Below are 55,056 nucleotides of genomic sequence, written 5' to 3'. Positions count from 1 at the left end.
GAAGTCGCCCAGGCCACCATGACCTCGGCTGCCGCGCGCACCGAATGCCGCGGCGCCCACACCGTGTACGACTACGAGCACCCTGCCGACCACGCCGAGTTCCCGCTCGGCCGCAACGACAAGGAATGGCTCAAGCACACCCTGTGGCACAGCGAAGGCAACAAGCTCAGCTACAAGCCCGTGAATCTCAAGCCCCTGACGGTGGACAGCGTGCCTCCCAAGGTCCGCACGTTCTGATCGCCCCGCAGCCCGACGAGAAAATACCCATGAAGCGCACATTCCAAATTTACCGCTACGATCCGGACAAGGACGCCAAGCCCTACATGCAGACCGTGGAGGTCGAGCTCGACGGCCACGAGCGCATGCTGCTCGACGCCCTGGTCAAGCTCAAGGAACAGGATCCCTCGATCTCGTTCCGCCGCTCGTGCCGCGAAGGCGTCTGCGGCTCGGATGCGATGAACATCAACGGCAAGAACGGTCTGGCCTGCCTGACCAACATGAACACCTTGCCCGGCACCATCGTGCTCAAGCCCCTGCCCGGCCTGCCGGTCATCCGCGACCTGATCGTGGACATGACGCAGTTCTTCAAGCAGTACCACTCGATCAAGCCGTACCTGATCACCGAGACCATCACGCCCGAGAAGGAGCGCCTGCAGTCGCCCGAAGAGCGTGAAGAGCTCAATGGCCTGTACGAGTGCATCCTGTGCGCGAGCTGCTCGACCAGCTGCCCCTCGTTCTGGTGGAACCCCGACAAGTTCGTCGGCCCGGCCGGTCTGCTGCAAGCCTACCGCTTCATCGCCGACAGCCGCGACGAAGCCACGGGCGCGCGCCTCGACAACCTCGAGGACCCGTACCGCCTGTTCCGTTGCCACACCATCATGAACTGCGTGGACGTGTGCCCCAAGCACCTGAACCCCACCAAGGCGATTGGCAAGATCAAGGAACTGATGGTGCGCCGCGCCATCTGATGCACATGACGAACACCCTGCTCGACGAACGTGAACGCAACCTGCTCCAGTGGCGCAGCCGCCGGGGCCTGGTCGAGAACGACATCTTCATCGGGCAGTTCTTCGCCACCTACGGAGACCAGCTGACGCGGAGACACGCGGCTGGCCTGTCTGCCCTGATGGACTTGGCAGACAACGACCTTCTGGACCTGTTTCTTGCGCGCAAGGAACCCGAAGGCGCACTCGACACAGAAGAAATCAAAGAAGTGCTGGAACTGGTGCGCAAGCGCCAGCCCGGATCACTTTCACATGTAGGCTAGGCAAACTAGAGAAGGAAGTTGGAAATGAAACTCGCCGATAACAAAGCAACGCTGTCGTTCACCAATGGCAGCCCCAGCGTTGAACTGCCCGTGTACCAGGGCAGTATTGGCCCTGACGTGATTGATATTCGCAAGTTGTACGGTCAGACGGGCATGTTCACGTATGACCCCGGCTTCCTCTCGACGGCGGCCTGCCAGTCGGCAATCACCTATATCGACGGCGACAAGGGCCAGCTGCTGTACCGCGGCTACCCCATCGAGCAGCTCGCCAAGAACTGCGACTACCTCGAGACCTGCTACCTGCTGCTGTACGGAGAGCTGCCCAACGAAAGCGAAAAGGCCGACTTCGTCGAGCGCGTGACCAAGCACACCATGGTCAACGAGCAGATGCAGTTCTTCCTGCGTGGCTTCCGCCGCGATGCCCACCCCATGGCCGTCCTGACGGGCCTGGTCGGCGGCATGTCGGCCTTCTACCATGACAGCACGGACATCAACAATCCCGAGCACCGCGAGATTGCCGCCATCCGCCTGATCGCCAAGATGCCGACCCTGGTGTCGATGGCATACAAGTACGGTGTGGGCCAGCCCTACATGTACCCGAAGAACGACCTGTCGTACGCCGGCAACTTCCTGCGCATGATGTTCGGCAACCCCTGCGAGGAATACCAGGTCAACCCCGTGCTCGAACGCGCTCTGGACCGCATCTTCATCCTGCACGCAGACCACGAGCAGAACGCTTCGACCTCGACCGTGCGCCTGTGCGGCTCGTCGGGCACGAACCCGTTTGCCGCGATCTCGGCCGGCGTGGCCTGCCTCTGGGGCCCTGCCCACGGCGGCGCCAACGAAGCCTGCCTGAACATGCTGGAACAGATCCAGGCCAACGGCGGCATCGCCAAGGTCGGTCAGTTCATGGAACAGGTCAAGGACAAGTCGTCCGGCGTCAAGCTGATGGGCTTCGGCCACCGCGTGTACAAGAACTACGACCCGCGTGCCACGCTGATGCAGGAAACCTGCAATGAAGTGCTGGCCGAACTGGGCCTGGAAAACGACCCGCTGTTCGCGCTGGCCAAGGCCGTCGAGAAGATCGCCCTGGAAGACGACTACTTCGTGCAGCGCAAGCTCTACCCGAACGTCGACTTCTACTCCGGCATCGTGCAGCGCGCCATGGGCATTCCCGTCAACATCTTCACGGGCATTTTCGCCCTGGCCCGCACCGTCGGCTGGATCGCCCAGCTCAACGAGCAGATGGGTGACCCCGAGTACAAGATCGGCCGTCCCCGCCAGCTGTTCACCGGTTCGACCGAGCGCAGCGTCAAGCCTATCGCCCAGCGTTAATCCTCGCGGCCCCGGCCGCTGGAACACAAGCCCGCAGATGCCTTGGCCCTGCGGGCTTTTTTGCCTCTGGCGTTCGGGTCGGGTGGATCAGGTGCGACAACGGTCGCCTTCCCCTGGGAAGAATGAACGCCGAAGCCCTCATGCTGTAGCAGGGGTTTTGTGCGGCCCGCCCTGAAAATGCCCTTCGACAGGCTCAGGACGAACGGCATCTGCGTGCCTGAAGCCATGGCCACGCTTGCTACCCGTGTCACACTGCACGTGCCGTATTTTTCTGGAGAAACTCCCCGCATGTCCGACACCCTCGAATTGCTCAGCGCCCATGCCGCCTTTGGTGGCGCCCAGCGCTTTTACCGCCACGCCTCGAACGAGATCGGCCTGCCGATGAAGTTCTCGGTCTATCTGCCGCCGCGGGCCGTGGCCGGCGAAAAGGTGCCGGCGCTGGTCTATCTGGCCGGCCTGACCTGTACCGAGGAAACCTTCATGACCAAGGCCGGCGCCCAGCGCCTGGCTGCCGAACTGGGCGTGGCGCTGATCGCACCCGACACCAGCCCGCGCGGCGCCAACCTGCCCGGCGAAGCGGACAGCTGGGACTTCGGCGTGGGCGCAGGCTTCTACCTCGACGCCACGACCCGGCCCTGGGGCCTGCACTGGCGCATGGAAAGCTATCTGATCGAGGAGCTGCTGCCGCTGGTCGGCCGCAAGCTGCCCATCGACCTCGAACGGGTGGGCATCTTCGGCCACTCGATGGGCGGCCATGGCGCGCTGACGCTGGCCCTGCGCCATCCGGGAACGTTCAAGAGTGTTTCGGCCTTTGCGCCAATTGCCAATCCCAGCGAGTGCGCCTGGGGCCGCAAGGCCTTCAGCGGCTACCTGGGCGAGGACCGGTCCGCCTGGGCAGCGCACGATGCGACGGAACTGATGAAGGCACAGAAGGCCGCGCCCTACCCCGCGGGCATCCTCATCGACCAGGGCCTGGCCGACAAGTTCCTGATGGAAAAGCAACTGCTGCCCGAAGCCTTCGAAGCCGCCTGCGCCGGCGCGGGCCAGCCGCTGACGCTGCGCCGCCAGCCCGGCTATGACCATGGCTACTACTTCATCCAGACCTTCATCGACGACCATCTGCGCCACCATGCGAGCCAGCTGAACGGCTGACGCAACAGCGGGTATCGCACCAAAACAGTGCGATACCCGCGCTCGCCTAAAGTGGAGCGTTCGACTTCAGAAAGATAACCATGTCGCGCAAGCCGCAGATCACCCTCTCGTCCCTCGACCTTGATCGCATCGAAGCCCTGCTGGCGGTGGTGCCGGCGTCGGCATTCCCGGGCAAGGCCGATCTCCAGGCCGAACTCGATCGCGCCGATGTGGTCGAGCCGGCGCAGATGCCGGCCAATGTCGTGACCATGAATTCCACCGTGCAGTTCGAGATCCTTGAGTCGCACCAGCAATGCCAGCTGACCCTGGTCTACCCGCGCGACATCGACGGCAGCGCCGACCGCGTGTCGATCTTCGCGCCCGTGGGCAGCGCGCTGCTGGGCCTGTCCGTGGGCGATGAGCTGGCCTGGCCCGGCCCGGGCGGCAAGACCATGACGGTGCGCGTCACCGGAATCATCTACCAGCCGGAAAGCGCGGGCGATCTGCACCGCTAAACGCGCACCAAGGCAAGAGGCATCTGGGGGGCTACGCCCCCCAGCGCGAGCCACACGCAGTGGGCGAACGTGGGGGACTGGTTTTGCCGCCGGGCCGCCCCAAGGCAAAACGCGCCCCCTTGGGGGCCAGAGAGCCACACGCAGTGGGCGAACGGGGGGGCCTGATTTACATCCAGGCCGTGACCCAGGTCATGAGCATGCCGGTGCCCACCAGGCTCGCCTGCCAGCGCAGCACGTCCTGCCAACTGGGCATGTGGCGCTCCACGCGCTGATACAGCAGCCGGCCGGCGGCCAGCGACAGCGCGAAGGCCGCCCACAGGCCGACCAGATTGATGGCCAGCGAATCGGGCCAGAACCAGGTCACGACGGCATTGACCAGCAGGCACACCGGAAAGTGCACCAGGAACACCGAATACGACATCTGACCCAGTTGCTGCAGTCGCTTCGGGCCTTGCCAGGAAAGAAGTTTCGGGCTGCTCATCACGAGCACCAATGCCAGCGCCGTCGCGCCAGCCAGCGCAATGCGGTCGCGCCATTCCAGCCACAGCGCCACGCCGACCAGCAGCGCCATCAGCGTGCTCCAGGCCCAGGGCCGTGGCGAGCGAACGGCCCAGAAGGCCATCATGCCAAGCCCGTAGGCGCCAAAGAAATAGACCGCCCAGTTGTCGAAATCGGCATCGCGGTTGAAGCCCCACAGCGACGCCGCGGCCAGCAGCACGACCACGGCCTGGCCGGCCGTGGGCCGGGTGCCGGGTGCGTGTTCGCGGGGCGCGCCAAACCAGCGGCCCGCGGCAAACAGCAGCGCCGTCAGCGCAAACAGCTGGAAGTCGATCGACACATACCAGACGCCTGCCGACAGCGACTCCTCGCCGACGATGCCCTGCAGCAGCAGCGCGTGCGCCAGCAACTGGAACAGCGTGGGCGCGCCTGACAGCGAGGAATGGTCGAACCACGGCCGCACCAGCGCCGTCACCAGCACCGCCAGCACCAGGGCCACGGCCAGCGGCACGACCAACCGCACGAAGCGGCGCGCGATCTGCGGCAGCGCGGCGCTGTGGCGCGCCAGGCCCGTGGGCGCCAGGCTGGCCGCGGCCAGATAGCCGCCCAGCACCAGGAACAGCTGCACGGCCATGCGCGCATACTGGTCCAGCCACTCCATCAGCGCCGGCAGCAGCGGCTCCACCACATCCGCCATGGGGCCGTAGAACGCCAGGTGGTGCCAGACGATGGCGGCGCAGGCCAGGCCCTTGGTGCAGTCGATGGCGGCATTGCGCGCCGCGGGAGATGAGGAAGACATGGGCAGGAAGATCGCGGAACGGAGCGTCAGGCGCGTGGCGAATGAACAAAGGCCTGGGGTCTGTCCACGCGGCATGTCGCCGGATGAACAGGCGCCAGGGCCTGAAGCTGCTATTTTGCGCCTTTCCGGCGATTGCCGCTTGTCGCGCAGGCGCGGGGCGAAAACGCCAATGACCCTACTTGGTTCTTCGGCCCTTTCAGTAGCTTCTGAAAAGCCCATCAACAAAGGGACAATGCCGGGTATGACGCAAAGCACTCCTCTTCCTGAACTCAACCGCCAATTCATTTCGCACTTTGGCGAGATGGGCAGCCGATGGGGCATCAACCGGACCGTGGGCCAGATCTATGCGCTGCTGTTCCTGTCCCCGGTGGCGCTCAATGCCGACCAGATTGCCGAGGCGCTGGCGTTTTCGCGCTCGAACGTGAGCATGGGACTCAAGGAGTTGCAGTCGTGGCGCCTGGTGCATCTGCGCCACCACCCCGGCGACCGGCGCGAGTACTTCGACGCGCCGCAGGATGTGTGGGAAATCTTCCGGCTGCTGGCCGAAGAGCGCCGGCGCCGCGAGATCGAGCCGACGCAGTCGATGCTGCGCGCCGCGCTTCTCGAGGAGGTCGACACCGAGGAGGAGCGCTATGCCCAGGAGCGCATGCGCGACATGCATGAACTCATCGACCGGCTCATGACCTGGTTCGACGAGATCCAGCGCCTGTCGCCCGACACCGCCAAGCAGCTGATGGGCATGGGCGCAGCCGTCACGCGCGTGCTGGAATTCAAGGACCGCTTGACCGGCAAGAGCCCGGCCGCTCGCGGCCTGCCGCCGGCCGCGCCCTGATCAGCCCAGCGCCAGGCGCTCGCGCGCCGCCTGGTACTCGCGGCGCAGTTGGGCCACGCGCTCAGCCACGCTGGTCACGGCATCGATGCTGCCGATGCCCTGGCCGCAGCCCCAGATGTCCTTCCAGGCCTTGGTCGCGCCGCCGCCGAAGTTCATTTTGCTCGGGTCGGACTCGGGCAGGTTTTCCGGGTCCAGGCCGGCCGCGCGGATCGAGGGCGCGAGGTAGTTGCCATGCACGCCGGTGAACAGGTTGCTGTAGACGATGTCGTCGGAGTTGCCGTCGACGATGGCCTGCTTGTAGGCATCGCTGGCGCGTGCCTCGTGCGTGGCGATGAAGGCCGAGCCGATGTAGCCGAAGTCGGCGCCCATGGCTTGCGCCGCGAGCACCGCGCCGCCGGATGCAATCGCACCGGACAGTGCCAGCGGGCCGTCGAACCACTGGCGGATTTCCTGGATCAACGCAAACGGGCTCTTGCCGCCCGCATGGCCGCCCGCGCCCGCGGCCACGGCCACCAGGCCGTCGGCGCCCTTTTCCACGGCCTTGTGCGCGAACTTGTTGTTGATGATGTCATGCAGCACCACGCCGCCCCAGGCATGCACCGCCTGGTTCACATCCTCGCGCGCGCCCAGCGAGGTGATCACGATGGGCACGCGAAAGCGCGCGCAGACTTCCATGTCGTGCTCGAGCCGGTCGTTGCTCTTGTGCACGATCTGGTTGATCGCAAACGGCGCCGCCGGGCGCTCGGGGTTGGCGCGGTTGTAGGCATCGAGCGTTTCGGTGATCTCGGCCAGCCAGTCCTCGAGCTGCGCCGCAGGCCGCGCATTGAGCGCGGGCATCGAGCCGACGATGCCGGCCTGGCACTGGGCAATCACCATCTGCGGGTTGCTGATGATGAACAGCGGCGAGGCAATGACCGGCAGGGTCAGGCCCTGGAGTGCCTGGGGAAGTCGCGACATGCTTGTCTCCTGTACTTTAGAAATCGTCGATGTTCAGTGCCATGACGCTGTCCGCGCCCTGGACGATGCCGTCGCGCAGCGCGGCGGTCCTGACCAGCACATGCTCGGCATAGAACTGTGCCGTGGCGATCTTCGCGCGCAGGAAACGCGGGTCCTGTCCCGCAGGCAGCAGCTGCTCGGCCACCCACAGCGCACGCGCCAGCTGCCAGCCCGCGAACAGATTGCCGGCAAGCATCAGATACGGCACGCTGCCCGCGTACGCGGCGTTGGGCTGCGCCTTGGCGTTGGCCAGCATGAAATCGACGACTTCGAGGAACGCCAGGCGCGCGGCGCGCAGCTGGCGTGCCACCGACTGCGCGGCGGGCGTGCCGCAGGATTGCAGCTGTGCCTCGGTTTCGGCGATCTGCGCGGCAAAGCCGCGGGCCACCTGGCCGCCGTCGCGCAGGGTCTTGCGGCCGACGAAATCGTTGGCCTGGATGGCGGTCGTGCCCTCGTAGATCGGCAGGATCTTGGCGTCGCGGTAGTGCTGGGCCGCGCCGGTCTCCTCGATGAAGCCCATGCCGCCATGCACCTGCACGCCCAGGCCCGTGACTTCCTGGGCCATCTCGGTGCTGTAGCCCTTGACCAGCGGCACCATGAATTCGTAGAGCGCGGCGTGGTGTGCGCGCTGGGCGGCATCGGGGTGGTGATGGGCCAGGTCGTACGACGCCGCGGCCGTGGTCGCCAGCGCGCGGCAGCCCTCGGTCGTGGCGCGCATCAGCATCAGCATTCGGCGCACATCGGGGTGGTGGATGATCGTCGCGCTGGCCTTCACGCTGCCATCGACCGGGCGGCTCTGCACGCGCTCCTTGGCAAACGCCGCGGCCTGCTGGTAGGCGCGGTCGGCAATCGCGATGCCCTGCACCCCCACCGCGTAGCGCGCGGCGTTCATCATGATGAACATGTATTCGAGGCCGCGGTTCTCCTCGCCCACGAGGAAACCACGCGCACCCGCGCCCGCGCCGTCGGCGACGCTGCCTGCCAGGCCGTCGCCGAACTGCAGCACGGCCGTGGGCGAGGCCTTGATGCCCAGCTTGTGCTCGATGGAGACGCACTGCACATCGTTGCGCGCGCCCAGGCCGCCGCCCTCCACCAGGAACTTGGGCACGACAAACAGGCTGATGCCCTTGACGCCCTCGGGCGCGCCCTGCACGCGCGCCAGCACCAGGTGCACGATGTTCTCGGCCATGTCGTGCTCACCGTAGGTGATGAAGATCTTGGTGCCGAACACCTTGTAGCTGCCGTCGCCCAGGGGTTCGGCACGCGTGCGCACCAGCGCCAGGTCGGAACCGGCCTGGGGCTCGGTCAGGTTCATGGTGCCGGTCCACTGGCCGGTCACGAGCTTTTCGAGGTAAGCGGCCTTGAGTTCCTCGCTGCCCGCGGTGAGCAGGGCCTCGATCGCGCCATCGGTCAGCAACGGGCACAGCGCAAAGCTCAGGTTGGCCGCATTGAGCATTTCCACGCAGGCCGCGCCAATGGTCTTGGGCAAGCCCTGGCCGCCGAAATCGGCGGGATGCTGCAGGCCCTGCCAGCCGCCTTCGGCGTACTGGCGGAATGCCTGCTTGAAGCCGTCGCTGGTGGTGACGACACCGTCTTTCCAGCTTGATGGCGCAATGTCGGCGGGGCGGTTCAGTGGCGCCACCACGCCCTGCGTGAAGCGCGCGCATTCCTCGAGCACGGCCTGCGCAGTGTCGAGTCCGGCCTCCTCGAAACCCGGCAATTGCGCGACCTGGTCAAGCCCGGCCAGGTGCTCCATGTTGAACAACATGTCTTGGAGAGGTGCTACATAGCTCATGGAATTTCCTTTGAATGGCGCGGCGCCTAATAGCTGATGCGCCCCGAGGCGCTGACGATGGACAGGTCGACGAAACGCGAGCCGAACTGCGACCCGGGCTTGAACGTGACCCAGTAGCCGCCCAGGTCCTGGGCATTGAAATTGCGCAGGCTGGCGGCGATCTTCTCGCGGTTCACGGGCTGGGCCCGGCGCAGCGCCTCGGCCACCACCTTGGCATTGACGTAGCCTTCCATCATCGCGTAGCTGGCAGTCATCTCCGCGGATTTGGGCTGGGCCGCGAGCGCGTCGCGAAATTCCTTGTTCAGGCGCATCGATACGCGGTAGGGGCTGGGCACCACCTGCGCGATCGACAGGCCGCTCATCAGCTCGGTCGGCAGGCGCGTGGCCAGCTGCTCGATGTCGGAATCGGACGTGGCATAGATCTGCGCCGTGCCCGATTCCATGCGGTAGGCTTCGACAAAGGCCGCGGTGGCGGGGCTCGAAGCCACCAGCAGGATGGCCTGGGGCGCGGGGTCGGTCTTGCGCAGTTGCTCGACCACTTCGAGCACCTGGCTGCGCCCGTTCCTGAGCGTGAGTTGCGCCACCAGCTTGGCCCCCGCCGGCGTCGCCGTGGTCTGGGCCAGCTGCAGCACGGCATCGCTGTCCGCACGCTGCTCGATCACCAGCGCCAGGCGCGTGATGCCGACCATGGCCAGATGGCTTGCGATCTTGGCCATCTCGTCTTGCAGGCCCGCGCGGGTGCTGAAGACCTGCGGCGCGCGCGCGACCTCGGTGTCATTGCCCTGGTAGCCCACCAGGCTGATGCGCTCCTGCTCCAGCAGGCCGCTGCCCAGCAGCGCGGCGAGATTGCCGTTGCCCATGAAACCGGCAAGCACCACCGGCTTGGACTTGGCCAGCAGTTCACGCGTGCGCGCGACGGTGTTCTCGGGATGCCCGCCATCGTCCACGACCACCAGCTGCACCGGCTGGCCCTGGATACCGCCGGCCTTGTTGACCTGATCGAAATGCAGGCGCATGCCTTGCGCATAGGCGCGGCCCTGGGTGCCGCCCTTGCCGGTCAACGGCGCGACTTGCCCAACCACCCATTGGGCTTGCACACCCATGCAGGCCAGGGTACACGCCAGCGCAACAGCGGCCCGGCGGCCGGCGGCCATCATTGAATCCATGCGGTTGTCTCCCTCTGTCACGCGCGCTGGGCGCTGCATATTCTTATAGGGAGGGCCTGCCGCGGCGCGGCCCGACGGGGCGGACCGCGCAGGGCAGGCCCGGAGGGGCTGGCCCCTCGGCTTGCCAATGTGGCGCTCAGAGCGCGTTGACCAGCTCCGGCACGGCCGTGAACAGGTCGGCTTCGAGGCCGTAGTCGGCGACGCTGAAGATCGGCGCTTCGGCGTCCTTGTTGATCGCCACGATCACCTTGGAGTCCTTCATGCCGGCCAGATGCTGGATCGCGCCCGAGATGCCCACGGCAACGTACAGCTGCGGCGCGACGATCTTGCCGGTCTGGCCGACCTGCAGGTCGTTGGCGGCGTAGCCCGCGTCCACGGCGGCGCGCGAGGCGCCGATCGCGGCGCCGAGCTTGTCGGCCAGCGGCGTGATCACTTCGTTGAACTTCTCGGCCGAGCCCAGCGCACGGCCGCCCGACACGATGATCTTCGCGGCGGTGAGTTCGGGGCGGTCGCTGGCGGCGATCTCGCTGCCGACGAAGCGGCTCTTGCCGGCATCGGCGGCAGCCGTCACGTTTTCCACGCCGGCGCTGCCGCCCGTGGCCGCAGCCGCGTCGAAGCCCGTGGTGCGCACGGTGATCACCTTGGTCGCATCGCTGCTCTGCACGGTGGCAATCGCGTTGCCGGCGTAGATCGGGCGCTCGAAGGTGTCGGGGCTCACGACCTTGGTGATGTCGCTGATCTGCGCGACGTCGAGCGTGGCGGCCACGCGCGGCGCGACGTTCTTGCCCGAGGCGGTGGCGGGAAACAGGATATGGCTGTAGTTGCCAGCGAGCGCCAGCACCTGGGCGGCGATATTCTCGGCCAGGCTGTTCTTCAGCGCGGCGCCATCGGCGAGGATCACCTTGGAGACGCCGGCAATCTGGGACGCGGCTTGCGCGGCAGCGGCAGCGCCCTCACCGGCCACCAGCACATGCACCTCGCCACCGCAGGCGGCGGCAGCCGTGACGGTGTTCAGGGTCGCGGGCTTGATCGAGGCGTTGTCGTGTTCTGCAATTACAAGGGAAGTCATGGAATTTCTTTCGATTAGGACACACTTCGATAGGCTCAGGGGGCCCGCCGAGGGGTGAGCGGGAAAACCGTTCGTCCTGAGCTTGTCGAAGGATGAAGGGCCTGTCCTCAGGGAAGTCCCCGCAAAGGGTTTAAATCACCTTCGCTTCGTTCTTCAATTTGTCCACCAGCGCCGCCACATCGGCCACCTTCACACCCGCGCCGCGCTTGGCGGGCTCGGACACCTTGAGGGTCTTGAGGCGCGGCGCCACGTCGACACCCAGGTCCTCGGGCGTCACGGTGTCGAGCTGCTTTTTCTTGGCCTTCATGATGTTGGGCAGCGTCACATAGCGCGGCTCGTTGAGGCGCAGGTCGGTGGTGATCACGGCCGGCGTGTTCAGCGACAGGGTCTCGAGGCCGCCGTCGACTTCGCGTGTGACCTGAACCACATCGCCCGACACTTCCACCTTCGAGGCAAACGTCGCCTGCGGCAGATCGGCCAAGGCCGCGAGCATCTGGCCGGTCTGGTTGGCGTCGTCATCGATGGCCTGCTTGCCCAGGATGATCAGGCCGGGCTGCTCCTTGTCGACCAGGGCCTTGAGCAGCTTGGCCACGGCCAGCGGCTGCAGTTCCGCATCGGTCTGCACCAGGATCGCGCGGTCGGCGCCGATCGCCATCGCGGTGCGCAGGGTTTCCTGGCACTGGGCCACGCCGCAGGACACGGCGATGACCTCGGTGGCCGCGCCCTTTTCCTTCAGGCGCACGGCTTCCTCGACGGCAATCTCGTCAAACGGGTTCATGCTCATCTTGACATTGGCGATATCGACGCCGCTGCCATCGGATTTGACGCGCACCTTGACGTTGTAGTCCACCACGCGTTTGACTGGGACCAGTACCTTCATTGCTTCGGCTCCTCGATTTATGAATGGAATTGACGTATACGTAAACTCGAAACATTCTATGCGGCAAAGCCGCGCAGCCGGCGCGGATCAATGCGGGCACCAGGGGCAGGCGCCAAAAAGAACGATCGTTCTATTCTAGGCGCGATCGGCCGGCGCCGTATCACTTTTGGAAGACGCCGCCGCAGAGGGCGCGCGCGCATCGCCGCGCGACATGTCCTGGGCTTCCGGGTCGATGGGCCAGGCCACCAGGCGCTGCTGCGGCACGGCCAGCGCCACTTCGGCGGAGCGCAACCCGGCCAGCACCGCGATATTGACGGCCGAGCGCACATTGCCCTGGCCGTTGATCGGATCGTTGATGTAGTAGGTCAGCGTGAACTGCAGCCCGTGCGGCAGGATGTCGACCAGCTGCACGAAAGGTGCCGGCTTTTCCAGCACGCGCGGCTGGGCCCGCGCCGCGGCCAGCATCAGTTGCGACACCTGCTCCACGCTGCTGTCGAGTTCGACGGTGATGGTCGTGCTGAGCGAGAAACGCTGGTCGAAGTCGGTCAGGTTCTCGACGCGCTGGGTGATCAGCGACTCGTTGGGCACGATGGATTCGCGGCCATTGGAGGCGCGGATGACGGTGTAGCGGGTACGGATGTCGGTGATCTGGCCCTCGAAGCCGTCAACGCGCACGTTGTCGCCGATGCGCAGCGCGCGCTCGATCAGCACCAGAAAGCCGCTGACATAGTTCGAGGCGATCTTCTGCATGCCGAAGCCCAGGCCCACGCCCAGCGCGCCCCCCATCACCGACAGCGCCGTGAGGTCCACACCGACGATGGACAGCGAGATCAGCAGGCCGATGGTGATCAGCACCGTGCGCATCAGGTTCATCGCCACCTTGCGCATGGACAGGTCGTGCACCACCTGGTTGAGCACGCGCTGCTCGAACAGCGCCGCGGCCCAGAGCACGGCCACCATCATCAGGCCGGCCGAGATCACGCCTTCGAACAGCGTCAGCAGGCTCACCGAGGTCTTGCCCAGCGGGATGTGCACGCCGTCGAGGTCGGCCATGACGCTGGGCAGCAAGCCCAGGCTGGCCAGCACCGCCACGGCCCAGGCCAGCCACGAGAAGATGCGCTCGAACAGCCGCGCCGCGGTCGAGGCCGGGAAGGTCTTGGCCAGCACGCGCACGACAAAGCGGATCACCGCCAGCGACAGCAGGATGGAGGTGGCCACGCGCAGCCAGAACACCGGCTGGAAATTGGCCAGCAGGCCCTGTGCGCAGGCGACCAGCACCAGGCACAGCAGCGGGAACATCGCGCCGCCCAGCGTGGTCGGCCCGAGCCACACCGAGGTCGTGCTGCCGTACTGGTTGCGCAGCCCGCGCGTGATGAAGAAGGCCAGCGCCAGGCACAGCGCGATCAGCCCGAACTCGGTCCAGCTGCTCGAGCGCTGGAAGTCATCGATCAGCCGCTCGAGGGCTTCGGCTCCATTGGTATTCATGCGCCTGCCCTCCAGCCGGGCTGGCGTTTTTGCACGAAGGCGTCCACGCCCTCGCGCGCATCGGCGTCTTGCATGTTCACGGCCATGGTCTGGCCGGCCAACTGGTAGGCGGCCTCGATGCCGAGTTCGCGCTGCTGGTAGACCAGCGCCTTGCCCATGGCCACGGCCGTGCGCGGCTTGTCGAGAATGGACAGCACCAGCGCTTCGACCGCATCGGCCAGCGCCTCGGGCGCGACAACGCGGTTGACCAGGCCTTGGTCGAGCGCGGTGGCGGCATCGATGAAATCGCCGGTGAGCAGCATCTCCATCGCCTTCTTGATCGGCACGTTGCGCACCAGCGGCACGCTGGGCGTGGCGCAAAACAGGCCATAGCGGATGCCGCTCGTGGCAAAGCTAGCGGCCTCGCTGGCCACGGCCAGGTCGCACTGCGCGACCAGCTGGCAGCCCGCGGCCGTCGCCATGCCCTGCACCTGCGCGATGACCGGCACCGGCAGCTTCTGCAGGCTCAGCATCATGCGGCTGCAGCGCGCGAACAGCGCCTGGTGGCTGGCCAGGCTGCCGTCGGCCGCCATCTCCTTGAGATCATGTCCCGCGCAGAAGGCCCGGCCTTGCGCGGCCAGCACCAGCACGCGCGCCGTGGCGTCGGCAGCGACGGTGTCGATGGCCGCCTGCAGCGCCGCCAGCATGCTGCTGCCCAGCGCATTGAAGCGCGCGGGATCGTTGAGGTTCAGGGTGAAAACACCGCGCGCATCGCGCTGCAGCTGCACCAGCGCGCCGGCGTTGGACTGGTCGGCGCGGGCAGTGGAAGAAGCGTCATGCATGTACGAAAAAATCCTTGGAAAAATGGGGGCTCGCAGCGCCCCGCGCGCTCACAGATCGGCCAGCACGCGCAGATGCGCCTCGACGCTGCGCCCCAGGGCGCTCATCGCATAGCCGCCTTCGAGGCACGACACGATGCGGCCCTTGGAAAAGCGCCGCGCGACATCCTTGATGCGGCTGGTGATCCAGGCGTAGTCCTGCTCGTTCATGGCCCACTGGCCCATGTCGTCTTCGCGGTGGCCATCGAAGCCGGCGCTGATGAAGATCATCTGCGGCTTGAAGGCCTCGAGCCGCGGAATCCACATCATCTCGACGATCTCGCGGATGTCCATGCCCTTGGTATAGGCCGGCAAGGGTACGTTGACCATGTTGTCGGCCGGGTCCTGGTCGCCGGAAAAAGGAAAGAACGGGTGCTGGAACACGCTGACCATCAGCACACGGGGGTCGCCGGCCAGGATATCCTCCGTGCCGTTGCCGTGGTGTACGTCAAAGTCGACAATGGCCACGCGCTCCAGTCCATGGTGCTCGAGCGCATGCAGCGCCGCGATGGCCACGTTGTTGAAGAAGCAAAAGCCCATGGCCTGGCTGCGTGTCGCGTGGTGGCCGGGCGGGCGCACCGAACAGAACGCGTTTTCCAGCTCGCCGGCCAGCACCGCATCAGTGGCCGCGATGCCCGCGCCCGCCGCATGCAGCGCGGCGCTCCAGGTGCAGGCATTGATCGCGGTATCGGGATCGATCTGCGCATAGGGCGCGCCGCCAATCAGCCGTGCCTGCTCGAGTTGCTCGCAGCGCTCCCTGAGCCCCTGCAGATAAGCGGCATCATGGGCCAGCACGACATCGGCCAGCGGCGCCACCGGGGCCTCGCGCCGGTCAAGCGCATCGGACACCCCGCTGATCAGCAGCCGGTCCTCGATCGCATCGAGCCGCTGCGGACATTCGGGATGCCCAGGGCCCATCTCGTGCTTCCAGCACTCGCGATGGGAAAAATAACCCGTCTTGCCCACTGTCATGCCTCCGCAGTCAGTTTTTCGGATAACGTGGGGACCATGCAAGCACTGCCCCACATCCAGTCGATCCTGAACCAGCTTAACACGGTGATCGTGGGCAAGACGGCCCAGGTCCAGGACTGCGTAGCCTGCCTGCTGGCCGGCGGCCACCTGCTGATCGAGGACGTTCCCGGCGTGGGCAAGACCACGCTCGCGCATGCGCTGGCGCATACCTTCGGCCTGCAGTTCGCGCGCGTGCAGTTCACCGCCGACCTGATGCCCAGCGATCTCACCGGCGTGTCGGTCTATGACCGGGGCCAGGAAAATTTCGTCTTCCACCGGGGCCCGGTGTTCACCCAGTTGCTGCTGGCCGATGAAATCAACCGCGCCAGTCCCAAGACGCAAAGCGCGCTGCTCGAAGCCATGGAGGAAAAGCAGGTGTCGATCGAAGGCCGCAGCCACCACCTGCCGCAGCCGTTCTTCGTGATCGCCACGCAGAACCCGCTGGAGCAGCTGGGCACCTATGCGCTGCCCGAAAGCCAGCTCGACCGCTTCCTGATGCGCATCTCGCTGGGCTACCCCGACCGCGAGGCCGAGCGCGAACTGCTGCGCGGCAACGGCCGGCGCGACCGGCTTGAATCGCTGCAGCCGCTGATCGACACGGCGCAGCTCGCCGCGCTGCAGGCCCAGGTGCTGGCCGTGCATGCGTCGGATGCGCTGCTGAACTATGTGCAGGACCTGATCGAGGCCACGCGCTCGGGGCGCTGGTTCGTGCAGGGCCTGTCGCCGCGCGCCGGCATCGGACTGCTGCGCGCCGCCAAGGCCCAGGCGCTGATCAGCGGACGCGACTATGTCGCCCCGGACGACGTGCAGGCCATCCTGGCGCAGACCGTGGCCCACCGGCTGGTGCCGGCGGTTCATGCAGGGCGCGGCGCGCTCGAACAGGTGCGTGCCATGCTGGACGCCACCCCGCTCGCATGAACGGCGCGCGCCCGGCCCGTGCCGGCAGCTTCCCGCACCCGTGGCGCCCGCTGCGCCAGCATGCGCTGCGCCAGCAGCTGCAGCGGCGCTGGCTCGCGCGGCTGCCGCGCAAGGACCAGCTGGCGCTGACCCAGCGCAATGTCTACATCCTGCCCACGGGCGCCGGCTGGATGCTCGCGCTCACGCTGGCCGTGCTGCTGGTGGCCAGCATCAACTACCAGCTCAATCTGGGCTACCTGCTGACCTTCCTGCTCGCGGGCAGCGCGGCCGCGGGCATGCTGGCGGGCCACGCCAACCTGCGCGGCCTGGTGCTGCACCTGCAGCCGCCCGCGCCGGTGTTTGCAGGCCAGCGCTGCGCGCTGCGCATCGTCCTCGACAACCCGGGCCGGCGCGCGCGCCATGGCATCGGACTGGCCGTCACCGAAGCCCTCGACGGCCCGCCGCAATGGGCCTGGGCCGATGTGCCGGCGCAGGCCAGCAGCGTCATCGAACTGGCGTTCGTGCCACAGCAACGGGGCTGGCAGGCGCTGCCGCGCGTCACCGCCGAAACCCGTTTTCCGCTGGGCAGCTTTCGCGCCTGGAGCCCGTGGCGCCCGGCGGCGCAGCTGCTGGTGTATCCGCAGCCCGAGGCCGCGCCGCCGCCGCTGCCGGCCGCGCGCCCCCAGGGCACGGGCCGCGCCGGCACGCGCGCCGATGGCGCCGACGACTTCGACGGCGTGCGCGCCTACCGCCATGGCGACCCGCTCAAGCAGGTGGTCTGGAAAAAGGCCGCGCAGGCCTGGGCCACGGGCAGCGGCCTGGTCAGCCGCGACCGGCCGCAGGCCCGGCCGGGCCGGCTCTGGCTCGACCGCGCCGCCACCGGCCTGGTCGACACCGAAGCCAGCATCGCACGCCTCACGGCCTGGGTGCTGGCCGCAGACGCGCAAGGCCTGGAATGGGGACTGGAGCTGCCCGGGGGCGTGCGCCTTGCGCCCGACAGCGGCGCGGCCCACCGCCAGCGCAGCCTGGAAGCACTGGCGCTGCATGCGGCGCCCGCGGCAGCCGCGCCATGACCCTGCGCGCCCGCCTCGACGCGATGCCGCGCGACATGCGCGATACCTTGTTCGTGCTGGCGGTCGTGGCGTGGGTGATCGCGCCGCATGCCAGCCATCTGCCCTGGTGGACGCTCGGCCTGGCGCTGTGCCTGCTGGCCTGGCGCGGACTGCTGGCCTGGCGCGCGCGGCCGCTGCCCGGGCGCTGGGTCATGGGCGCGCTGCTGCTGCTGGCCGTGGGCGCGACCTGGCTCACGCACCGCAGCCTGGTGGGCCGCGATCCCGGCGTGACGCTGATCGTGCTGCTGCTGGCGCTCAAGACACTGGAGCTGCGCGCGCGCCGCGATGCGCTGGTGGTGTTCTTCCTGGCGTTCTTCACGCTGCTGAGCCACTTCTTCTATTCGCAGTCGCTGGCGATTGCAGCGGCGCAGCTGATCGCGCTGGTGGGCCTGCTCACGGCCGTGGTCAACGCCCACCTGCCCGTGGGCCGGCCGCCGCTGGCCGATTCGCTGCGCATTGCCGCCCGGCTCACGCTGTGGGGCACGCCGGTCATGCTGGTGCTGTTCCTGCTGTTTCCGCGCATGGCGCCGCTGTGGGGCATGCCCGGCGACGAGCTGGCCGGGCGCAGCGGACTGTCGCCGGAGATGACCGTGGGCGAAGTCGCGCGGCTGGCGCTCGACGACAGCGTCGCGCTGCGCGTGCGCTTCGACAGCCCGCAGGGCGAGCCGCCGCCGCGCTCCACACTGTACTTCCGCGGGCCCGTGCTGTCGGAGTTCGACGGCCGCCAGTGGCGCGAGTCGTGGGAAGGCTCGCTGCCCGCGCAACTGCAGGTGCGCGGCCCGGCCGTGCCCTATGAGATCACGCTCGAGCCGAGCCGCCGCCGCTGGCTGCTCACGCTCGATGCCGCGGCCACGGCGCCCGAGTTGTCCGGCCAGCGTGCGCGCATGACGCCGCAGCTGCAATGGCTGGCCCAGCGGCCGATCACCGATGTGCTGCGCTACCGCGCGCAAAGCCATGTCGATTTCCAGCACGGCCCGCTGCAGCGCGTGCCGCAGCTCGCGGTCTACACCGCGCTGCCCGAGGGCAGCGACCCGCGCACCCTCGCGCTGGCCACGCAGATGCGCGCGGACGTGGGCGCCAGACCGGCCGCACTGGTCGAAGCCGCGCTGGCGCGCCTGCGCACCGGCGGCTACCGCTACACGCTGGAGCCCGGCGTGGTTGCCGCCAACACCGCCGACGACTTCTGGTTCGGCAGCAAGCAGGGCTTTTGCGAGCACATTGCCTCGGCCTTCGTGGTGCTGATGCGCGCACTCGACATTCCGGCGCGCATCGTCACCGGTTTCCAGGGCGGCGAACGCAATCCCGTCGACGGATACTGGACGGTGCGCAACAGCGACGCCCACGCCTGGGCCGAAGTCTGGCTTGCAGGCCAGGGCTGGGTCCGCGTCGACCCGACCACGGCGGTCGCTCCAGGCCGCACCAGCGAACTCCAGCGCCTGGCCGCCCCGCGCGGCGCCTTCGGCCAGGCCATGGACAGCGTCATCGCCCCGGGCCTGGTGCAGCAGCTGCGTGCCGCCTGGGAAGCCGTGAACAACGGCTGGAACCAGTGGGTGCTGAACTACACGCAAAGCCGCCAGGCGGATCTGCTGCGCCAGCTCGGACTGTCGTCCCTGGGCACGCCGCAATGGCAGACGCTCGCGCAGTGGCTTGCGGGCCTGGCCGCGCTCGCGGCGCTGGCGGTCGGCGCCTGGCTCTGGCGCGAACGCCACGTGCCCGAAGGCGGCTGGCAGCGCCTGCGGCGCCAGGCCTGCACGCGGCTGCAGCAGGCGGGTTTGGAATTGCCCACGAATGCGCCCCCGCGCACGATGGCCGATCTGGCGCGCGCCCGCTGGGGCGGCGAGGCCGCCGACATTGCCGCCTGGCTGCTGCGCCTCGAACACCAGCGCTACGCCCCCGCCTCCTCCGATCACCCCGCTGCCCAGCAACTGTCCCGGCTGCGGCGCGATTTCAAGTCCCTGCGCTGGCCCCGGCCGGCGCCCACCCAAGCTCCATGAAACGACTGCTTTCCACTGCCCTCGTCTGCCTCGCCGCCGCCACCGCCACGGTCGCCCCACCCGTTCTTGCCCAGCCGAAGCAGCGCTCCGCGGTGCAGGGCACCACCGCCTATGCCGAACGCGGCGAGGCGCTGCAGATGGCGGCCGACATCGCGGCGCGCCGCGGCCTGCCGCCGGCATGGGTCGAGGCGACGCTGGGCCAGGCGCGCTTCCTGCCCCAGGTGCCGCGGCTGATGACGCCCTCGACCCAGGTCTCGGCCAGGAACTGGAACAACTACCGCGGCCGCTTCATCGACCCGGTGCGCATCCGCGCCGGCGTGCGTTTCTGGAACACCCATGAAGCGGCACTGGCGCGCGCCGAGCGCGAGTACGGCGTGCCCGCGGAAATCATCGTCGGCATCATCGGCGTGGAAACCGTCTACGGCCAGCAAATGGGCAACTTCCGCGTGATCGACGCGCTCGCCACGCTGGCCTTCGACTTCCCCGAGGCGCATCCGCGTGCCGCCGCGCGCACCGAATACTTCCGCGGCGAACTCGAGCAGTTCCTGGACTTCACCTACCGCGGCGGCATCGACCCGTTCGCGCTGCGCGGCAGCTATGCGGGCGCGATGGGCCTGGGCCAGTTCATGCCGTCGAGCTGGGCCAAATGGGCCGTGGACTTCGATGGCGACCAGCGCATCGACCTGTTCGCCAGCCCGGTCGATGCGATCGGCTCGGTGGCCAACTACTTCATCGGCCACGGCTGGAAGCCCGGCATGCCGACGCACTACCCGGTGTCGCTGAACGCCGCGCCCGAGCAGATGGCCACGCTGCTGGGCCCCGACATCCTGCCCACGTTCACGCCGGCCCGCATGCTCGAGCTGGGCGCGCGCGTGCATGGTTCAGGCGCGGCGCATGCCGGCCCGCTGGCCCTGGTGGAGTTGCGCAATGGCGCCGACGCGCCGCTGTACATCGCCGGCACCGAGAACTTCTATGCGATCACGCGTTACAACTGGTCGAGCTACTACGCGCTGTCGGTGATCGAGCTGGGCGAGGAGGTGCGCATGGCGCGCGAGGCGCGGCCGTGAGCTGCCGGCAGCGCGCGCATTGCGCCAAACGCGCATTTTTCAAGGCCCTTGCCTAGCACAAAAATCCGCGTTTTTTTCTCTTGAAATCATTCTTGCTGCCTAAATGTTCGTTCCAAGCGGCAACCATACCGAGCGCCGCGCAGCCACTCTGGAGCTCATTTGATGATTTTCACCGCCCCCGTTCTCCGCCGTTCCAGCCATGACCAGGCACTGCAGCGCTTCCTGCAGTCCACGCTGACCAGCCCCCTGAGCCGTCTTTCCGAAGCCTCTGCCTCGATGAGCGCCGCCTTCACCGCGACCCAGGATGAACAGTCCACGACGCTGCAGCTCGATGTGCCCGGCCTGGCGCGCGAGCAGCTGCAGCTGCGCCTCGAAGGCGCGCAGGTTCATCTGACCAGCGTCGAAGGCGCGCCGCGCAAGGTGCAGCGCTCCTGGGAACTGGGTCATGAGATCGACGTGGCCGCGAGCAGCGCCAAGCTCGAGAACGGCGTGCTGACGCTGCGCCTGGCCAAGCTGGCTCCCGTCGACAAGACCGTGACGCTGAACATCGAGTAAGCGCCTTGCATCGCGCCGCTCGCGCGGCAATGAAAAACCCGGCCGATCTGGCCGGGTTTTTTTGCGTCCGGCCGCCGGCCGGATTCACTCGTGGCGCAGCGCCTCGATGGGATCGAGCCGCGCCGCGCGGCGTGCCGGGAAGTAGCCGAAGACCACGCCGATGCCGGCCGAGAACACGAACGACAGCACGTTCACGCTGACATTGAACACATAGGGCACATCCATCACGCCGGCCAGGATCACCGAAGCCAGCGTGGCCAGCGCAATGCCGATCAGCCCGCCCAGCGCCGCCAGCACCACGGCCTCGATCAGGAACTGCAGCAGCACCTCGCGCTCCAGTGCGCCGATCGCCAGGCGCAGGCCGATCTCGCGCGTGCGCTCGGTCACGCTCACCAGCATGATGTTCATGATGCCGATGCCGCCGACCAGCAGGCTCACGCCCGCGACCGCGCCCAGCAGCATGGTCAGCACCTGGGTCGTGCCCGACAGCGTGTCGGCCAGCTGCTTGGTGTCGAGGATGTTGAAGTTGTCTTCGTCGCTGTCGGCCAGCTTGCGCAATTCGCGCAGCAACTGGCGCAGGCTGGCCTTGACGCGCTCGGGCTCGCTGCCCTCGGCCATCGACACCAGCAGCGTGTTGATGCGCTTGGAGCCGGTGATGCGCCGCTGCAGCGTGTTCAGCGGCACCAGCACCATGTCGTCCTGGTCGTTGCCGAACGCGCCCTGGCCCTTCGAAGCCAGCACGCCGACGATCTCGCAGGAGAACTCGCGCACGCGCATCAGCTGGCCCATGGGATCGGCGTTGCCGAACAGTTCGCGCTTCACGGTCGAGCCGATGATGCAGACCGCCGAACCCGCGCGGATTTCCTCGGCCGTGAACTCGCGGCCCGTGGCCAGCTGCCAGTTGCCGGTCTTGAGCCACTCATTGGTGCTGCCGATGACGCTGCTCGACCAGTTGCGCCCGCCCGCGACCACGGTGGCGGTGGCGCGGCCCTCGGCGGCCACCGCGTAGATGCCGCCGATCTGCTGCGCGATCGCATCGACGTAGGTGTCCTTGAAGGTCGGCGCGCCGCCGCTGCCCGGGCCCATGCGCTGGCCGGGCCGGATCTGCAGCAGGTTGGTGCCCAGGCCGGAGATCTGGTTCTGCACCGCCAGGGTCGCGCCGTTGCCCAGCGTCACCATGGTGATCACCGCGCTCACGCCGATCACGATGCCGAGGATGGTCAGGAAGGAGCGCAGCAGGTTGCGCCGGATCGAGCGCAGCGCCAGCAGGATGGAGCTCAACAGCATCAATGCACCTCCGTGGGCACGGCGATGCCCTGCTCGCGCGCCCAGACCACGGGCGCCGGATTCACCGTGTCCGTGTCGATGCGGCCGTCGACGAAGCGCACGATGCGCCGCGCGTACGCGGCCATGTCGGGCTCGTGCGTGACCATCAGCACGGTGATGCCCTGGTCGTCATTGAGGCGCCACAGCAGCTCCATGATTTCATTGCTGCGCTGGCTGTCGAGGTTGCCCGTGGGCTCGTCGGCCAGCAGCACCACGGGTTCGGTGACGATGGCGCGCGCGATCGCCACGCGCTGCTGCTGCCCGCCCGAGAGTTCGGCCGGCGTATGGTGCTCCCAGCCGGTCAGCCCCACGGCGGCCAGCGCCTTCCTGGCCGCGGCATGGCGCTTGGCCGTGGGCTCGCCGCGGTACAGCAGCGGCAGCTCGACGTTCTCCAGCGCCGTGGTGCGCGCCAGCAGGTGAAAGCCCTGGAACACGAAACCGAAGTACTGGCGCCGCAGCAGCGCGCGCTCGTCGCGCGAGAGCGACTCGACATGCGCGCCCTTGAACAGGTATTCGCCCGTGGTCGGCCGGTCGAGGCAGCCCAGCGTGTTCATGGCCGTCGACTTGCCCGAGCCGCTCGGGCCCATGATGGCGACGAAATCGCCTTGCGCGATGTCCAGGTCCACGCCCTTGAGCGCCTGGAACGCCAGCCGGCCCTCGCCATAGACCTTGGTGATGTTGCGCAGGCGGATCAGCGCCTGCTCACCGGCCGCCGTCATTTGGCGCTCCCGGAGCGCTGGTCGGTGATCACCGCCATGCCGGGCTGCAGCGTGTCGCTGCGCACCTCGGTCATGCGGCCGTCGCTGATGCCGGTCATGACCTTCACGGCCACGGCCTTGCCGTTTTCCAGCACCCAGACTTCGCGCTGCACCTCGGCGCCGTCGGCCTTGGGGCCGGCACCGCCCTGGCGGCGCTGGCCACCGCCGCCGGGCCGCGGGCCGCGCGGCATCAGCTGGCCCATGATGCCGCCGCCGCTGTCGCGCGCCGCGGGCGCGGCCGCGCCCGGCACCGTGGGCGTGAAGCGCAGCGCCGCATTCGGCACCAGCAGCACGTCCTGGCGCTCGGTCGAGGTGATGGTCGCCGCGGCCGTCATGCCGGGACGCAGGCTCAGGTCTTCGTTGGCGACTTCGAGCGTGGCGACATAGGTCACGACGTTGTCGGTCTTGGTCGAGCCATAGGCCACGCGCGTGACGCGTGCCGGATAGGTGCGCGTGGGGTAGGCGCTCACGGTGAACGTCGCCTTCTGCTCGGGCTGCACCGTGCCGACATCGGCCTCGTCGACGCTGACTTCAAGCTTGAGGCGCCTGAGGTCCTCGGCCAGCGTGAACAGCGTCACGGCCTGCAGCGAGGCCGCCACCGCATTGCCGGGATCGACCGCGCGGGTCAGCACCACGCCATCGATGGGCGACACGATCGAGGCCTTGGACACGTTGGTCTGGTCGGTCGACAGCGCCGCGCGCGCATCCTGCACCGAGGCCGCCGCGGCCTTTTCGTCGGCAATGGCGCGCTCCAGCGTCGCGCGCCCGGTGTCGAGTTCGGAGGCCGACGGCACCTTGCCGCCCGACAGCCGCGCGACTTCCTCGAGCCGGCCCAGATTGGCGCGCGCCTCCTTGGTGGTGGCCTGGGCCTGTGCCAGGCGGGCCTGCGCCGATGCCAGCGACGCGCTGGAGCGCTCGACCTGCGCGCTCAGCTTGGCGGTGTCGAGTTCGACCAGCACCTGGCCCTTGTTCACCTGGTCGTTCACGTCGACGCGCACATTGCGCACCGTGCCCGACAGTTCGCTGCCGATGTTCACCTGGCGCGTGGGCACCAGCGTGCCGTTGGCGGCCACGGTGAGGCGCAGGTTGCCGCGCTTGACTTCCTGGCTCACATACTGCGGCAGCGCGCGCGCGGCCTTGACGGACTGCCAGTAGGCAATGCCGGCGCCGGCCGCGACCAGCACGGCCACGCCGACCCACACCGAGCTGCGGCGCCACCAGGGGCGCGAGACGGTGGTGCCGAGCAGCGCCTGCTTGCTGGTGGCGGCTTGGGGTTCTTGTTGTTTGTTCATTTGCGCAATCCAGGTGTCGTTCAATTCGTTGCGGCCACGGCCGCTGGGCTTTGCAGCGCCGCGGGCGTCCAGCCGCCGCCCAGCGCCTTGTACAGGCGCACATGGTCGGAGGCCAGCGAGGCTTCGGCGTTGGCCAGGCTGTCCTGCGCCGCGAGCTGCGTGCGCTGCGTCTCCAGCACGGTCTGGAAATCCACCAGCCCGCTGTTGTAGCGCTGCTGCGCCAGCAGCGCCGCCATGGCCGCGGCTTCGGAAGCCACGCGCAGCTGTGCGATGCGTGCGCCGTCGCCTTGCAGCGCGGCCAGCGCATCCTCGACTTCCTGCAGGGCCGTGAGCACCGTGCCGGCATAGTTCAGACGCGCCTGCTCCAGGCTGGCCTCCTGCACGCGCACCTGCGCGCGCGCCGCGCCGCCATCGAGCAGCGGCACCGAAATGCTGCCCAGCAGCGCGCTGGCCACCGAGCTGCCCTGCGTCAACGCGCCGATGGTCAGCGCGCGCAAGCCCAGCGAGCCGCCCAGGCGAAAGCTCGGATAGCGCGCGGCATCGGCTTGCGCCACGCGCGCCAGCGCCGCGGCAATCCGCGCCTCGGCGGCAATCACATCGGGGCGCTGGCGCAGTGTTTCGGCGGGAATCTGCAGCGCGAGCGCATCGGGCGCCTGCGGCACGCGGACCACGGACGCCAGCTGGGTGTCGAGCGCCGCCGGGTTCTGGCCGGTCAGCACGGCCAGTGCGTGGCGCGTCTGCGCCAGGCTGGACTCGAGCGCCGGGACCTGGGCCGCGGTCTGCGCGACCTGGGCACGCGCCTGCTCGGTGGCGAGAGAAGTGGTCAGTCCGGCCTGCATGCGCCAGTCGGTGATCTGCAGCGTCTCCTGCTGGCTCGCCAGATTGCTGCGCGCAATCGCCAGGCGCTGCTGCAGGCTGCGCAGCTCGATATAGCTCAGAGCCACCTCGGCCGCCAGCGACACGCGCGCGCCTTCGAGCGTCGCCTGCGCGGTGCGCACATCGGCGTCGCTGGCCGCAACGCCGCTGGCCAGCCGGCCGAACACATCGAGCTCCCAGCTGGCATCGAGTCCCAGCGAGAAGCTGTTGCCGGTGGAATTGCCCGAACGCGAGCGCTGCGCCGAGCCCGACCCGTCAAGCGAGGGCGAAAGGCCTGCGGCCGTGGCATCGCGCTGCGCGCGCGCCTGGCGCAGCGCCGCCTGGCTCGACGCGAGCGAGGGATTGGCCTGCAGCGCCTGCTCGACCAGCGTGCTCAATTGCGGATCGCCCAGCCGCTGCCACCAGGTGGCAAGCGATTGCGGATCGGCGTCGGGGGTGTAGACCAGATGGTCGGGCGACCAAGCCGCAGGCACGGCCATTGCCGGCAGGGCCGCATCCGGGCGCTGCGTCGTCGCACAGCCGGCCAGCGCCAGTGCGACCAGCGCCGCCGCCAGGGCCATGGCGGGCCGGCGCGCAGCGCAATGATGGGTTTCTAGTGACAGGGTAGGCATGGCAACCATTGTGCCGCCGGGCTTTGTCAGGTCGGCTTCACGCGCGTGAAGATTGTGTAAACCCTGGCCTCGAAGCGATGTGCGGATAATGCGCAGGCCTGCCCATCCGGGTTCGCCAGCAAAGGACTGCCTTGAAGATTGCCGCCTTCCATACCCTGCACACCGTCATCGTGACCGGCTCGCTGGCCAAGGCCGCGCAGGCGCTGAACCTCACGCCCAGCGCCGTCAGCATGCAGATGAAGCAGCTCGAGGATTACATGGGCACGGCGCTGTTCGACCGTTCCGGGCAGACCATCCGCGCGGTGCCGCTGGCGCATGAAATCGCCGGCATCATGGAAGAGGCGCTGGCCCGCGTCGAGGCGCTGCGCGAGCGCCCCGACACGCGCGTGCAGGGCACGGTGCGCCTGGGCATCGTCGACACCCTGCTGCCGCTGCTGCTGCCGCGCACGCTGTCGGCGCTGCAGCAGCGCCACCCACTGCTGCGCGTGGGTGTGGACCGCGGCAAGAGCCGCGCACTGATGCAGCGCATCCGTTCGGCCGAGGTGGACCTGGCCTTGCTGGCGCTGCCGCCGCAGGAGCCGCAGACCGCGCGCGGCCTGGTGTGGCAGCCGCTGCTGCAGCGCGATTTCGTGTTGCTTGCGCCGCGCGCCAGCACGCAGCAGACGCCCGAGGCGCTGCTGGCGGCGCAGCGGCTGATCGGCTACGACCGCAGCACCGTCACCGGCCAACTGGCCAGCCGCTACCTGGCCGAGAAATACGGCGTGCGCACGCTGGACATGGAGTTCGACAGCATCCCGGCCATCGTTTCCATGGTCGGGCTGGGCATGGGCGTGGCCCTGCTGCAGATTGCCGATCCGCGTCTGCTGCAGGCCGACGAGGTGCAGGTCGTTGCCCTGCCCGCCGACGCGCCGCGCATGCAGTATGCGTTGCTCATGCGCCAGGCCGATCAGGACAAGCGCAATGTCCAGGCACTGGTGCAGGTGCTGGGCGATGTGGCCAGGGAGATCGGCTGACGGCCTACATCAGCTCCACGCCCGAAGCCTTCACGGCCAGCTTCCAGCGGTCGAGTTCGGCCGCCAGGAAGCTGCGGAACGCGGGCGTGTCCATCTGCAGCAGTTCCATGCCTTCGCGCTCGAGCTGCTCGCGCAGGCCGGGCGTCTTCTGCGCCGCATGCGCCGCGGCGCGCAGGGCCTCGACCTCCTTCGCTGCCATGCCCGCGGGGCCGAACAGCCCGTACCAGGCGCTGTAATCGAAGCCCGGCAGCAGATCGGCCACGGGCGGCACCTGGGGCAGCGCCGCCATGCGCGCGGCACTGGTCACGGCCAGCGCCTTGACGCGGCCCGCCTTGATCAACCCGCCAGCCGCGCCATAGCCCGAGAACACGATGTCCACCTGCCCCGCCATCAGGTCGGTGAGCGCGCCCGAGGTACCCTTGTAGGGAATGCCCAGCACATCGATCTGGGCCATCTTGCGCAGCATCTCGCCGGCCAGGTGGTTGGCGCCGCCCAGGCCGGCAATGGCCACGTTCATGGTGCCGGGCTTGTCGCTGGCCATCGCCACCAGCTCCTTGAGGTTGTTGGCCGGGCACCTGGCCGGCACCACCAGGATGCTGGGCGCGGTGGCAATCGGCACGATGGGCGTGAAGTCGGCCACGGGATCGAACGGCAGCTTGCGGTACAGCGCTGGATTGATCACATGGCTGGTGTAGCTCAGCAGCAGCGTGCCGCCATCGGCCGCGGCCTTGGACACGCCCAGCGCGGCGATGTTGCCGCCCGCGCCCGGGCGGTTCTCGACAATCACGCTGCGCGACAGCTGCTTGCCCATCTCCAGCGCCAGCGCGCGCCCGAGGATGTCGGTGCCGCCGCCCGGAGGCGCACCGACGAGAATGCGGGTGGCACCCGCGGTCTGGGCCCAGGCCGGCAGGGACAGGCCCAGCGCGGCAAGACCGGCATGTTGCAACAAGGCGCGACGTTTCATCGTTGTCTCTCTTTTTTATGATCTGGCGTTGAAAGGCACATAGGCCGCGCGCGCCGCATGCGCGGCGCCACCCGGCATGGCAACGGAGGCTAGGCGGCGGCCGTCTCGCGCACCGCCACCCAGGGCTTGCAGACCATGCCCAGCGCGTCGGCCTGGCGGCGCTCATAGGCCAGGAACTCGTCGGTGATCGCGCTGCCGCGCACGCCGCCACGCACCGAGCCCGGGCGGATGTCGTAGAAGTACTCCTCGAACGCCGCTGGCAGCGGCTGCGAGCCGGGCACCGCCAGCCACAGCCGGAACAGATGGCGCTTGTCGTCGGGGTGCTCGTGGTCCTCGAAGTGCGTGCGCGAGTGCAGCGTCACATAGTTGTTGAGCAGCTGCAGGTCGCCCTGCTCCAGCTCCATCGAGTAGCACAGCTGTTCGCTGGGCATGAGTTCGTCCAGCAGGTCCAGCGCCTCGGTCTGCGCCGGCGTGAGGCGTGGCACCTCGTCGAAGTCGCGCTGCGCGGCCACGGTGTTCTTGCGGTTGGTGCGCGCGGTGAACACCTCGCCCGGGCGGCTGAAAATCGGGCAGCGGTAGAACGGCGCCTGCGACGGGTCCTGCGTGCCCTGGTAGCTGTGGTGGAAATCGGCTTCGAGCACGGGAATCAGGTCGGGCCGGCGCGCCAGCACCTGCTCGCGCAGCGCCATCGAGCTGATGACCTTGCTGGTGCCGCCGGACTTGGCCGTGCGCCGGCACAGCAGTGCGACCACATCGCAGGAGTCCTGGTGGAAATCCAGCTGTGCATTGGTGTTGTAGCCGCGCCCGCCCTTGGACTTGTAGTCGCCGCCCGCATCGCGCACATCGTTGATGATCTCGCTGGCCTTGTTCTGCGTGCGACCCACGCCCATGTACAGCCCCATGCCCCAGTAGGCCAGCCGGCAGTCGGCCTCGCTCCAGCGGTGCACGGGAAAGCCCTTGAGCAGGCACATGCCCCAGCGGCCCTGGGTCGTTGCCAGCGCGCGCTGCAGCGCCTTGCGTGCGGCTTCAGGCAGCGGGAAATCCTGCTGCTGCATGGCAAGCAGTGGTTTGGAATGGCTTCTGGCATGCGCCAGGGCTTGGTCGAAACCGTCGATTTCCTCGGCGCTCAGGCGCTGCACCCAGCTCGGGTCATCGCGCACATCCTGGGCATACCAGGCGGATGGGGCGGCGTGTATCTCGTTCATAGCGCTTGTCTCCTTCTTGTCGGCGAGACCAGTCTATGTTTTTGACACGCATCAATAAAACGAAATATTCTTCACCCGAGCATCAAATAAATTGACGTCGCAGCACACGCCGCAACGCCGCCGGGCCAGGCTGCGTGTGGACAGGAGAGGAAATCCGGCGCCGTGCGCGCCGCGTTCAGGCCAGTGAATCCAGCGGCCAGCGCGGCTTCACGTCGAACGCATACTCGGCCGCGGGCTGCTCGCGCCCCGACTGAATGCGCATCGCCGCAGCCATGGCGATCATCGCGCCGTTGTCGGTGCACAGATGCAGCTCGGGATAATGCACGCGCACCTTCATCTTCGCGCAGGCGGCATTGAGTTGCGCGCGCAGCAGCCGGTTGGCGCCCACGCCGCCCGCGACCACCACGCGCTGCATGCCGGTCTGCTTGAGCGCGGCCAGCGTCTTCTTGACCAGCACATCGACGATCGCCGCCTCGGTGCTGGCCGCCAGGTCGGCCTTGCGCGCGGGCAGGTCGTCGCCCAGCTTCTTGGCCTGGGTCAGCACCGCGGTCTTGAGCCCGGCAAACGAGAAATCGAGATCGCCGCTGTGCAGCAGCGGGCGCGGCAGCTTGAACGCCAGCGGATCGCCCTCCTGCGCGAGCTTCGACAGCGCAGGTCCGCCCGGGTAGCCCAGGCCCATCAGCTTGGCTGACTTGTCGAAGGCTTCGCCCGCCGCATCGTCGATGGTTTCTCCCAGGATGGCATAGTCGCCCACGCCATTGACCTGCATCAGCTGCGTGTGCCCGCCCGACACCAGCAGTGCGACAAACGGGAACTGCGGCGGATCCTGGCTGAGGAAGGGCGACAGCAGATGGCCTTCGAGGTGATGCACGCCCAGCACCGGCTTGTCCAGCGCCGCCCCCAGCGCGCAGGCCACGCCCGCACCCACCAGCAGCGCGCCGGCCAGGCCCGGGCCGCGTGTGAAGGCCACCACGTCGATATCCGCCAAGGCCAGGCCCGACTCCGTGAGCACCGCTTCGGTCAGTGGCAGCACGCGGCGGATATGGTCGCGGCTGGCGAGTTCGGGCACCACGCCGCCATAGGCCTGGTGCATTTCAATCTGGCTGTGCAACGCGTGCGACAGCAGCGTGGGCATGGCGCCGCCTTCGGGCAGGCGCACCAGCGCCACACCGGTTTCATCGCACGAAGATTCAATTCCCAGGATCAAGCTCATGGGCTGGAGTGTAGAACTCCTGGACGCGGCGGCGCGGCGGCGCGCGCAAAAGGCCTCAACCGCGCTGGCCGGAGATGTAGTGCTCGAGCTGGTCGATGGTGAACTGCTGCTCGGAGATGATGGCCTTGACCAGATCGCCGATCGACACCAGGCCGGCGAGCTGCTGCTGCGCGTCGAGCACCGGCAGATGGCGGATGCGCTGGCGCGTCATCAGCGCCATGCATTCCTCGCAGGTCTGCGCCATGTCGACGCAATGCACGGCCGCCGTCATGACCTCGCGCACCGGCGTGGTCGCCGAATTGCGGCCCTGCAGCACGATCTTGCGCGCGTAATCGCGCTCGGTGACGATACCGGCGATATGCCGTGCCTGCCCGCCATCGAGCACCATCAGCGCGCCGACGCGGTACTCGGCCATGCGCTGCAATGCCTCGAGCATGGAATCCTCGGGCCGCACGGAATACACCTCGGCACTGCCCTTGCCCCGCAGGATGTCTGCAACAGTCGTCATATCTGGCTCCTGAAGTCGAACAAGCCCGTCCAGTGTCGGCGCAGCCGCGCGGCAATGCAATACCCGCTGGCGGCCGGCGAGGCGCGCTCAGCGCCGGCCGCCCAGGAATCCCGCGCCCAGCTTGAACAGGTCGCCCATGTCGAGCTTGCCATCGCCGTTCTGGTCCAGCAGGCCCGACAACAGCCCGCCCGCGGCGCCGCCCTGCTGCTGCACCTGGGCTTTTTCGCGGCCCAGTTCCTGGCCCAGGCCGCCGGCATCGAGGCCGCCGGACTGCACGCGCTGCGCGAGATAGGCCATGACGATGGGCGCGAGCAGCTGCAGCAGCTGGCCGGCATTGGCGCCCAGCCCCGTGGCCTGGGCCAAGCCGGTCTCGGCCTGCTGGCGCTTGCCGCCAAAGATATGTCCCAGGATCGAAGCGCTATCCGCAGCCTGTGGCACCGGGCTGGCAGCGGCGCCGCCGCCCAGCAGTCCCCCAAGCACATTGCCCAGCATGCCGCCCAGGCCGCCGCCTGCCCCGGCCTGGCCCAGGTGGTCGCGCTGCAGCGCGCCAAACAGATCCAGCGCACCCTGCGGCTGCGAGGCATTGTTGCCCAGCGCGCCCAGCAGCATCGGCAGCGCCGTGCCCACGGCGCGTTCGGTTTCGGCGCTGCCCATGCCCAGTTGCTGCGCCATGCTTTGCATGGGAGCGCCCTGCAGCTGGCCCAGCAGGTCGTTGGTCAGGGAAGTCGAAGCATTCATGGTGGAACTCCTTGCGCCGCTGCGCGGCGCCACTGTCGAGAAAAAGTGTCGTCGGCACGATCAGCCGGCCGCTGATTTGCCGGCGTTCAGCGCTTTGACGGTACACAAGCGCCTGCGCCCCCAGCTGCCAGCCAATGACCCATCCCGCTGAAGGCCTGCAACTGCAAGGATCTCAGCCAGCCCGACTTTCGGCACAGCCCGCAAAAGCCGCATTGCAGCTTGCCCATCCACCGATCCAGCTTATAACCAATAGTTCTTTGAAATGCCCGAAAATAACGCCCTAAACCAACCACGATGGCGCATCCATGGGCATCAGCCACTACATCAAAGACATCGGCCGCGGCGCGCGCGGGGCGCGTGCGGTCACGCGGGAGCAGGCGCAGGATCTGCTGGGGCAGGTCCTCGACGGCCAGGTCACCGACCTGGAGATTGGCGCGTTCTGCATTGCCATGCGCATCAAGGGCGAGTCGGCCGATGAGATGGGCGGCTTTCTCGACGCGCTGCATGCGCGCACGCGCAAGTTTGCTGCGGGCAGCCGCCCGACGGTGGTGCTGCCCAGCTACAACGGCGCACGCCGGCTGCCGGTCCTGACCCCATTGCTGGCCTTGCTGCTGGCGCGCGAAGGGCTGCCGGTGCTGTTGCATGGCATGCGCACCGAGGCGCGGCGGGTGCTGGCCAGCGACGTGCTCGAAGCGCTGGGCATTGCGGCCACGCATGCGCCGGCGGATCCATCGGCCGAACTGCCCGCGATTGCGCCCGGCAGCGTGGCGCATATCGCCACGGGCGAACTGCAGCCCGGGCTGGCGCGGCTGCTGGCGGCGCGCGAAGTGATCGGGCTGCGCAATCCGGGCCACAGCGTGGCCAAACTGTATGCGCCCTGCGCCGGCCCCTGCGTGCTGGTCACGAGCTATACCCATCCCGAGTACGCCGGCATGCTGCAGGAGTGTTTGCAGGGCCGGGGCGCCAGCGCGCTGCTGTCGCGCGGGCTGGAAGGCGAGGTCGCTGCCGACCCGCGCCGCATGCCGCGCTACGATGGTTTCGTGCACGGCGCGCACCGCGTGCTGCAGGAGCAGCAGGCGGGCACGGCCAGCAGTGTCGAGGGCCTGCCCGAAGCCATCGATATCGCCACCACCGCCGATTACACGCGCCGCGTGCTCGCAGGCGAGCTGCCTGTGCCGCCAGCCATTGCCCAGCAGGTGGCCTTCATTCTGCAAATCGTGCAGGCGCTTGAAGCCGCGCCTGCCCAGACCCTCCTGGCGCGCAGCGCCTGACGGAGTTCATTCCATGAACCACATCTCTCCTTCCCTGCCCATGGGCCGTTGCACACTCGTGGGCGCGGGCCCGGGCGACCCGGATCTGCTGACCCTCAAGGCCTTGAAGGCCATTCAGGCGGCCAGCGTGCTGCTGGTCGACGACCTGGTGAGCGACGCCATCGTCGCCCATGCGGCGCCCACGGCGCGCATCGTCTACGTCGGCAAGCGCGGCGGCTGCAAGAGCACGCCGCAGGCCTTCATTGAAAAGCTGATGCTGCAGGCCGTGCAGGATGGCGAGAACGTGGTGCGGCTCAAGGGTGGCGACCCGTTCATCTTCGGCCGCGGCGGCGAGGAGGTCGAGCACCTGCGCGCTGCGGGCATTGAAGTGGAAGTGGTCAACGGCATCACCGCAGGCCTTGCGGGGCTGAGCTCGCTGGGCGCGCCGCTGACGCACCGCGCCCATGCGCGCGGCGTGGTGTTCATCACCGGCCATGCCAAGCCTGGCGCCGACGACACCGACTGGGCGCAGCTGGCCGCCACGGCCAACGCGCTGCGCCTCACGCTGGTGATCTACATGGGCATGCGCGGCGCGGCGCATATCCAGCAGGGGCTGCTGCAAGGCCTGGCGCCGCAGACGCCGGTGGCCGTGATTCAGAATGCAAGCCTGGAAAAGCAGCGCCATGCGGTGACCACGCTGGCCGCGCTGCAGGCGACGATCGAAGCCGAGAAGCTTGCCAGCCCGAGCGTGATCGTGGTCGGCGATGTGGTGCAGGGTGTCGCGGCCTGGGCGGCCGCACCGGCGCCGGCGCAGCACGCGGCGTGAAGCCCTGGGAGCCCGTCCATGCTTCGACAGGCTCAGCACGAACGGATTCGAGAGGCCGTCCAGGCTTCGACAGGCCCAGCACGAACGGATTCGGAGAGCCGTCCGTGCTTCGACAGGCCCAGCACGAACGGATTGGGAGAGCCGTCCGTGCTTCGATAGGCTCAGCACGAACGGATTCAAAGGGCGAGGCGGTGTCAGACGGTCTCGGCCGCCGCTGCCTGGCGCACCTGTTCGAAGCGCTCGGCCTGCTCCTTGCGGATCTGCTTGCGCAGCACGGCCGCGCCCCAGCGGCGGCGTTCGTCGTAATTGGCGGGCTTGAGCGGAGGAACCGGAACGGTCTTGCGGTCATCGTCCACGGCGACCATGGTGAAGAAGCAGCTGTTGACGTGGCGCACGCTCTGGTTGCGGATGTCCTCGGCAATCACCTTGATGCCGACTTCCATCGACGAGGTGCCGGTATGGTTGACACTGGCCAGAAAGGTCACCAGCTCGCCCACATGGATGGGCTGCAGGAACATCACCTGGTCCACGCTCAGCGTCACGACATAGCGGCCCGCATAGCGGCTGGCGCAGGCGTAGGCCACCTGGTCGAGCTGCTTGAGGATCGCGCCGCCATGCACGTTGCCGGAGAAGTTGGCCATGTCGGGCGACATCAGCACGGTCATGCTGAGCTGGTGTGCAGGTAGGTTCATGGCGGCGATTGTAGAAACATGCCGTACCAGAGGCGGACCACGGGCTATTGGCGGCGGGCGGCGCATGCCGCTGCCACTCGGGGACAATGCGGCCTGGCGCGCGGACCCTGCACTGCGCGCATCCGCGCCGCTGCGCCCGCTACTTGTGCCCTTGCCCGTGACCATTCCTTCCTACGACGCCATCATCATCGGCGCCGGCGCTGCCGGCCTTTTCTGCGCGGCCCAGGCCGGCCAGCGCGGCCTCAGGGTGCTGCTGATCGACCATGCCGCCAAGGTCGCCGAGAAGATCCGCATCTCGGGCGGCGGGCGCTGCAACTTCACCAACCGCGAGCTCGACGTGCGCCAGCCGCACAAGCATTTCGTCGGCCGCAATCCGCAGTTCTGCCGCTCGGCGCTGTCGCGCTTCACCCCGGCCGATTTCATCGCACTGATGGACCGCCATGGCATTGCCCACCATGAAAAGCACAAGGGCCAGCTGTTTGCCGACCGCTCGGCCGAAGACATCATTGCCATGCTGCTGGCCGAATGCGCGGCTGGCGGGGTCGAGCGCTGGCAGCCGTGCAAGGTGGGCAGCGTGGCCCATGGCGCGCAGGGCTACCAGCTGGCCACCGACCGCGGCCCGGTGCGCGCGGCCAATCTGGTGATCGCGACCGGCGGCCTGTCGATTCCCAAGATCGGCGCCACCGACTTCGGCTACCGCCTGGCACAGCAGTTCGGCCTGCCGCTGATCGAACGCACGCCGGGCCTGGTGCCCCTGACCTTTGACGGCGAGGCTTGGGCGCCCTATGCGCAGCTCTCGGGCCTGGCGCTGCCCGTGGAGATCAGCACCGGCAGCAAGAAGGAGCGCATCAGCTTCCATGAAGACCTGCTGTTCACCCACCGCGGCTTGTCGGGTCCAGCGGTGTTGCAGATCTCGAGCTACTGGCAGCCCGGCACGCCGCTGTCCATCAACCTTGCTCCAAACGTGGACTTGGCCGCGGCGCTGGCCCAGGCAAAGCTGCGCTCGCGCAAGCTGATCGCCAACGAGCTTACGGCCTGGCTGCCGAGCCGCCTGGCCGATGCCTGGGTGGCGCAAGACAGCGAATGGCAGCGGCCCATTGCCGAGGCTTCGGACAAGGCCCTGAACCGCCTCGCCGAGCGCCTGAGCCGTTGGGAAATCACGCCCAACGGCTCGGAAGGCTACAAGAAGGCCGAGGTCACGCTAGGCGGAGTCGACACGCGCGTGCTGTCGCAGCAAAGCATGGAATGCAAGACCCAGCCGGGGCTGTTTTGCATCGGCGAAGTGGTTGACATCACCGGTTGGCTCGGTGGCTACAACTTCCAGTGGGCCTGGGCCAGCGCACATGCCTGCGCGCATTCCTTGCAGCCGGCCGCAACTGGTCTATAATCCTTGGCTTTGCTGGCAATGCCCCGTCGGCCAATACTAGTTATAGACGGGGAACAACCGCCGTACATGGTGCCCAGGCCCGATCTCCTGCGTACCCGCTGACGGCAACAAATATTTGGAAACATTAGCTAATGACCACCATCCGCGTAAAAGAAAACGAACCCTATGACGTCGCTCTGCGTCGCTTCAAGCGCACGATCGAAAAGCTCGGCCTGCTGACCGACCTGCGCGCACGCGAGTTCTACGAGAAGCCCACTTCCGAGCGCAAGCGCAAGAAGGCGGCTGCCGTGAAGCGTCATTACAAGCGCGTTCGCAGCATGCAACTGCCCAAGAAGCTGTACTAAGCTTCAGGCCGGCCCTCAAAAGCCGCAAACCCGCGCTCGGGACGCCAGGCGCGGGTTTTTTGTTTTCCGAATTACGATTTCCGATTTCCACTTTCAGGAGCTTGCAATGAGCCTCAAAGACCAGATCACCGACGACATGAAGACCGCCATGCGCGCCAAGGACAGCGAGCGCCTGGGCACCATCCGCATGCTGCTGGCGGCCATGAAACAAAAGGAAGTCGATGAGCGCGTGGTGCTGGACGACGTGGCCATCATTGCCATCGTCGACAAGCTGATCAAGCAGCGCAAGGACAGCATTGCCGCGTTCGAGACCGCGAACCGCCAGGACCTGGTGGACAAGGAAAAGGCCGAACTCGAGGTGCTCAAGGTCTATCTGCCCCAGCGCATGACGGCCGATGAAGTCACTGCCGCCGTGCAGGCCATCGTCGCCGAACTCGGCGCCAAGGGCCCGGGCGACATGGGCAAGGTCATGGGCGCGGTCAAGACCCAGCTTGCAGGCAAGGCCGACATGGGCCAAGTGTCGGCTGCCGTAAAGGCCGCGCTGGCTGGCTGATCGCCGCCCCGGCAGCAACCACAAGGAGCGCATGGCGCTCCTTTTTTTATGCCTCTACCGTCCAGCGCGGGGCCTGGCGCTGCCTGTGTTTCGCACCATAGACAGAACTCTTAGTTAAAAACTAAATGACAAACAAATCAAATAGTATTAAACTATCAAATTGACACGCCATGGGCTGTCTCCACTGGATCTACCAGCGCCTGCCATCCGATCACGGGAAGCAAGCGCAACGGATCTGATGGTGTGCATTCAACGCACAAAGCCATTGCCAGGACGAGCCCTCCCTTTTCTGTAAAGCCGACAAGCCCTCATGAAGAAGCCTTCGAAAAACCCAAGCAACCCCTATGCTGATGCAGTCGACAAAATCGACGCACAGCATCTTCACTTCCTGCTGAACCAGCTTCAAGAGCATATCAATGAGAATGATGGGGAGTTCACCAGCCTTCTTTCCATGACGATCCGACATGGCTTGCTCGATGTATACAACTACATTCAGCATGAAAGGCAGATCAGTCCCGCGTCGGACAACCTGCAGGATTACTTCAACATTGTTCCGCCCGCTAGCACGGCCCGGGATACAGATGGCAGCAATCAATTCTCGATGCAGCAAGTGGTGTCCGTTTCCTTCGACCAAGGCAGCTTCTCGGTGCTGAGCGCGTACTCGGACTCGTTCAATGACACGATCTATTCGGACTGGGCGCCCCATGCAAGCGACGCCGCCGGACCCGATGCAAATACCACGCCCCCACCTGCGCCGTCGCCCACCGTCACCCTGAGCTTCAACACCGGGCCGCACGCGTCCGTGGTCATCAACGTGGCGTCTCCAAGCCATGCGCAACAACCCGGGGTTCACGCGCATGTCAACCCAGGTGCGCAGGATATCTACCTCGGTGAGCGCTACCTCTGGGACGGACACCGCTACCTCAATGCCGATGCGATGGATCAAGTGGTGGCCGTGGACGCTGAGGATCACTGGGGCGACGATGCATGGGAGGCCGCATCCTCCTCGTTCCAACTCTGGACCGAGCTCTCGAGCGGGTACTATCTTTGAAGCCATTGCCCGCGAGACCAGCCATGCCCCGCAATACCCTCGAGTTCCACGCCCTGGATCTGCAGGACGCAAGCAATCATCCAGATCTGAACGATCCGACGTTGTCTGCGCCCGCTGGAATACCGGACATCGTCATCTGTGACATGGCGCCTCCCGCCGAATTCCAGTGGGTCGTTGACGGCAGCCCGGCCGTGTGGGACGCCAGCCTCGCAGCCGCGGTGACCGCAGGCGTCGGCATTCTCATTGGCATTGGCGTGCTGCTTCACGAAGCACTGGGCTGACCGGTATTGCATGCCAGCCAATGGCAGGCCAGGCATGCAGCTCCTACTGGGATAAACAGCGGACTTGCACCTACCGACTACCAGTTTTCCGGGGGATAGATTGATGCGGGTGTGCGCAGACCGTTTGAACCCCGTGGACCGACGCATGGCGACGATGCACACATGGCCTTGCGCTGCCAGCGTTGCTTCACCATTTCGGACAACCACCATGCCTGGAAATGCCAAAAACCCTGCAAACCCCCATGCCCCCGCCGTCGATGCACTCAGCGAGTTCAATCTCCAGATCATTCTCGAATATATCGAGCACCGCGGCGGGCCCGCGAAAATCGCCTCGTTGAGCATTGGCAAGATACCCGGACTGCTGCCGGTCATCTACTACATCGACCATGAGCGCGGCTGCAGCAACCACCGGTCCGATGTATTTGATTTCTTCCATCTCGACAGGCCCAAAGCCCTGCTCGGGGCACAGGAAGACCCGCAGGATCTGGTCTACACCCTGGACGACAGCGATGAAAGCGCCGCAGCTCAGGCATCGCCCGGCCGCACTGTGTCGCCGCCGGAGTCCATCGCATCGCTCAACTGCAGCGGCCTCATCGGCGCTCCAGGGCTGTTCGCATTCCACGCGGCAGCGGACACCCACCCGTTCACCATGTGACAAGCGCTGCCCAGGGGCACCCACACCGTCCGATTTTCAATTACCCAAGGAGACAGGATGCCGAACAACTCGACCGCCAGTGGCCCGGTCCTCAGCTACGCCGACCGGGCGCCGCCCTATCCTGTTGACCTCGACTTCGACTGGGGTTTCGAGACGTCGCCCCCGCCTTCCTATGAAACCCTGGGCTACCCCGCGGGTGAAGACGGCGCGGGGTGGCAAGCCTGGGCCGACCCGGCGGAGCCCGCGGGCGATGCCGGCGATCCACCCCTGCCACACGACATGGGCCGGTGTTCGCCTGACCTGCTTTTGGCTGTCACCGGCCAGCTGCTGGTGGTCTTCGCCTGCTTCTACGCAGGTCTGGGCAGCTACGTTCCGCTGGACATCCAATGAGGGGAGCCAGCCTGCGCTTCAGCTGCCCGCGACCTTCATGCGGTTGATCAGCACCGAACCCACGGTCTTGGCACCGTAGTTGTAGGTATCGGCGCCAATGGCTTCGATGCCCTTGAACATCGTCTTGAGGTTGCCGGCGATGGTGATCTCGTGCACCGGAAACGCAATCTCGCCGTTCTCCACCCAGAAGCCGCTCGCGCCGCGCGAATAGTCGCCGGTCACGTAATTGACGCCCTGGCCCATGAGTTCGATCACGAACAGGCCGGTGCCGAGCTTCTTGAGCATCGCATCGAGGTCGTCGCCGGCGCGCGTGAGGCGCGAGCTCATGACCAGGTTGTGCGAGCCGCCCGAATTGCCGGTGGTCTTCATGCCCAGCTTGCGCGCCGAGTAGCTCGACAGGAAGTAGCCCTGCACGCGGCCCGCGTCGATGACCTTGCGCGGCTGCACGCGCACGCCTTCCTCGTCGAACGGCGAGCTGCCCTTGCCGCGCAGGATGAACGGGTCTTCCAGCACGTCGATGTGCTTGGGGAATACCGGCTTGCCCAGCGAGTCCACCAGGAAGCTGGTCTTGCGGTAGAGCGCGCCGCCGCTGACCGCATGCACGAAGCTGCCGAGCAGGCCCGCGGCCAGCGTCGACTCGAACAGCACCGGGCATTCGGTGGTTGGGATCTTGCGGCTGCCCAGGCGGCTCAGCGCGCGCTGCGCGGCGTAGCGGCCGACCTCGGCAGGCGAGGCCAGCTCGGAGGCGGCGCGCATCGAGCTGTACCAGGCGTCGCGCTGCATCTCGGCATTGCGGCCCGGCAGCGAGGCGATGGGCGCGACCGACAGGCTGTGGCGCGAGCTGGCATAGCCGCCGCGAAAACCATTCGAATGGGCGCTGAAGAAATGGCTTTGCTGCACGGAGACGCCCGCGCCTTCGCTGTTGGTGATGCGCTTGTGCGTCTTGAGCGCCGCGGCTTCGCATTCCATGGCCAGGGCCGCCGCGTCCTCGCTGGTGATGTCCCAGGGATGGAACAGGTCCAGATCGCGATGGGTGCCGGGTTCGGCGATGTCGGCGGGATCGGGCAGGCCGCCGGTCGGATCCTCGGCCGTGAAGCGCGCGATGTCATACGCGGCCTGCACGGTCTGCGCCACGGCCGCTTCGGAGAAGTCGGAGGTGCTGGCATTGCCGCGCCGGTTGCCCAGGTAGACGGTCACGCCCAGCGACTTGTCGCGGTTGCGCTCCACGGTCTCCAGCGCGCCCTTGCGCACGCTCACCGACAGGCCGCAGCCTTCGGAGGCTTCGGCGCCGGCATCGGTGGCGCCAAGCTTCCTGGCATGCGCCAGGGCACGGTCCACGAGGTCTTCAAAGAAGGGACGGCTGTAGCTGAAGCCGGAATCGGCCTGCGCGGCGGCGGTGCTTACGGAGCGGGGGCGGGGTTTTTTCATAGCGACAGCTATGATACTTGCCACTGCGACGCGCTCTGCGTTGCCTCCCTATTGCCCCCTACCATGTCACGCAAACCCAAAAAAGGCTACTTCGTGAAAGGCCACTTCGTTGCCGAAGGCAGCGAACTCGACCTCGAACTCAAGGCCGAACTCAAAGGTACCTGGGACTCCAGCCGTACCGATATGAAGCGCGAAAGCGATGCGCTGCAAAAGCTCGGCGAAGACCTGCTCGGCCTGCGCAGCGACCTGCTGGCGCGCCTGCAACTGTCCGACAAGCTGCTCGATGCGCTGGCCGAAGCGCGCCGCATCACCAACTTCGAAGGCAAGCGCCGCCAGATGCAGTACATCGGCAAGATCATGCGCAAGCTCGAGGAATCGCAGGTCGCGGCCATTCATGCCGCCATGGACGAGCAGCGCAATGGCTCGCCCACGGAAAAACTCAGCGTATTGCAGGCCGAGCAATGGCGCGAGCGCCTGCTGGCCGAGGACGGCGCACTGGCCGAATGGCTCGACAGCTTCCCCGACACCGACTCGCAGCAGATCCGCGCACTGATCCGCCAGGCGCGCAAGGACAGCCAGGCCGCAGCCGCCGCTGCCCCGGCCGTGCCCGAGGGCGAAATGCCCGCGCCGCGCAAGGCCAGCCGCGCCTACCGCGAACTTTTCGCGCTGCTGCGCGCGCAGATCTCGGGCAACAGCGCCCAGCCCGGCGCCGACGCCGCCGACGAGGACGAGGACGAAGAAGATGCATGACGCGGTGCGCATCGGCATCGTGTCGATCAGCGACCGCGCCAGCAGCGGCGCCTACGTCGACCAGGGCCTGCCAGCGTTGCAGGACTGGCTGGGCCGTGCGCTGCACAACCCGGTCACGTTCGACGCGCGGCTGATTCCCGACGAGCAGGATCTGATCAGCGCGACGCTGGTCGAGCTGGTCGACGCGGGCTGCAGCCTGGTGCTGACCACGGGCGGCACCGGCCCGGCGCTGCGCGATGTCACACCCGAAGCCACGCTGGCCATTGCCGACAAGGAAATGCCGGGCTTCGGCGAGCAGATGCGCCAGATCAGCCTGCGCTTCGTGCCCACGGCCATCCTGTCGCGCCAGGTCGCGGTGATCCGCGGCCAGAGCCTGATCATCAATCTGCCGGGCCAGCCCAAGGCCATTGCGCAGACGCTCGAAGGCCTCAGGGATGCCGACGGCCAGAGCCTGGTGCCCGGCATCTTCGCGGCCGTGCCCTACTGCATCGACCTGCTGGGCGGTCCGTACCTCGAGACGCGCAGCGAAGTCTGCGCCGCGTTCCGGCCGAAGAACGCGCAGCGCCCGGCGGCCGGCTGAGCCTGCACGAGCTGCGCCTTTCCCGAGCACAACGGCCAGGTTCACCTGGCCGTTGTGCTTTGCGGCCGCGGCGGCGAGCGCACGCCCGCGCCAGGTGATGCAGCCCGCCTCCATGTCACAGTCATTACACAGTCGGTGACTAGCATGCGACGCATCGCCCGCGCGCCGTGCGCCGGGCAGGCTCCTTCCTCACGCGCGTGTCCATGTCTTCTTCCATTGCCCTTCACCTGCCGCGGATCTTCCCGTCCCCGGCCGCCTCCGTCCCCTCCCGCAATGCCCCCGCGGCGTCCACCCCCGTGGCATGGCGCCGCTCGCTGGGCGCGCGCCTGCAGCTGATCTTCGCGCTGGCGCTGGCGCTGGGCTGGGGCTCGGCCGGCGTGGGACTCTGGGCGCTCGACCGCAGCCAGGATGCGCTCCAGCGCGTGATCGCCGAACGCAGCGCGGCGGAGCGCCAGGTGGCCGATGCGTTCTGGCTGCAGTCGCGCAACATCGAGCGCCTCAAGGCCATGGCCTTGAGTTCCGAACCCGAGGTCGGCGACGTGCTGGGTGCGGAGGTGGCAACCGACGAAGCGGCCTACGCCAGACTGCGCCAGGCGGTGGACGGCGCGGGTCATGGCGCGAACGAGCAAGCGCTGTGGCAGGCGCTCGACGAACGCCATGCGGCGTTTCTTGCCGCCAGCGCGGCGCTGGTGGCGGCGCGCGACAGCGGCCTCACGCAGCGCATCCGCGAGACCGTGGACCAGCAGTTCCTGCCCGCGGCGCAGGCGTTCACGCAGCAGCTGCAGGCGCTGTCGAGCCACCAGCGCCAGGCCATGGACGAAGCCGCGGGCCAGGCCGCGCAAAGCGCGGCCACGGCGCGCGGCTTCCTGCTGGCGCTGTGCGCGGCTTCGGTGCTGCTGGGCCTGTGGCTCGGCTGGGCGCTGCGCCGCTGGATCGTGCAGCCGCTGGCACTGGCGCATGGCGCCGCGCAGCGCGTGGCCGCGCTCGATCTGCGCACCGACCTGCACAGCCGCGGCCAGGACGAAGCCGGGCAGATGCTGGGCGCGATGGCGCGCATGCAGGCCAGCCTGCGCGAGCTCGTCGGCCAGCTGCAGGGCGCGACGCGCCATGTGGCCGAGGCATCGCAGGAGATCGCGCGCGGCAACCACGACCTGTCGCAGCGCACCGAGCATGGCGCGCTGCAGTTGCAAGCCGCGAGCGAGCATCTGGCCATGCTGTCCGAAACCACGACGCTGGCCGCCAGCGCCGCCGACCGCGGCCAGCAGGTGGCGCAGCAAGCCAGCCAAAGCGCGCAGGCCAGCGGCGAATCGATCGAGGCGCTGGCCGGCACCATCCACCACATGGCGGGCAGCGCGCAGCGCATTGCCGACATCACCGGCGTGATCGACACGCTGGCCTTCCAGACCAACCTGCTGGCATTGAACGCCGCGGTCGAGGCCGCGCGTGCGGGCGAGCACGGCCGCGGCTTCAGCGTGGTCGCGGCCGAGGTGCGCGCGCTGGCCAACCGCAGCGCCGACGCGGCCAAGGAGATCAAGCAACTGGTGCAGGCTTCGGGCGCGCAGGTCGAGAAAAGCAGCCGCCTGGCGACCGAAGCGCGCGCCCGCACCGCGCAGATGCTGCAGGCCATCGCGCAGGCCACGCTGAGCATGGCCGACATCACCCGCCAGGCGCACGGCCAGCAACAAGACATCAGCGCGCTGCATGCGGCCGTGCATGCGCTCAGCGACCATGCGCAGCACAATGCCGCGCTGGTGCAGGAGTCGGCCGCGGCCGCGCTGAGCCTGCAGGACCAGGCGGCAGCCTTGTCGAGGATTGCGACCCGGTTTGCGCTGCCGGGTTGAGACACGCGCCGGCGATAGGCCTGGCCTCGCATCTTGCGCTCAGGCCCTCCATCCTTTGGCAGGCTCAGGACAAACGGTTTCGCGGGCAGCTGCCAACTCGATTGTTCGCGCTGGGCTCGCGCAAGGCGCGCATAGGCATCACTTCACGGGTGTGATCGGCAGATAGAACTGCCCGCCGGCCTGCTGGAACTCGCTGGCTTTTTCCTCGAGCCCCTGGGCCAGTGCCGCCTCGTCGGCCAGCCCCTTGCGCGCGGCGAATTCGCGCACTTCCTGCGTGATCTTCATCGAGCAGAACTTGGGGCCGCACATCGAGCAGAAATGCGCGACCTTGGCCGCGTCCTTGGGCAGGGTCTCGTCGTGGTAGGCCTGGGCCGTGTCGGGATCGAGCCCCAGATTGAACTGGTCCTGCCAGCGGAAATCGAAACGCGCCTGCGACAGCGCGTCGTCGCGTGCGCGCGCGCCCGGATGCCCCTTGGCGACATCGGCTGCATGCGCGGCGATCTTGTACGCCATGATGCCCTGCTTGACGTCGTCGCGGTCGGGCAGGCCCAGGTGCTCCTTGGGCGTGACATAGCACAGCATCGCCGTGCCCATCCAGCCGATCATGGCCGCGCCGATGGCGCTTGCAATATGGTCGTAGCCCGGCGCGATGTCGATGGTCAGCGGACCCAGCGTGTAGAACGGCGCCTCGTGGCAGTGCTTGAGCTGCTCGGCCATGTTGGCCTGGATCAGGTGCATGGGCACATGGCCCGGGCCCTCGATCATGGTCTGCACGTCGTGCTTCCAGGCGATCTGCGTGAGCTCGCCCAGGGTCTTGAGCTCGGCGAACTGCGCCTCGTCGTTGGCGTCGCTGGCGCAGCCCGGGCGCAGCCCGTCGCCCAGGCTGAAGCTCACGTCGTACTGCTTCATGATGTCGCAGATGTCCTCGAAGTGCGCGTGCAGAAAGCTTTCGCGGTGGTGCGCCATGCACCACTTGGCCATGATCGAGCCGCCGCGCGAGACGATGCCCGTGCGCCGCGCGGCCGTGAGGTGGATGAAGGCCAGGCGCACCCCGGCATGGATGGTGAAGTAGTCGACGCCCTGCTCCGCCTGCTCGACCAGCGTGTCGCGGAAGATCGCCCAGGTCAGGTCCTCGGCCACGCCGCCGACCTTCTCCAGCGCCTGGTAGATCGGCACCGTGCCGATGGGCACGGGCGAGTTGCGCAGGATCCAGTCGCGCGTGGTGTGGATGTTCTTGCCCGTCGACAGGTCCATCACGTTGTCGGCGCCCCAGCGCGTGGCCCAGACCAGCTTCTCGACCTCTTCCTCGATGCTCGACGTCACGGCCGAGTTGCCGATGTTGGCGTTGATCTTCACCTTGAAGTTGCGGCCGATGGCCATCGGCTCGATCTCCGGGTGGTTGATGTTGGCCGGAATGATGGCCCGGCCGCGCGCCACCTCGTCGCGCACGAACTCGGGCGTGATGAGGGCCGGAATGCTCGCGCCCAGCGGGTTGCCCGCCAGCCGCCCTTCGCGCGCCGAGTCCTGCTGGTAGGCGGCGATCCATTCGCGCCGGCCATTCTCGCGCAGCGCCACGTATTCCATCTCGGGGGTGATGATGCCGCGGCGCGCGTAGTGCATCTGCGTCACGTTGGCCCCGCTTTTCGCGCGCCGCGGCTGGCGCTGCAGGCCCGCGGCCTCGGCGCGCAGCTGCTTGAGGCGCTGGGCCTCCTCGCTCTGGCTGCCGTCATCGAGTGCAGCGCGCGGGCGTCCCACATACCACTCGCTGTCGGCGCGCGCATCGATCCAGGGTGCGCGCAGCGCCGGCAGGCCGCGGCGGATGTCGATCTGCACCGCCGGATCGGTATACGGGCCGGAGGTGTCGTAGACGCTGACCTGTTCGCCATTGGTCAGCGCGATATCGCGCACCGGCACGCGCAGTTCGGCATGCAGCTGACCGGGCAGATAGCGTTTGCAGGAAGCGGGAAACGGCAGGCGCGATTGCGCCAGCAGGTCGCTGAAGGACGGGGTCGAAAGTTCGGGTGCACGGGCATTCATCGCAGTCTCCTCGGTGGATGGTTGGATCAACAACGCTCCGAGGAATGCCGGGCCGGACCTGCGCCCATGGCCGCAAGGGCTGTGGACGGACCACCGCCGGCTCTGGGGATGTGCCCCGCACGCGCACCCAGGTGCGCGAGCAGCCTTGGGTGGCGCGGATGAAGTGGCGCCTGCTGCCGCGGCATGCGGGCGTGACGCCCCGCCGCTGACTGCTGCCTCCCCCACCCCGCTTCAGGGTCTCGCTCTTCTTCCGCCGGTATGAACCGGATCAAGTTCGTCGGGTTCGCCAGCCGGCCTGTTCACACAGACCGTCTGGCATCTCAGCGCATAAGCACACCCCGGAGCTGGGGCCAAGTATAGCGACCACTTGCGAGCGCAAGGTCATTGGTCGTGCCACGCGCTCGCGAGATGCAGGCCGCGCTCTCAGAAACCCTGCAGATCCAGCCATTCGCCGGGGTCGGCACGCGTGGCGCGCAGCTGGTTGATGGGCGCGCTGGTGTCCTCCCAGCCCAGCGCCACGCCAAACGCCACCGCATAGCCTTCAGGCAGCGCGAGTTGCGTGGCCACGGTGTCGCCAAAGCGGCGCCAGTATCCCTGGGCGCAGGTGGCCAGGCCCTGCTCCACGGCCAGCAGCATCAGCGACTGCAGATAGATGCCCAGGTCGGTCCACTGGGCCAGTCCCATGCGCGTGTCGACGCTCACGAAGATGCCCACGGGCGCGCCGAAGAATTCGCCATTGCGGCCCAGCTGCGCCAGCCGCGCGGGCTTGTCCTCGCGTGCGATGCCCAGCGTGCGGTACAGGTCCTCGCCGTTCTCGAAGCGCCGGCTGCGGTAGGGCTCCCAGAGACTGGGGGGATAGGAGGTGCCGGTCGGCCCGTCCTGCGGCTCGGCTTCGGCCACGGCCGCCAGCAGGTGCGCCAGCGGCGTGCCGGTCAGCGCCGTCACGCGCCAGGGCTGCAGGTTGCCGCCCGATGCCGCACGCGCGGCCGAGTGCAGCATGGAGCGCACCACCGCGGCCTCGGGCACGCGGGGCAGGAAAGCGCGTACCGAGCGGCGCGCATGCAGGGCCTCTTTCACATTCATGGCATTGGATCCTTGGAGCAACAACCGGATGAGTCTAGCCGCCACCGCGGAACACAATGGACGTTGGCTGCCACTGACCTTCTCCAGGAGGTACCCCATGTGTGAAGTCTGCACTGCGTCCGGCCAAGGCCGGCGCGCTTTTCTGGCGCTGGCCGCAGTAGGCCTGTTCAGCGCGCGCACGCCGGCCGCAGAGCCGGCGGCGCAGGCCGGCGCCGGCCCGGATGCCGCGCTGGCGCGGCTGCAAGCCGGCAACGCGGCGTTCGTGGCTGCGCCCGCGCTGTGCGCAGCGCAACTGGGCGAGCAACGCGCGCGGCTGGCCATGCACCAGGCCCCCTGGGCGTCGATCGTCGCCTGCGCCGACAGCCGCGTGCCGCCCGAGCTGCTGTTTGGCGGCCTGGGCCTGGGCCAGCTGTTCGTCGTGCGCAATGCGGGCCATCTGCCCGATGCGGCCACGCTCGGCTCGCTTGAGTACGGCTGCTCGGTACTGGGCGTGCCGCTGATCGTGGTGCTGGGGCACGAGCGCTGCGGCGCGGTCGCGGCGGCCTGCGCCGTGGTGCAGGACAACGCGCGCTTTCCCGGGTTCATCGGCCCTTTGGTCGATGCGATCGTGCCCGCGGCGCGTGCGGTGATCGATCAGCCAGGCGATTTCGTCGACAACGCGGTGCGCGAGAATGCGCGCCGCACGGCGCACGCGATCGCCACGCGCAGCGCAGCGATGGCGCAAGCCGTGGCCGCGGGCGAGCTGCGCGTGGTGGCGGCGTACTACGACCTCGACACCGGCCAGGTGGATTTCCTGTGAGCGGCTATTTGCCCATCAGCTGATCGATCTTGTCCTTCTCGAACTTCTGCGGCCGCTCGGACTCGCAGGGCACGCAGTCGCCGGCCTTGGTGCGCGCCGAGAGCTTCTCGATGGCCTCCCACAGCAGCGCGATCTGCTGCTCATGGCCGGCCGCGCCTTCGCTCAGGCCGCGCATGGCCTGCGAGATCGGATCGTCCTCCTGCGTCACGCCATAGGCGGTGAAGGCGCGCGGCGCGGCGGCGGGCGCGTCATGGTCGGTGACATCGGCGCTCTGCCCGGCCTTCGACGGCAGGATGCGCGCGGGAATGCCCACCGCCGTGGCGCCCGCGGGCACGGGCTTGATGACCACCGCGTTGCTGCCGATCTTCGCGCCGTCGCCGACCTCGAAGCCGCCCAGCACCTTCGCGCCCGCGCTCACCACGACATCGCGGCCCAGCGTGGGATGGCGCTTCACGCCCTTGTAGAGCGACGTGCCGCCCAGCGTCACGCCGTGGTAGATGGTGCAGCCGTCGCCGACCACCGCGGTCTCGCCGATGACGACGCCCATGCCGTGGTCGATGAACACCCGCTCGCCGATGACCGCGCCGGGGTGGATTTCAATGCCCGTGAGCCAGCGCGCGACGTGCGAGATGAAGCGGCCAAGCCATTGCAGGCCATGGTTCCAGCACCAGTGCGCGGGCCGCTGCAGCCAGATCGCGTGCAGGCCGGGATAACAGGTCACCACTTCCCAGGTACTGCGGGCCGCGGGATCACGGTCGAGAATGCACTGGATATCGGAACGCAGGCGTGCGAGCATCGCAAAGGGGAGTTGGAATGGGGAATCAACAAGTCTAGCGGTTTGGCGCAGTGCTTTGCAGCATGGTCTTGGCGACACCGCGCAGGATGTGGATTTCCTCGGGGCTCAGTTGCGCGCGGTTGAAAAGCTGGTTGAGGCGCGGCATGAGCTTCTTGGGCGCGGCCGGGTCGAGAAAGCCCAGATGCGTGAGCGCCTGCTCCCAGTGGCCCAGCATGCCCGCGACCTGGGCCGCGTCGGCGCGGTCCGGCAGTTGCGCCGGCGCGGCGTTCTCCACGGCAAAACCGCCCAGCGCCTGGCGCCATTCATAGGCAATCAGCTGGATGGCGGCGCCCAGGTTGAGCGAGCCGAACTGCGGATTCGAGGGAATCGACAGCGCCACGTCGCAGCGGTAGACATCCTCGTTGGCCATGCCGAAGCGTTCGCAGCCAAACAGGAAGGCGACGCCGGTTTCGGCAGGCGTTGCGCCATCGCCGGCCACCGGCGCGGCTTGCAACTCGCCCTTGACCAGCATCTCCAGGTGCGCGCGCGGCGTGCGCGTGGGCGGGCCGAAGTCGCGCGGCGTCATGGCCGTGGCGCAGAGGTGGCTCATGCCGTCGAGCGCTTCGTCCAGCGTCTCCACGATGCGCGCCCGGGCCAGCACATCGAGCGCGCCGCTCGCGCGCTGGATGGTTTCCTCGCGCCGCAGCACGTTGGCCCAGCGCGGCGCCACCAGCACCAGGTCGTCGAAGCCCATGGTCTTCATGGCGCGCGCGGCGGCACCCACATTGCCGGCATGGCTGGTCTGGATCAGGACGAATCGGGTCTTCATGGCATTCAAAAAGCGTTGGCGGGCCGCGGCAAAAGCCGCCGGCCCTACGGATTGCCGCACTAAGCGCAGCAGGAATTGGACAGGACAGGTAAAATCGCCAGCCATTGTCGCCGCCCGCATCGCCGGAGCCGGCCTAACCCTGTTCTTACCCGCGTGTTGCGCTGCCTTTTTGCAGCGCGGCGCCAACGCCCACAATCTATGTCGTCTACCCTGCATCCCATGCTCAACGTGGCTATCAAAGCCGCACGCGCCGCCGGCGCCCTCATCAACCGCGCGGCCCTCGACGTGGAATCCGTGCGCATTGCACAGAAGCAGGTCAACGACTTTGTGACCGAGGTCGACCAGGCGGCCGAGAAGACCATCATCGACACGCTGCTGAGCGCCTACCCCGGCCACGGCATCCTGGCCGAGGAAACCGGCCAGCAGTTCGGCGCCAAGGACTCGGATTTCGTCTGGATCATCGATCCGCTGGACGGCACCACCAACTTCATCCACGGCATGCCCGTGTACTGCGTCAGCATCGCGCTGGCCGTCAAGGGCAAGATCGAACACGCCGTGGTGTACGACCCCTCGCGCAACAACCTGTTCACCGCCACGCGCGGCCGCGGCGCCTTCCTGAACGACCGCCGCATCCGCGTGAGCAAGCGCGCGCAGATGCGTGACTGCCTGGTCATCACCGGCTTCCCGTTCCGCCAGGGCGACAACTTCAAGGCCCACATGGCCATGGTGACCGATGTCATGCCACGCGTGGCCGGCGTGCGCCAGTCGGGTTCGGCGGCGCTGGACCTGGCCTACGTCGCGGCCGGCTTCAGCGACGGCTTCTTCCACACCGGCCTGAGCATCTGGGACGTGGCGGCGGGCTCGCTGCTGATCACCGAAGCCGGCGGCCTGGTGGGCAACTTCACTGGCGAAGCCGACTTCCTCGAGCAGCGCGAGTGCATGGCCGGCAACCCGCGCGTCTATGGCAACCTGGTCACGGTGCTGGGCAAGTACAGCAAGTTTGCCGGCGCGGGCGAAAAGGCCGGTGTGCGCCAGGCCCTGGCCGAGGACGGCGGCGAAGAAGCACCGGCCGAGCCAACGGCGCCGGCCAGCGACGAACAGGCCTGAGCTTCCTGCGCGAAGGAAAAAACCGCCTTGCGAGGCGGTTTTTTTTGCGCCCGGCTCAGTGCGGTTGCGCGCTCGGCGCGGCGCCGGGCTGGCGCTGGTGCCAGGCGACCAACGCGATGCGCCGGCCCCGGGCATCGAACACCGGCATGATCTTCACCCATTCCTCATGCAGCCGGCCGGCGCTGTCGCGGCTCAGCAGAAGCCCTTCCCAGCACAGGCCGGCCATCAGCTTCGACCACAGGTCGCGGTAGGTGTCGGGATGCATGTGTCCGCTGGCCACCACCGAGGGCTTCTGGCCGCGCAGCGTCGCCAGCGCAAAGCCGCTTTCCTCCTCGTAGCGCGGGTTGGCCCAGAAGATGCGGCCGTCGGCATCGGTCAGCACCACGGCCATGGGGCTCGCGCTCAGCGCCGCGCGCAGCACATCCTGGCGCTGGCGCAGCGTGCCCAGTCGGTCGCCCAGCGCGCGCTGGCGCAGCACCACCGCGCCCAGCAGCAGCAACAGAACGAACGCCACCGAGGCCACCCACCAGCGATCGTGCCAGGGCATCAGCGCGCTCACGTTGTCGAGCGCCACGAGCTGCCAGTGGCCTTCGGGATCGCTCCAGTCCAGCGCGCGCCTATCCACCACCTGGCGCGCGCCGTCGACGCGCACCTCCACGCTGTCGTCGGCAAACGGCAGCGCCGAGGCGACGCCGTTGGCGAAATAGCCGCCGAACAGCCCGCTCTGGCGCGCGGCATCGATGCGCTGCTGCGTCAGCGGCGCGGTCATCGCATAGCGCCAGTCGGGCCGGGTGGCGGAGAATGCCACGCCATGCGGGTCCAGCAGCAAGGTCGTGAGGCCGTTGCGGTTGATCACGGCATCGAGCGCGGCGGCATCGGTCTTGAGCACCACCACGCCCAGCACCGGCGCATCGGCATGCCCGGTGGCACGCACCGGCGCCACGAAAAACAGGTTGCGCGTGAGATTGCCGGGCTCCAGTGCCGCAAACACGCTGGCCTGGCCCTGCATGGCCTGGCGGAAATAGGGCCCGAACGCGCGCAGGCGGGCCGGCGAGAAGCGCTCACTGTCGTCCTGGGCCATGGTGTGGCCTTCGCGGTCCAGCACATGCACGCTCAGCACCGGCAGGCGCATGCGCAGCTGCGCGAAATGCATCTGCACCACGTCCGGCTCCACATCGAGCCCGCGTGCCAGGTCCTTGAATGCCGGGTCGGTCAATCCCACGGCAATGGCACCGGACAGCATGGGACTGCGCAGCGTCTGCGCCAGCAGCGCCTGCTGGGTGTCATCGAGAATGCGCTCGCGCTCCTGCGCGCGCACGTCCAGGCGCCACAGCGTCACTGCCTGCACGGCCAGCAGCGCGCCGACGACCGACGCCAGCACCAGACCCAGCAGATCGCGCACCGGGGAGCCCGGGTGGCGCGGCGCAGGTCCGCCGGGCAGCCATCCCGCCATGGCATGAAGCCCCTGGCGCCACGTCGCCAACGCGCGCAAACGTTCTCTCTGATCCTGCATGCCTGCCCTCGTGCCTCCGTGCGCAGCGGGCGGCTCGTGGCCGTCGCAACCCACCATGTCGTTGTTATGCACGGACCGGCAGGGGCGCGTGCCCCGGCGATCCGCTGGCAGATACTAACAACCCCAGGGCGGGATGCGGCGCAAAAACCGCAAAAGCTGCGGCTGCAGCAACTTCAGGATGCGGTGTTCTCGGGCGCGGGCAGCCATTCGACCAGGCGCTGCGCCGGCGCGTCAGCCCCGAAACCATCGATGGACGCGGCGGCGGATTGCTCCACCAGCACGCAGGTCTGGCCCGTGCGCCGGCACTGGTCCTGCACGCGCCAATAGTCGCCATGGCTCAGGCAGCCGGTCTGGCAGACCACCAGATCCGCGGCTTCGGCGCTCGCGGCCAGCGCGCCGGCGCCATCGGCGCCACCGCCCTCGCCCGGCCCGCCTTGCGCCGCGGCACGCAACTGCGCCCACTGCCACGGCAGGCGCTCGCGCGCGAGGTTCTGCATGCAGGTCAGCACCGCCTGCGAGCGCTGCGCGCGCTCCCAGGCCAGCGCCGTGTCGCGCACGATCACCGCCGCACGCAGCCGCATGGCCATGCCTTGCAGGCGCTCGATCTCGGCGGCCTGGGCGCGCACCAGGGCATCGCAGCGCATCTGGGTCTGGCCGTAGTGGCGCATCAGCACCTGGTATTCGCCTGTCAGTTGCTGATAGGGGGGTGCGGCAAGTGTCATGGTGGGCCTTGGCGTGCAGTCGCGACGCGCAGGCCGCGGTAAGAAGAAGGGCCGCAGCCTGGCCCGTATGCCGGGCCGCGCTGCGGCTCGCGAGCCCTGCCGCCCCTCTGTCGAGGACGCCGCCCGGGCTCTGTCGCGCAGTATATCAACTGAGATTGGTTCTCATTCAAATATCCTCTCAGGTACTGGTGCGATGCCATGCTCATTGCGCGGCGCGGTCGGCCTGGTCCAGCCCGCGCAGCAAGGGCAGCAGCACGTGATGGCAGGCGTCGCGATGCCGTGCGCGCGCGATGGCGCACCAGGTGATGGTGATGAAGGACGGCGAGATCGTCGAGTCGGGCAGCGTGCAGCAGGTGCTCGCGGCGCCGCGCGCGCCGCACGCGCGCCCGGCCCGGGCCGCTTTCGCGGTCTGAGCGGCCGGCCGCGCGCTCAGGGCGCGCGGTGGCGCGGCTGGCGGCCGAAGAATGGATGGGCCGGATCGTTGAAGCCCGGCGCCGACGCATGGCCCGTGGGCACGAGGCGATCGACCAGGGCCTCGTCCTCTTCGGTGAAGCGGTATTGCAGCGCCGGCAGATAGTCTTCCCACTGCGCGAGCGTGCGCGGCCCGGCGATCGCCGACGTCACGAGCCGGTTGTGCAGCACCCAGGCCAGCGCGAACTGGCCGGGCGTGATGCCGCGGCCGGCGACATGCGCGCGGATCTGCTGCGCGATATGCAGCGACTCGGCGCGCCACTCGGTCTGCTGCAGGCGCGGGTCGTCGCGGCCCGCGCGGGTTTCGGCCGCGGGCGCTTCGCCAGGCGTGTACTTGGCCGTGAGCACGCCGCGCGCCAGCGGGCTGTAGGGCACGACGGCCAGGCCATAGCGTTCGGCCGCGGGCAGATGCTCGACTTCGATCTGGCGGTTGGCGAGGTTGTACAGCGGCTGCGTCACCGCGGGACGGTCCACGCCCAGCGCATCGGCCGTGTGCACGAACTCCGCGAGCTTGTAGGCGCGATGGTTGGAGAGGCCGTAGCTGCGCAGCTTTCCGGCGCGAATCAGGTCGCCCAGCGCGCGCACGGTTTCCTCGATCTGCGTGCTGCCGTCCTCGCGGTGCAGGTACAGCACGTCGAGATAATCGGTGCGCAGCCGCTTCAGGCTGGCTTCGACCGAACGGATCAGATTGATGCGCGCCGCGCCGCGGTCGTTCGGCCCGGACGTGCCCGGGTTCTGGTTGCCGAACTTGCTTGCCAGCACCCATTCGCCGCGGCGCGGCGCGATCAGTTCGCCCACGACCACCTCGGACTCGCCGCGGTTGTAGTTGTTGGCCGTGTCGATGAAGTTGACGCCTTGCTCGAAAGCGCGTTCGGTGATGCGCTGCGCGGTCGCGTGGTCGGTCTCGCCGCCAAACATCATGGTGCCCAGCGTCAGGGGAGAGATCTTGATGCCGCTGCGGCCGAGGTTGCGATAGGTGTTGATAGTCATCTGCGGATTCGGAGTGAACGGGCCATGCGCCGCCACCGGGGCGACCTGCCGATTCTGGCGCACTTGCGTTGCGCAGGTGGCATGAAATCGGCATATCCAAGCGCGCTTTCCCCGCGCCTGGAGATGGCGGTGCCCCTGCAGCGCGCGGGCGCGGCGCCCTATCGTCAATAATGTATTCCTTTGGCCCAGGCTCCCGGATCCGGCGCGCCGCCCCGCCCGCCCTGCCGGCCCGGGCGCCGGCCCTTGCCGCAACGCTGACCATGCGCAGCCCCGCCCGGGATGCCCCGAACTGCCCGATACCGCGCCCGGGCGAACCACTAAGCTATTGATCCAAAAGTGAATATCGAGAATACCGAAGCCGTTCAAGGGCCGGGCGGCACGCCGCTTTCCAGCCACACTCCCATGATGCAGCAATATCTGGGCCTCAAGGCCGGGTACCCGGACACGCTGGTGTTCTACCGCATGGGCGATTTCTACGAGCTTTTCTATGCCGATGCCGAGAAGGCCACGCGGCTGCTCGACATCACGCTCACGCAGCGCGGCCAGTCGGGCGGGCAGCCGATCCCGATGTGCGGCGTGCCCTTCCACGCGCTCGAGAACTACCTCGCGCGGCTCATCAAGATGGGCGAATCGGTGGCGATCTGCGAGCAGGTCGGCGAAGTCGGCGCGAACAAGGGACCGGTCGAGCGCAAGGTGGTGCGCGTCGTCACGCCCGGCACGCTGACCGATGCGGCGCTGCTGTCGGACAAGAGCGAGGCGCTGCTGCTGGCCGTGCATGCGGGCGCGCGCAACCGCTGCGGCCTGGCCTGGCTCAGCGTGACGCAGGGCCGCGTGCATTTGGCCGAATGCGCGCCCGAGGAACTGGGCGACTGGCTGGTGCGCGTCGCGCCCAGCGAAGTGATCTACAGCGCCGGCGTGACCGAGCGCTTCGAGAAGC

General features: G+C 67.9%; 55 protein-coding genes and 1 riboswitch (2 of these 56 only partly in view). Of the genes, 28 read left to right on the top strand and 27 right to left on the bottom strand.

What is annotated here, in order from left to right:
• The 6 genes from sdhA to rnk form a co-directional block, all read left to right on the top strand.
• Window positions 1–237, top strand: partial view of a succinate dehydrogenase flavoprotein subunit gene (gene sdhA, locus HUK68_RS05960; protein ID WP_175503370.1) — the 3' portion only. It extends 1,569 nt beyond the left edge of the window; only the last 237 of its 1,806 coding nucleotides appear in the window; the start codon falls outside the window, past its left edge; it ends in the stop codon at window positions 235–237.
• Between the two features lie 29 nt (window positions 238–266).
• On the top strand, window positions 267–968 hold the full coding sequence (locus HUK68_RS05955) for a succinate dehydrogenase iron-sulfur subunit (RefSeq protein ID WP_175503369.1): 702 nt from the start codon (window positions 267–269) through the stop codon (window positions 966–968).
• Window positions 968–1,267 carry an FAD assembly factor SdhE gene (locus HUK68_RS05950; RefSeq protein ID WP_175503368.1) on the top strand — a complete coding sequence of 100 codons (300 nt, stop codon included), beginning with the start codon at window positions 968–970 and terminating at the stop codon, window positions 1,265–1,267. The genes HUK68_RS05955 and HUK68_RS05950 overlap by 1 nt, the downstream gene beginning before the upstream one ends.
• A gap of 24 nt (window positions 1,268–1,291) precedes the next feature.
• A complete protein-coding gene (locus HUK68_RS05945; protein WP_175503367.1) occupies window positions 1,292–2,602 on the top strand; it encodes a citrate synthase in 1,311 nt (436 codons plus the stop codon).
• 288 nt (window positions 2,603–2,890) lie between these two features.
• The gene (gene fghA / locus HUK68_RS05940) at window positions 2,891–3,754 is read left to right on the top strand and encodes an S-formylglutathione hydrolase (protein WP_175503366.1); all 864 of its coding nucleotides are present in this window, start codon (window positions 2,891–2,893) and stop codon (window positions 3,752–3,754) included.
• A gap of 80 nt (window positions 3,755–3,834) precedes the next feature.
• A complete protein-coding gene (gene rnk, locus HUK68_RS05935) occupies window positions 3,835–4,248 on the top strand; it encodes a nucleoside diphosphate kinase regulator (RefSeq protein WP_175503365.1) in 414 nt (137 codons plus the stop codon).
• 166 nt (window positions 4,249–4,414) lie between these two features.
• Here the strand turns inward: rnk and HUK68_RS05930 are convergent, their stop codons facing one another.
• A complete protein-coding gene (locus HUK68_RS05930) occupies window positions 4,415–5,545 on the bottom strand; it encodes an acyltransferase family protein (RefSeq protein WP_175503364.1) in 1,131 nt (376 codons plus the stop codon).
• A gap of 232 nt (window positions 5,546–5,777) precedes the next feature.
• On the opposite strand from HUK68_RS05930, the gene HUK68_RS05925 reads away from it, so the two are divergent.
• A complete protein-coding gene (locus HUK68_RS05925; protein WP_175503363.1) occupies window positions 5,778–6,377 on the top strand; it encodes a GbsR/MarR family transcriptional regulator in 600 nt (199 codons plus the stop codon).
• On the opposite strand, the gene HUK68_RS05920 is transcribed toward HUK68_RS05925, so the two are convergent.
• The 8 genes from HUK68_RS05920 to HUK68_RS05885 all read right to left on the bottom strand — a co-directional run bounded on the left by HUK68_RS05920 (window position 6,378) and on the right by HUK68_RS05885 (window position 15,597).
• Window positions 6,378–7,334 carry an NAD(P)H-dependent flavin oxidoreductase gene (locus HUK68_RS05920; protein WP_175503362.1) on the bottom strand — a complete coding sequence of 319 codons (957 nt, stop codon included), beginning with the start codon at window positions 7,332–7,334 and terminating at the stop codon, window positions 6,378–6,380.
• Between the two features lie 16 nt (window positions 7,335–7,350).
• Entirely contained in the window at window positions 7,351–9,168 is a 1,818-nt protein-coding gene (locus tag HUK68_RS05915; protein WP_175503361.1) for an acyl-CoA dehydrogenase, read from the bottom strand.
• 26 nt (window positions 9,169–9,194) lie between these two features.
• The gene (locus tag HUK68_RS05910; RefSeq protein WP_175503360.1) at window positions 9,195–10,334 is read right to left on the bottom strand and encodes an ABC transporter substrate-binding protein; all 1,140 of its coding nucleotides are present in this window, start codon (window positions 10,332–10,334) and stop codon (window positions 9,195–9,197) included.
• A gap of 136 nt (window positions 10,335–10,470) precedes the next feature.
• Window positions 10,471–11,403 carry an electron transfer flavoprotein subunit alpha/FixB family protein gene (locus HUK68_RS05905; RefSeq protein ID WP_175503359.1) on the bottom strand — a complete coding sequence of 311 codons (933 nt, stop codon included), beginning with the start codon at window positions 11,401–11,403 and terminating at the stop codon, window positions 10,471–10,473.
• A 130-nt stretch (window positions 11,404–11,533) separates the two neighbouring features.
• Window positions 11,534–12,283: an electron transfer flavoprotein subunit beta/FixA family protein gene (locus HUK68_RS05900; RefSeq protein ID WP_175503358.1), complete on the bottom strand. Its 750-nt coding sequence runs from the start codon at window positions 12,281–12,283 to the stop codon at window positions 11,534–11,536.
• 135 nt (window positions 12,284–12,418) lie between these two features.
• Window positions 12,419–13,768, bottom strand: a complete 1,350-nt coding sequence (locus HUK68_RS05895; protein WP_175503357.1) for a mechanosensitive ion channel family protein — start codon at window positions 13,766–13,768, stop codon at window positions 12,419–12,421.
• Window positions 13,765–14,589 (bottom strand): enoyl-CoA hydratase, encoded by an 825-nt coding sequence (locus HUK68_RS05890; RefSeq protein ID WP_175503356.1) that lies wholly within the window; start codon window positions 14,587–14,589, stop codon window positions 13,765–13,767. Before HUK68_RS05890 ends, HUK68_RS05895 begins: the two co-directional genes overlap by 4 nt.
• Before the next feature lie 48 nt (window positions 14,590–14,637).
• Window positions 14,638–15,597: a histone deacetylase family protein gene (locus tag HUK68_RS05885; RefSeq protein WP_175503355.1), complete on the bottom strand. Its 960-nt coding sequence runs from the start codon at window positions 15,595–15,597 to the stop codon at window positions 14,638–14,640.
• Window positions 15,598–15,633: 36 nt separating this feature from the next.
• Between HUK68_RS05885 and HUK68_RS05880 the strand changes: the two genes are divergently transcribed.
• From HUK68_RS05880 to HUK68_RS05860, 5 genes are all read left to right on the top strand, one after another.
• Complete coding sequence (locus HUK68_RS05880; RefSeq protein ID WP_175503354.1) at window positions 15,634–16,554, top strand: AAA family ATPase; 921 nt, start codon at window positions 15,634–15,636, stop codon at window positions 16,552–16,554.
• Entirely contained in the window at window positions 16,551–17,606 is a 1,056-nt protein-coding gene (locus tag HUK68_RS05875) for a DUF58 domain-containing protein (protein WP_175503353.1), read from the top strand. The genes HUK68_RS05880 and HUK68_RS05875 overlap by 4 nt, the downstream gene beginning before the upstream one ends.
• A complete protein-coding gene (locus HUK68_RS05870) occupies window positions 17,603–19,639 on the top strand; it encodes a transglutaminase TgpA family protein (protein WP_175503352.1) in 2,037 nt (678 codons plus the stop codon). Before HUK68_RS05875 ends, HUK68_RS05870 begins: the two co-directional genes overlap by 4 nt.
• Window positions 19,636–20,706, top strand: a complete 1,071-nt coding sequence (gene mltB, locus HUK68_RS05865; RefSeq protein ID WP_175503351.1) for a lytic murein transglycosylase B — start codon at window positions 19,636–19,638, stop codon at window positions 20,704–20,706. Before HUK68_RS05870 ends, mltB begins: the two co-directional genes overlap by 4 nt.
• Before the next feature lie 165 nt (window positions 20,707–20,871).
• Complete coding sequence (locus tag HUK68_RS05860) at window positions 20,872–21,261, top strand: Hsp20/alpha crystallin family protein (RefSeq protein WP_390887859.1); 390 nt, start codon at window positions 20,872–20,874, stop codon at window positions 21,259–21,261.
• An 84-nt stretch (window positions 21,262–21,345) separates the two neighbouring features.
• Here HUK68_RS05860 and HUK68_RS05855 read toward each other — a convergent pair whose 3' ends face one another.
• From HUK68_RS05855 to HUK68_RS05840, 4 genes are read right to left on the bottom strand one after another with little or no spacing between them, the layout of a single operon-like run.
• Complete coding sequence (locus HUK68_RS05855) at window positions 21,346–22,548, bottom strand: ABC transporter permease (RefSeq protein WP_175503349.1); 1,203 nt, start codon at window positions 22,546–22,548, stop codon at window positions 21,346–21,348.
• Window positions 22,548–23,306 (bottom strand): ABC transporter ATP-binding protein, encoded by a 759-nt coding sequence (locus HUK68_RS05850; RefSeq protein WP_175503348.1) that lies wholly within the window; start codon window positions 23,304–23,306, stop codon window positions 22,548–22,550. The genes HUK68_RS05855 and HUK68_RS05850 overlap by 1 nt, the downstream gene beginning before the upstream one ends.
• Complete coding sequence (locus HUK68_RS05845; RefSeq protein ID WP_175503347.1) at window positions 23,303–24,637, bottom strand: efflux RND transporter periplasmic adaptor subunit; 1,335 nt, start codon at window positions 24,635–24,637, stop codon at window positions 23,303–23,305. The genes HUK68_RS05850 and HUK68_RS05845 overlap by 4 nt, the downstream gene beginning before the upstream one ends.
• 20 nt (window positions 24,638–24,657) lie before the next feature.
• The gene (locus HUK68_RS05840) at window positions 24,658–26,124 is read right to left on the bottom strand and encodes an efflux transporter outer membrane subunit (RefSeq protein WP_175503346.1); all 1,467 of its coding nucleotides are present in this window, start codon (window positions 26,122–26,124) and stop codon (window positions 24,658–24,660) included.
• 131 nt (window positions 26,125–26,255) lie between these two features.
• On the opposite strand from HUK68_RS05840, the gene HUK68_RS05835 reads away from it, so the two are divergent.
• Window positions 26,256–27,137 carry a LysR family transcriptional regulator gene (locus HUK68_RS05835; protein ID WP_175503345.1) on the top strand — a complete coding sequence of 294 codons (882 nt, stop codon included), beginning with the start codon at window positions 26,256–26,258 and terminating at the stop codon, window positions 27,135–27,137.
• Between the two features lie 4 nt (window positions 27,138–27,141).
• On the opposite strand, the gene HUK68_RS05830 is transcribed toward HUK68_RS05835, so the two are convergent.
• The 5 genes from HUK68_RS05830 to HUK68_RS05810 form a co-directional block, all read right to left on the bottom strand.
• Window positions 27,142–28,101, bottom strand: coding sequence for a Bug family tripartite tricarboxylate transporter substrate binding protein (locus tag HUK68_RS05830; protein WP_175503344.1), 960 nt, complete (start codon window positions 28,099–28,101; stop codon window positions 27,142–27,144).
• 89 nt (window positions 28,102–28,190) lie between these two features.
• Window positions 28,191–29,306 (bottom strand): TauD/TfdA family dioxygenase, encoded by a 1,116-nt coding sequence (locus HUK68_RS05825; protein ID WP_175503343.1) that lies wholly within the window; start codon window positions 29,304–29,306, stop codon window positions 28,191–28,193.
• A gap of 175 nt (window positions 29,307–29,481) precedes the next feature.
• Window positions 29,482–30,519 (bottom strand): tRNA (adenosine(37)-N6)-threonylcarbamoyltransferase complex transferase subunit TsaD, encoded by a 1,038-nt coding sequence (gene tsaD / locus HUK68_RS05820; protein ID WP_175503342.1) that lies wholly within the window; start codon window positions 30,517–30,519, stop codon window positions 29,482–29,484.
• A gap of 55 nt (window positions 30,520–30,574) precedes the next feature.
• Window positions 30,575–31,027, bottom strand: a complete 453-nt coding sequence (locus HUK68_RS05815; protein WP_175503341.1) for a CBS domain-containing protein — start codon at window positions 31,025–31,027, stop codon at window positions 30,575–30,577.
• Window positions 31,028–31,114: 87 nt separating this feature from the next.
• A complete protein-coding gene (locus HUK68_RS05810) occupies window positions 31,115–31,765 on the bottom strand; it encodes a DUF937 domain-containing protein (RefSeq protein ID WP_175503340.1) in 651 nt (216 codons plus the stop codon).
• Window positions 31,766–32,070: 305 nt separating this feature from the next.
• On the opposite strand from HUK68_RS05810, the gene ybiB reads away from it, so the two are divergent.
• Both ybiB and cobA read left to right on the top strand, forming a co-directional pair.
• Window positions 32,071–33,036: a DNA-binding protein YbiB gene (ybiB, locus tag HUK68_RS05805; RefSeq protein ID WP_175503339.1), complete on the top strand. Its 966-nt coding sequence runs from the start codon at window positions 32,071–32,073 to the stop codon at window positions 33,034–33,036.
• A gap of 13 nt (window positions 33,037–33,049) precedes the next feature.
• Complete coding sequence (gene cobA / locus HUK68_RS05800; protein ID WP_175503338.1) at window positions 33,050–33,841, top strand: uroporphyrinogen-III C-methyltransferase; 792 nt, start codon at window positions 33,050–33,052, stop codon at window positions 33,839–33,841.
• A 194-nt stretch (window positions 33,842–34,035) separates the two neighbouring features.
• Here cobA and HUK68_RS05795 read toward each other — a convergent pair whose 3' ends face one another.
• Window positions 34,036–34,533: an acyl-CoA thioesterase gene (locus HUK68_RS05795; protein WP_175503337.1), complete on the bottom strand. Its 498-nt coding sequence runs from the start codon at window positions 34,531–34,533 to the stop codon at window positions 34,036–34,038.
• A gap of 157 nt (window positions 34,534–34,690) precedes the next feature.
• On the opposite strand from HUK68_RS05795, the gene HUK68_RS05790 reads away from it, so the two are divergent.
• From HUK68_RS05790 to HUK68_RS05760, 7 genes are all read left to right on the top strand, one after another.
• Window positions 34,691–35,920, top strand: a complete 1,230-nt coding sequence (locus HUK68_RS05790) for a BaiN/RdsA family NAD(P)/FAD-dependent oxidoreductase (protein ID WP_244146267.1) — start codon at window positions 34,691–34,693, stop codon at window positions 35,918–35,920.
• A 131-nt stretch (window positions 35,921–36,051) separates the two neighbouring features.
• The gene (gene rpsU, locus HUK68_RS05785; RefSeq protein ID WP_159917519.1) at window positions 36,052–36,264 is read left to right on the top strand and encodes a 30S ribosomal protein S21; all 213 of its coding nucleotides are present in this window, start codon (window positions 36,052–36,054) and stop codon (window positions 36,262–36,264) included.
• Between the two features lie 106 nt (window positions 36,265–36,370).
• The gene (locus tag HUK68_RS05780; RefSeq protein ID WP_175503335.1) at window positions 36,371–36,817 is read left to right on the top strand and encodes a GatB/YqeY domain-containing protein; all 447 of its coding nucleotides are present in this window, start codon (window positions 36,371–36,373) and stop codon (window positions 36,815–36,817) included.
• A gap of 310 nt (window positions 36,818–37,127) precedes the next feature.
• Complete coding sequence (locus HUK68_RS05775) at window positions 37,128–37,868, top strand: hypothetical protein (RefSeq protein WP_175503334.1); 741 nt, start codon at window positions 37,128–37,130, stop codon at window positions 37,866–37,868.
• A 23-nt stretch (window positions 37,869–37,891) separates the two neighbouring features.
• Window positions 37,892–38,149, top strand: coding sequence for a hypothetical protein (locus HUK68_RS05770; RefSeq protein WP_175503333.1), 258 nt, complete (start codon window positions 37,892–37,894; stop codon window positions 38,147–38,149).
• A gap of 208 nt (window positions 38,150–38,357) precedes the next feature.
• On the top strand, window positions 38,358–38,804 hold the full coding sequence (locus HUK68_RS05765; protein ID WP_175503332.1) for a hypothetical protein: 447 nt from the start codon (window positions 38,358–38,360) through the stop codon (window positions 38,802–38,804).
• Window positions 38,805–38,861: 57 nt separating this feature from the next.
• Entirely contained in the window at window positions 38,862–39,194 is a 333-nt protein-coding gene (locus tag HUK68_RS05760; protein ID WP_175503331.1) for a hypothetical protein, read from the top strand.
• 18 nt (window positions 39,195–39,212) lie between these two features.
• Here HUK68_RS05760 and pmbA read toward each other — a convergent pair whose 3' ends face one another.
• Window positions 39,213–40,622: a metalloprotease PmbA gene (pmbA, locus tag HUK68_RS05755; protein ID WP_175503330.1), complete on the bottom strand. Its 1,410-nt coding sequence runs from the start codon at window positions 40,620–40,622 to the stop codon at window positions 39,213–39,215.
• Window positions 40,623–40,685: 63 nt separating this feature from the next.
• Between pmbA and yjgA the strand changes: the two genes are divergently transcribed.
• The 3 genes from yjgA (at window position 40,686) to HUK68_RS05740 (ending at window position 43,793) form a co-directional block, all read left to right on the top strand.
• Window positions 40,686–41,372: a ribosome biogenesis factor YjgA gene (gene yjgA, locus HUK68_RS05750; RefSeq protein ID WP_175503329.1), complete on the top strand. Its 687-nt coding sequence runs from the start codon at window positions 40,686–40,688 to the stop codon at window positions 41,370–41,372.
• The gene (gene mog / locus HUK68_RS05745) at window positions 41,365–41,952 is read left to right on the top strand and encodes a molybdopterin adenylyltransferase (protein WP_175503328.1); all 588 of its coding nucleotides are present in this window, start codon (window positions 41,365–41,367) and stop codon (window positions 41,950–41,952) included. Before yjgA ends, mog begins: the two co-directional genes overlap by 8 nt.
• Before the next feature lie 203 nt (window positions 41,953–42,155).
• Entirely contained in the window at window positions 42,156–43,793 is a 1,638-nt protein-coding gene (locus tag HUK68_RS05740; RefSeq protein ID WP_175503327.1) for a methyl-accepting chemotaxis protein, read from the top strand.
• 138 nt (window positions 43,794–43,931) lie between these two features.
• Here the strand turns inward: HUK68_RS05740 and thiC are convergent, their stop codons facing one another.
• Complete coding sequence (thiC, locus tag HUK68_RS05735) at window positions 43,932–45,830, bottom strand: phosphomethylpyrimidine synthase ThiC (RefSeq protein WP_175503326.1); 1,899 nt, start codon at window positions 45,828–45,830, stop codon at window positions 43,932–43,934.
• Between the two features lie 228 nt (window positions 45,831–46,058).
• Window positions 46,059–46,181, bottom strand: a riboswitch (TPP riboswitch).
• 72 nt (window positions 46,182–46,253) lie between these two features.
• The gene (locus HUK68_RS05730) at window positions 46,254–46,913 is read right to left on the bottom strand and encodes a nitroreductase (RefSeq protein WP_175503325.1); all 660 of its coding nucleotides are present in this window, start codon (window positions 46,911–46,913) and stop codon (window positions 46,254–46,256) included.
• A 97-nt stretch (window positions 46,914–47,010) separates the two neighbouring features.
• Between HUK68_RS05730 and HUK68_RS05725 the strand changes: the two genes are divergently transcribed.
• Window positions 47,011–47,712 (top strand): carbonic anhydrase, encoded by a 702-nt coding sequence (locus tag HUK68_RS05725; protein ID WP_175503324.1) that lies wholly within the window; start codon window positions 47,011–47,013, stop codon window positions 47,710–47,712.
• Window positions 47,713–47,716: 4 nt separating this feature from the next.
• On the opposite strand, the gene cysE is transcribed toward HUK68_RS05725, so the two are convergent.
• Both cysE and HUK68_RS05715 read right to left on the bottom strand, forming a co-directional pair.
• Window positions 47,717–48,508: a serine O-acetyltransferase gene (gene cysE / locus HUK68_RS05720; protein ID WP_175503323.1), complete on the bottom strand. Its 792-nt coding sequence runs from the start codon at window positions 48,506–48,508 to the stop codon at window positions 47,717–47,719.
• A gap of 34 nt (window positions 48,509–48,542) precedes the next feature.
• A complete protein-coding gene (locus tag HUK68_RS05715) occupies window positions 48,543–49,316 on the bottom strand; it encodes an RNA methyltransferase (protein ID WP_175503322.1) in 774 nt (257 codons plus the stop codon).
• A gap of 198 nt (window positions 49,317–49,514) precedes the next feature.
• On the opposite strand from HUK68_RS05715, the gene HUK68_RS05710 reads away from it, so the two are divergent.
• Window positions 49,515–50,423 carry an inositol monophosphatase family protein gene (locus HUK68_RS05710; protein WP_175503321.1) on the top strand — a complete coding sequence of 303 codons (909 nt, stop codon included), beginning with the start codon at window positions 49,515–49,517 and terminating at the stop codon, window positions 50,421–50,423.
• 55 nt (window positions 50,424–50,478) lie between these two features.
• Here HUK68_RS05710 and HUK68_RS05705 read toward each other — a convergent pair whose 3' ends face one another.
• The 3 genes from HUK68_RS05705 to HUK68_RS05695 all read right to left on the bottom strand — a co-directional run bounded on the left by HUK68_RS05705 (window position 50,479) and on the right by HUK68_RS05695 (window position 54,119).
• Entirely contained in the window at window positions 50,479–51,876 is a 1,398-nt protein-coding gene (locus HUK68_RS05705) for a PAS domain-containing protein (protein WP_175503320.1), read from the bottom strand.
• 233 nt (window positions 51,877–52,109) lie between these two features.
• Entirely contained in the window at window positions 52,110–52,658 is a 549-nt protein-coding gene (locus HUK68_RS05700; protein ID WP_175503319.1) for a DUF2325 domain-containing protein, read from the bottom strand.
• Between the two features lie 429 nt (window positions 52,659–53,087).
• Window positions 53,088–54,119: an aldo/keto reductase gene (locus HUK68_RS05695; protein ID WP_175503318.1), complete on the bottom strand. Its 1,032-nt coding sequence runs from the start codon at window positions 54,117–54,119 to the stop codon at window positions 53,088–53,090.
• 402 nt (window positions 54,120–54,521) lie between these two features.
• Between HUK68_RS05695 and mutS the strand changes: the two genes are divergently transcribed.
• On the top strand, window positions 54,522–55,056 hold the start of the coding sequence (gene mutS, locus HUK68_RS05690; protein WP_175503317.1) for a DNA mismatch repair protein MutS. The gene runs 2,057 nt beyond the window's last position; the window shows 535 of its 2,592 coding nt (coding positions 1–535); it begins with the start codon at window positions 54,522–54,524; its stop codon lies beyond the right edge, outside the window.

Origin of the sequence: Comamonas antarctica, from assembly GCF_013363755.1 — a bacterium.
GTDB classification, from domain to species: domain Bacteria; phylum Pseudomonadota; class Gammaproteobacteria; order Burkholderiales; family Burkholderiaceae_C; genus Comamonas; species Comamonas antarctica.
The sequence above is the reverse complement of the archived record's forward strand: the minus strand, read 5'-3'. Positions and strand labels throughout refer to the sequence as shown.

Coding starts and splice junctions, on each gene's coding strand:
- HUK68_RS05955 (WP_175503369.1), top strand. CDS start 267: ATGAAGCGCACATTCCAAATTTACCGCTACGATCCGGACAAGGACGCC.
- HUK68_RS05950 (WP_175503368.1), top strand. CDS start 968: ATGCACATGACGAACACCCTGCTCGACGAACGTGAACGCAACCTGCTC.
- HUK68_RS05945 (WP_175503367.1), top strand. CDS start 1,292: ATGAAACTCGCCGATAACAAAGCAACGCTGTCGTTCACCAATGGCAGC.
- fghA (WP_175503366.1), top strand. CDS start 2,891: ATGTCCGACACCCTCGAATTGCTCAGCGCCCATGCCGCCTTTGGTGGC.
- rnk (WP_175503365.1), top strand. CDS start 3,835: ATGTCGCGCAAGCCGCAGATCACCCTCTCGTCCCTCGACCTTGATCGC.
- HUK68_RS05930 (WP_175503364.1), bottom strand. CDS start 5,545: ATGTCTTCCTCATCTCCCGCGGCGCGCAATGCCGCCATCGACTGCACC.
- HUK68_RS05925 (WP_175503363.1), top strand. CDS start 5,778: ATGCCGGGTATGACGCAAAGCACTCCTCTTCCTGAACTCAACCGCCAA.
- HUK68_RS05920 (WP_175503362.1), bottom strand. CDS start 7,334: ATGTCGCGACTTCCCCAGGCACTCCAGGGCCTGACCCTGCCGGTCATT.
- HUK68_RS05915 (WP_175503361.1), bottom strand. CDS start 9,168: ATGAGCTATGTAGCACCTCTCCAAGACATGTTGTTCAACATGGAGCAC.
- HUK68_RS05910 (WP_175503360.1), bottom strand. CDS start 10,334: ATGGATTCAATGATGGCCGCCGGCCGCCGGGCCGCTGTTGCGCTGGCG.
- HUK68_RS05905 (WP_175503359.1), bottom strand. CDS start 11,403: ATGACTTCCCTTGTAATTGCAGAACACGACAACGCCTCGATCAAGCCC.
- HUK68_RS05900 (WP_175503358.1), bottom strand. CDS start 12,283: ATGAAGGTACTGGTCCCAGTCAAACGCGTGGTGGACTACAACGTCAAG.
- HUK68_RS05895 (WP_175503357.1), bottom strand. CDS start 13,768: ATGAATACCAATGGAGCCGAAGCCCTCGAGCGGCTGATCGATGACTTC.
- HUK68_RS05890 (WP_175503356.1), bottom strand. CDS start 14,589: ATGCATGACGCTTCTTCCACTGCCCGCGCCGACCAGTCCAACGCCGGC.
- HUK68_RS05885 (WP_175503355.1), bottom strand. CDS start 15,597: ATGACAGTGGGCAAGACGGGTTATTTTTCCCATCGCGAGTGCTGGAAG.
- HUK68_RS05880 (WP_175503354.1), top strand. CDS start 15,634: ATGCAAGCACTGCCCCACATCCAGTCGATCCTGAACCAGCTTAACACG.
- HUK68_RS05875 (WP_175503353.1), top strand. CDS start 16,551: ATGAACGGCGCGCGCCCGGCCCGTGCCGGCAGCTTCCCGCACCCGTGG.
- HUK68_RS05870 (WP_175503352.1), top strand. CDS start 17,603: ATGACCCTGCGCGCCCGCCTCGACGCGATGCCGCGCGACATGCGCGAT.
- mltB (WP_175503351.1), top strand. CDS start 19,636: ATGAAACGACTGCTTTCCACTGCCCTCGTCTGCCTCGCCGCCGCCACC.
- HUK68_RS05855 (WP_175503349.1), bottom strand. CDS start 22,548: ATGCTGTTGAGCTCCATCCTGCTGGCGCTGCGCTCGATCCGGCGCAAC.
- HUK68_RS05850 (WP_175503348.1), bottom strand. CDS start 23,306: ATGACGGCGGCCGGTGAGCAGGCGCTGATCCGCCTGCGCAACATCACC.
- HUK68_RS05845 (WP_175503347.1), bottom strand. CDS start 24,637: ATGAACAAACAACAAGAACCCCAAGCCGCCACCAGCAAGCAGGCGCTG.
- HUK68_RS05840 (WP_175503346.1), bottom strand. CDS start 26,124: ATGCCTACCCTGTCACTAGAAACCCATCATTGCGCTGCGCGCCGGCCC.
- HUK68_RS05830 (WP_175503344.1), bottom strand. CDS start 28,101: ATGAAACGTCGCGCCTTGTTGCAACATGCCGGTCTTGCCGCGCTGGGC.
- HUK68_RS05825 (WP_175503343.1), bottom strand. CDS start 29,306: ATGAACGAGATACACGCCGCCCCATCCGCCTGGTATGCCCAGGATGTG.
- tsaD (WP_175503342.1), bottom strand. CDS start 30,519: ATGAGCTTGATCCTGGGAATTGAATCTTCGTGCGATGAAACCGGTGTG.
- HUK68_RS05815 (WP_175503341.1), bottom strand. CDS start 31,027: ATGACGACTGTTGCAGACATCCTGCGGGGCAAGGGCAGTGCCGAGGTG.
- HUK68_RS05810 (WP_175503340.1), bottom strand. CDS start 31,765: ATGAATGCTTCGACTTCCCTGACCAACGACCTGCTGGGCCAGCTGCAG.
- ybiB (WP_175503339.1), top strand. CDS start 32,071: ATGGGCATCAGCCACTACATCAAAGACATCGGCCGCGGCGCGCGCGGG.
- cobA (WP_175503338.1), top strand. CDS start 33,050: ATGAACCACATCTCTCCTTCCCTGCCCATGGGCCGTTGCACACTCGTG.
- HUK68_RS05795 (WP_175503337.1), bottom strand. CDS start 34,533: ATGAACCTACCTGCACACCAGCTCAGCATGACCGTGCTGATGTCGCCC.
- rpsU (WP_159917519.1), top strand. CDS start 36,052: ATGACCACCATCCGCGTAAAAGAAAACGAACCCTATGACGTCGCTCTG.
- HUK68_RS05780 (WP_175503335.1), top strand. CDS start 36,371: ATGAGCCTCAAAGACCAGATCACCGACGACATGAAGACCGCCATGCGC.
- HUK68_RS05775 (WP_175503334.1), top strand. CDS start 37,128: ATGAAGAAGCCTTCGAAAAACCCAAGCAACCCCTATGCTGATGCAGTC.
- HUK68_RS05770 (WP_175503333.1), top strand. CDS start 37,892: ATGCCCCGCAATACCCTCGAGTTCCACGCCCTGGATCTGCAGGACGCA.
- HUK68_RS05765 (WP_175503332.1), top strand. CDS start 38,358: ATGCCTGGAAATGCCAAAAACCCTGCAAACCCCCATGCCCCCGCCGTC.
- HUK68_RS05760 (WP_175503331.1), top strand. CDS start 38,862: ATGCCGAACAACTCGACCGCCAGTGGCCCGGTCCTCAGCTACGCCGAC.
- pmbA (WP_175503330.1), bottom strand. CDS start 40,622: ATGAAAAAACCCCGCCCCCGCTCCGTAAGCACCGCCGCCGCGCAGGCC.
- yjgA (WP_175503329.1), top strand. CDS start 40,686: ATGTCACGCAAACCCAAAAAAGGCTACTTCGTGAAAGGCCACTTCGTT.
- mog (WP_175503328.1), top strand. CDS start 41,365: ATGCATGACGCGGTGCGCATCGGCATCGTGTCGATCAGCGACCGCGCC.
- HUK68_RS05740 (WP_175503327.1), top strand. CDS start 42,156: ATGTCTTCTTCCATTGCCCTTCACCTGCCGCGGATCTTCCCGTCCCCG.
- thiC (WP_175503326.1), bottom strand. CDS start 45,830: ATGAATGCCCGTGCACCCGAACTTTCGACCCCGTCCTTCAGCGACCTG.
- HUK68_RS05730 (WP_175503325.1), bottom strand. CDS start 46,913: ATGAATGTGAAAGAGGCCCTGCATGCGCGCCGCTCGGTACGCGCTTTC.
- HUK68_RS05725 (WP_175503324.1), top strand. CDS start 47,011: ATGTGTGAAGTCTGCACTGCGTCCGGCCAAGGCCGGCGCGCTTTTCTG.
- cysE (WP_175503323.1), bottom strand. CDS start 48,508: ATGCTCGCACGCCTGCGTTCCGATATCCAGTGCATTCTCGACCGTGAT.
- HUK68_RS05715 (WP_175503322.1), bottom strand. CDS start 49,316: ATGAAGACCCGATTCGTCCTGATCCAGACCAGCCATGCCGGCAATGTG.
- HUK68_RS05710 (WP_175503321.1), top strand. CDS start 49,515: ATGTCGTCTACCCTGCATCCCATGCTCAACGTGGCTATCAAAGCCGCA.
- HUK68_RS05705 (WP_175503320.1), bottom strand. CDS start 51,876: ATGGCGGGATGGCTGCCCGGCGGACCTGCGCCGCGCCACCCGGGCTCC.
- HUK68_RS05700 (WP_175503319.1), bottom strand. CDS start 52,658: ATGACACTTGCCGCACCCCCCTATCAGCAACTGACAGGCGAATACCAG.
- HUK68_RS05695 (WP_175503318.1), bottom strand. CDS start 54,119: ATGACTATCAACACCTATCGCAACCTCGGCCGCAGCGGCATCAAGATC.